Origin of the sequence: Bordetella petrii (assembly GCF_000067205.1) — a bacterium.
GTDB classification, from domain to species: Bacteria; Pseudomonadota; Gammaproteobacteria; order Burkholderiales; family Burkholderiaceae_B; genus Bordetella_A; species Bordetella_A petrii.
In genome coordinates, this window is sequence record NC_010170.1 from 5,078,853 (window position 1) to 5,136,523 (window position 57,671).

Here is a 57,671-nt window from a genome sequence, read left to right on the forward strand (position 1 = left end):
CCGGCCGCCGCGCGGTATGTCAGGGCGGCGTGCGCTTGCATGTCAGCTGGCCGCCAGGGCCTGTTCAACCGAGGCCAGCACCGCCTCGCGCGACGGCGGCGCGCCGCGGTCGCCCAGGCTGGCGGTGAAATTCGAGCCGATCAGGGGCGTGCGTACCGGCGTGGACGCCCGGTAGATGCCCACCGTGGGCCGGCCCAGCGCGGCCGACAGATGGGTCAGGCCGCTGTCCAGCCCCACCATGATGCGCGCGCCCGCCAGCTGGCGGGCGATGGCGGTCAGGTCCATGCGTGGCAGCACCTGTACACCGTCCAGGCCGGCCACCAGGGCGTGGGCGCGTTCGGCCTCCTGGGCGTTGCCGGCCAGCAGGCGCAGGGTGCAGCCAGCCTCGCGCACGCGGGTGAACACGGCGCGCCAGTCGTCTTCGGGCCAGAGTTTGTCGTCACGGCTGGCCGACGGCATGATGACCGCGTATCCGTGATCGGTGTTCAGGTGATGATGGGGGCGCGCGCAGTCTTCGCGCGACGCCGCGCAGGCCTCGGCCTGCGCCTGGGCCTGTTGCGCGAACGCCTGCAGGCCGAAGTCGGGCGGTCCGCTGTAGGTGTAACCAAAAGCCAGCGCGGCCAGCTTGCGCTGGCGGATCACCGCCGGCTGCCAGAAGTCGACGCGATGGCGCTCTTGGTAGAACAGCGAAGCCAGCGGCTCGCGGGCCGAACGCCAGTCGAGCCCATGGCGCACGCCGCGCGTCTGCCGCACCAGCCAGGCCGATTTCAGCAGGGCCTGCATGTCGAGCACGACGTCGTACTGGACCGCGCGCAGCCGCTCGGCCAGGGCGCGCCGCTCGGCCTTCACGGGTGCCGACCACCAGGCCTTGCGCCAGCGCCGATGGGCCACCTTGATGACCTCGTGCACGGCCGGGTGCCAGCCTGGGATTTCGGCGAATGCCTCTTCCGCGACCCAGTCGATGACGGCGTCGGGCACATGGCGGGCAATGTCGGAAATAGCCGGCAGCATGTGCACCAGATCGCCGAGCGAGGAGGTACGGACGATAAGAATGCGGGTTGCCATCAATTACTAGTGGGAACCTTCGGGTGTATTCGTGCAAAAGACCCCACAGGCCTTCGCGGTATCATTGCTGTTACTTTTGCTGACCCGATCCGGGACGGGCCACAACACAGAATCCCGGCAATTTACAACAAACCCAAGACTTATGACGTCTACCCCTATTGGCGACCGCAAGGTTCGCTTCGCCCTGGTGGGCTGTGGCCGCATCTCCAAGAACCACATCGGCGCGATCGAAAAACACCAGGATCGGGCCGAATTGGTTGAAATTTGCGACACCAACCCGGCCGCCCTGAAAGCCGCCCACGAAGCCACCGGAGCGCGGCCCTTCGAATCGCTGAGCGACCTGCTGGCCGAAAGCACGGCCGACGCCGTGGTGCTGGCCACGCCGTCCGGGCTGCACCCCTGGCAGGCCATCGAAGTGGCCCAGGCGGGCCGCCACGTGGTCAGCGAAAAACCCATGGCCACCCGCTGGGAAGACGGCAAGCGCATGGTCAAGGCCTGTGACGAGGCCGGCGTGCGCCTGTTCGTGGTCAAGCAGAACCGCCGCAACGCCACGCTGCAGCTGGTCAAGAAAGCCATCGAGCAGAACCGCTTCGGCCGCATCTATATGGTGACGGTCAACGTATTCTGGACCCGCCCGCAAGAGTATTACGATGCCGCCCGCTGGCGTGGCAAATGGGAATGGGACGGTGGCGCCTTCATGAACCAGGCCAGCCACTACGTCGACCTGCTCGACTGGCTGATCGGCCCGGTCGAAAGCGTGTACGCCTACACCGGCACGCTGGCGCGCCGCATCGAGGCCGAAGACACAGGCGTGGCGGCCCTGCGCTGGCGCCACGGCGCGATGGGTTCCATCAACGTCACCATGCTCACCTACCCGCAGAACCTGGAAGGCTCCATTACCATCCTGGGCGAGCACGGCACGGTGCGCGTGGGCGGCGTGGCGGTCAACCGCATCGACGAATGGAAATTCGCCGAACCGCACCCCGACGACGACAAGATCCGCGACGCCAGCTACGAAACCTCGTCGGTCTATGGCTTCGGCCACCCGCTCTACTACGATAATGTCTGACGTTGCCCGCGAATTTCGGATCCCTTAACTGAGCGAGATTATGCCACCCGTTGGTTCTGGGCGGCGTACCAGTCCCGCTCGAATTGCATCGGGCTGACGTAGCCCAACGTCGAGTGCAAGCGCGAATGATTGTAGAAGCTCAACCAGTCGATTACCTCGTCCATCGCTTCGCGACGCGTTGCAAAGCGCTGGCCGAGGATGCGTGCACGCTTGAGCGATCCCCACAGGCTCTCGGTCGGTGCGTTGTCCCAGCAATTGCCTCGACGGCTCATCGAACTGCGCATGCCGTAGCCCTTGAGCAGGTCCTGGAAGTCATGACTGCAATACTGGCTGCCACGGTCACTGTGGAGGATCAGGCCCGCTTGCGGACGGCGGCGAAACCACGCCATACGCAGCGCATCAGACACCAGCTCCGTGCGCATGTGCGGCTGCATCGACCAGCCCACCACCTGACGGCTGAACAGGTCGAGAATGACGGTCAGAAACAGCCAACCCTCGTCCGTCCAGATGTACGTGATGTCCGTAGTCCAGACCTGGTCGGGACGCGCGGGAGAGAAGTCTCGTTGCAGCAGGTCCGGTGCGACCGGCAGGCTGTGTTTGCTGTCGGTCGTGACCTTGAACCGGCGTTTGGTCTTCGCCTTGATGCCGTGCAGCTTCATGAGCCGCTGGACACGATCCTTGCTGACGCGAATGCCCTGGACCAGCAGTTGCTTCCACACGCGCGGCCAGCCGTACTCGCCTTTGGATTCAGCGTGCACGGCCTTGATGTGCACCAGCAGAGCGTCGTTGCTGATGCGTCGGCGCGGTCGGTCAGTATCGACATCCCGCACCTTGCGCGCGTGGTAACCGCTGGGGCTGACACCCAGCACCTGGCAGCTCAGGGACACCGGCCATTGTCGGCTGTGAAGCTCGATCCAGGCGTACTTCATGCCGACACCTTCGCAAAGTACGCCGTGGCTTTTCCCAATATGTCGCGCTCCATCTTCACGCGTGCCAACTCCGCGCGCAGCCGGGCAATCTCCATCTGTTCTGGAGAAACCTGTTTGCCTGCGCCGTTCAGCTTCCCAGCGGCATCGGCCTTCACCCAGTTGTGCAGCGTCTTCGGGCTGATGCCCAGTATCTTCGCCACCGCCGCCATGCTCTGGCCGCCGCGGACCATGCGCACGGCTTCCAGCATGAATTCCTGCGTATATCGAGCTCTCGGATTACCCATCTTTCCTCCCTCCTTGCGTGAGTTTTACACACTCAGCAAGGGATCCATTTTTTGCGGGCAAGCTCAGTCATCAGTACCCTGCGCGGCGAATGCGAGCCCGAGACCGATGGGCGCGAAGGCCTGCAATCGCTGGCCCTGCTGACCGCCATCTATCGTTCGGCGCGCGACGGCGTGCGCATCCCGCTGCCGCTGGACTGACCATGGCCACTATCCATCCTACCGCCATCGTCGACGAAGGCGCCCGCATCGGCGCCCATTCCCGTATCTGGCACTGGGTACACATCTGCGGCGGCGCCGAAATCGGCGAAGGCTGCTCGCTGGGCCAGAACGTGTTCGTGGGCAACCGGGTGCGCATCGGCAACCGCGTGAAAATCCAGAACAACGTGTCGGTCTACGACAACGTCTTCCTGGAAGACGACGTGTTCTGCGGCCCCAGCATGGTGTTCACCAATGTGTACAACCCGCGCGCGGCCATCGAGCGCAAGAGCGAGTACCGCGACACCATCGTGCGTCAGGGCGCCACCCTGGGCGCCAACTGCACCGTGGTATGCGGCGCCACCATCGGCCGCTACGCCTTCGTGGGCGCCGGCGCCGTGGTCAACAAAGACGTGCCCGACTTCGCGCTAGTGGTGGGCGTACCGGCGCGCCAGATCGGCTGGATGAGCCGCCACGGCGAACAGCTCGACCTGCCTCTGCGCGGCAACGCCGAAGCCACCTGTCCTCACACGGGCGAGCGCTACATACTCACTGACGGCGTATGCCGACTGGCCTGAGACCCACCATGCAATTCATCGATCTGAAAAAGCAATACCAAGCGCTGCGCGACCCCATCAATGCGCGCATCCAGGCCGTGCTGGACCACGGGCAATACATCATGGGCCCGGAGGTCAAGGAACTGGAGGCCGCCCTGTGCGCCTATACCGGCGCGCGCCACTGCGTTACGGTGGCCTCGGGCACCGAGGCCCTGCTGATGTCGCTGATGGCCCTGGGCGTACAGCCGGGCGACGAGATCATCACCACCTCGTTCACCTTCGTCGCCACCGCCGAAGTCATTGTGCTGCTGGGCGCCAAGCCGGTATTCGTGGACGTGCAGCCCGACACCTGTAATATCGACGTCACCCAGATCGAAGCCCGCATCACCCCGCGCACCAAGGCCATCATGCCGGTGTCGCTATATGGGCAGTGCGGCGACATGGACGAAGTCAACGCCATCGCCGAGCGCCACGGTATACCGGTTATTGAAGACGCGGCCCAGAGCTTTGGCGCCACCTACAAGGGCCGCAAGAGCTGCAATCTCTCTACCATCGGCTGCACCAGTTTCTTTCCCAGCAAGCCGCTCGGCTGCTATGGCGACGGCGGCGCGATCTTCACCAACGACGACGCCATCGCCCAGGCCTGCCGCGAAATCCGCGTGCACGGCCAGTCGGCCCGCTACTACCACACCCGCATCGGCGTGGGCGGCCGCATGGACACCCTGCAATGCGCGGTCGTGCTGGGCAAGCTGGAACGCTTCGAATGGGAAATCGCCCAGCGCATCGAGATCGGCGCGCGCTACAGCCGCCTGCTGGCCGACCTGCCGGCTGGCGCGGGCACGGTCACGGTGCGGCCCGACCGCGACAGCGTCTGGGCGCAATACACCGTCATGGTGCCGGAACGCGACGCCGTACAGGCCAAGCTGAAAGAAGCCGGCATTCCCACGGCGGTGCACTACCCGCGCCCCATCCACGCGCAGCCTGCCTACGCCCAGTTCGCTGATGGCCCCGGCGCCACGCCTGTGTCCGACATGCTGGCCGCGCGGGTCATGAGCCTGCCCATGCATCCCGACCTCGATCCCGCCACCCAAGACCAGATCGTCGCGGCGTTGCGCGCGGCCCTCGCCTGACCCCAGTTTGCCCATGCCCAAGAAAATCCTGACCATCCTGGGCGCCCGCCCGCAGTTCATCAAGGCCAGCGTCGTATCGGCAGCTATCGCCGGCCATGCCGGACTCGACGAGGTCGTGGTGCACACCGGCCAGCATTTCGACGCCAACATGTCGGATGTGTTCTTCGACGAACTGGGCATGGCCAAACCCGCCCATACGCTGGGCATCCATGGCGGCAGCCACGGCGACATGACCGGCCGCATGTTGATCGCCGTCGAGCAAGTCATGCAACGCGAACAGCCCGACGCGGTCATGGTGTACGGCGACACCAACTCCACGCTGGCCGGCGCGCTGGCGGCGGCCAAGCTGCACATTCCGGTGGCACATGTCGAGGCGGGCCTGCGTTCGTTCAATATGCGCATGCCCGAGGAAATCAACCGCATTCTCACCGACCGCATCTCGCGCTGGCTGTTCACGCCCACCGAGGCCGCCACCCGCCACCTGCGCGGCGAAGGCGTCGCCGCCGAACGCATCGAACAAGTGGGCGACGTCATGTACGACGTGGCGCTGCACCACGGCGCGCGCGTATCAGAAACCGGCGGCGCGTTGCAGCGCCTAAGCATGGCGCCAGGCAGCTATGTGCTGGCCACCATTCACCGCGCCGAGAACACCGACGACCCGCGGCGGCTGCGCGCGATTGTGCAGGCCCTGGCCAACGTGGCGGCAAGCGGCCGCCCTGTCGTGTGGCCGCTGCATCCGCGCACACGCGGCATCCTGGAACAGCTCGGTCTGATGGAGCAGGCACGCGCGCAGCTGTGCCTGACCGCCCCAGTGGGCTACCTGGACATGGTGCAACTGGAAAAATACGCCATGCTGATCGCCACCGATTCGGGCGGAGTGCAGAAAGAAGCGTTTTTCCACAAAGTGCCCTGCGTGACGCTGCGCGACGAAACCGAATGGACCGAACTGGTCGAGGCCGGCTGGAACCGCCTGACCGATGCCCGCTCGGCCGGCGACCTGGAGGCCGCAGTGGCCCAGGCTCTGCAGGCCCAGCCGCGCCACATCGCGCCGTACGGCAACGGCGATGCCGCGGCCCGCATCGCCGGCGCGCTGGCGCAGGCGGCCTGACGCTGCCCCGCGAGCGGCCGCGGCGCGGCCGACGCGGATTTCCACCCTGGACAACCCGATGACGCAACTATTCATCCTGGCCGTCCTGCTGTGCGCCGTTGCAGCGCTGTCGGCCTTCGGTACCCGGAAGATGATCGACTGGGCATACCGGCGCAACATGCTAGACACGCCGAACCATCGCAGCTCACACACGCAGCCCACCGCGCGCGGCGGCGGCGTGGCGCTGGTGGCGGCGTTCTACGCCGGCACGGTAGCCGCCTGGGCCGCGGGCCTGGTCGAGGCCCGCACCGTCGCTTTGCTGTGCTGCGGCCTGCCCATCGCCATTGTGGGCTACGTTGATGACGCCCGCTCGCTCAGCGCGCGCACGCGTCTGGTAGTGCATGCCGCCGCGGCCGCGGCCGCGCTGTACGCGCTGGGCCCGCTGCCGGAGCTGGCCGTAGCCGGCCAGGCGCTGCCGGCGCCGTTGCGGGCCGCGCTGATGCTGTTCGGCCTGGTGTGGCTGACCAACCTGTATAACTTCATGGATGGCATCGACGGCATTGCCGGCGGCCAGGCGCTGGCGGCCGGCCTGCTGTGGGGCCTGGCGCCGGGCGCCGCCGGCGTGCCGGCGCTGATGTTCGCCGCGGCCGCTGCCGGCTTCCTGCGCTACAACGCCCCGCCTGCGCGCATTTTCATGGGTGACGCGGGCAGCGGTTTTTGCGGTTTCATTGCCGGCGTACTGGTGTTGCACCAGGCCCAGGCCACCGGTACTTCGCCGCTATTGTGGCTGATTCCGCTCAGCCTGTTTTTCTGCGACGCCACCGTCACGCTGATCACGCGCGTGCTGCGCGGCCAACGCGCCAGCCAGGCGCACCGCTCGCACGCATATCAACGCCTGGCGCGCCGCGCTGGCCGACATCTGCCGGTCAGCGCGGGCTACTTCGCCGCCACGCTGGTGCTGCTGGGCGCGCTGTTCCTGTGGGCCGCGCAACATCCCGCCGAGCGCGCCGGCTGGGCATTCCTGGCCGGCGCCGCCGTGCCGGCGCTACTGGCCGTCTGGCTGGGGGCTGGACGCGAAGACGCCGCCGGCCCCGGCGCGCGCTAGCCAACTATTCTTCCGCGAGTCCCATCGCCGCATGACGACCCCCACCATCTGGTACGTTCACCCTTATGCCGGCGGGCCCGGCGTGGGCCGCTACAGCCGCCCGTACGAGCTGGGCCACGCCTGGCAGCAGGCCGGCGCGCGGGTAGTCGTGATCACCGCCGATTTCCATCACCTGCAGGACACGCCCGGCCAGCACCGCGGTGCGTGCGACATCGAGGGCGTGCCGTACGAGTTCCTGGGTACTCCGGCGTACCAGGGCAACGGCTTGGGCCGGTTGGTCAATATGGCGGCGCTGGCGGCGCAGTTGCTGCGCCGGCGCGATGCCCTGCAGCGCCGCTACGGCAGGCCCGACATGGTGATCGGCTCGTCGCCGCACCCCTATGCATTCCCCGCTACGCACCGCATCGCGCGCTATGCCGGTGCGCGGTCGGTCTTCGAAGTACGCGACCTGTGGCCGCTCAGCCTGGTCGAGCTGGCCGGCGTGCGTCCGTCGCATCCGCTGGTGCGCGCCACGGCCTGGCTGGAGCGCTATGCGTATCGCCATGCCGACGCGGTAGTCTCGCTGCTGCCTTTGACCGCTGCTTACATGCAGGAGAAAGGCCTGCCCGCCGGACACTGGCACTACATCCCCAACGGCGTGGACACGGCCGCACAGGCGGCCGCCGATGTCTCGAACCCGCCCATGCAGCAGGCGCGCCGCTGGCAGGCCGAAGGCCGCCGCGTAGTGGTGTACGCGGGCGCGCTGGGCGTGCCCAATCATGTCGAATCGCTGGTGCAGGCCATGGCCGCTCTGCGCGCGCGTGGCGAGCGACGCATCGCGGCCCTGATTGTCGGCCGCGGCGAACGCGCACAATCTCTGCGCGATCAGGTGCGGCAGCAAGGCCTGCAAGACTGCGTCGCCCTATACGACCAGATCGCCAAGCGAGAAGTGCCGGCCCTGCTCGGCGCGGCCGACATCGGCTACATATCGCTCAAGCCCGAACGCTTGTTCCGCTTCGGCGTCAGCCCCAACAAGCTGTTCGACTACATGCTGGCGCGCCTGCCGGTGCTGTTCGCCGTCCGGGCCGGCAACAATCCGGTTGCCGATCACGACTGCGGCTATAGCGCGCAGCCTGGCGATGCCGATTCGATTGCGCAGGCGCTGCAGGCCTTCGCGGCGCTACCTGACGCCGAGCTGGCAGCCATGGGCGAGCGTGGTCATCGTTATGTTGTGTCTGAACATGGCTATCCACAGCTGGCCCGGCGCTATCTGGATATTGTGGATATGCAACAAAAGCCCCGCAACATTGGGTAACTGGGCCTTGCTGTTGAACTAAAGCGTTCAAATATCGCCCCGGCGCGCACCACCGGCAGCCCTGCCGGCGCAGACACATTTTGCCCATGCTCGAATCACTTCCGTTGCATGTGTAGCGGCTGAAACCCGTACATTGCAAGGCCAACCGGCTACTTCAGCAGGCTTGACCACGCAGTGTGCAATTCAGCTAATAATTCTTCCATTTCTCGCAATCCGCGGCGGGTCGCGCTACTGGGCGCAGCCAACAGTATCCATACCATCCGCTGGGCCAACGGACTGGCCGAGCGCGGTATTGAAGTCCACGTCCTGACCCTGCATGCTCCCGGCCGCGACCTGTCGCCGCAGGTGCACGTGCACCGGCTGGGCTGCCGCGCGCCGTTGGGCTATGTGCTGGCAGCCAGCCGCGCACGCCGGCTGCTGGCGCAGATTCAGCCCGAGCTGCTCAATGCACACTACGCCAGCGGCTATGGCCTGCTGGCCCGGCTGGCCGGCTTCGGGCCGACGCTGCTGTCGGCCTGGGGCAGCGACATCTACCAGTTTCCGCACAAAAGCAAGCTGCATCGCCGCATTGTGGCCGACAACCTGCGCTTTGCCACGCTGGTCGGGTCCACCAGCCATGCCATGGCGCGCCGCATCGAAGCCATACAGCCCGTACCGATCGCCATCACGCCGTTCGGCATCGACCATGCCCTGTTCTTTCCCTGCGCCCGCCCGGCGTCAGCCAAAGACGCGCCCATCGTCATCGGCGCGATCAAAGCGCTGGAGCATCAGTATGGTATTGACACCTTGCTGCGCGCGTTCCAGATCGTAGTGTCGCAACTGGACCGCTCGCACCCCGAGGTTGCCCGCCGCCTGGAACTGCGCATCTACGGCAAGGGCAGTCAGAGAAAAAAACTGAAGAAACTCGCCTGCGACCTGCAGCTTGACGAACGCGTGGTATTCGCGGGCTTCATTCCGCATGCCAAGGTGCCCGAAGCGCTGGCCAACCTGGACATTTACGTGGCGCTAAGCCGGCAGGACAGCTTCGGCGTGGCCATCCTGGAGGCCTCATCCTGCGGCGTGCCAGTGGTGGTGTCCGATGCCGACGGCCCGGCCGAAGTGGTGGCCGACAACGAATCCGGGTTCATCGTGCCCGTGGACGACCCGGGTTTTGCCGCCGCGCGTATCGTCGACCTGGTGCTCAATCCCGAGCGGCGCGCGCAGATGGCCGCGCGCGGCCGCGAGCATGTGCTGCAGCACTACACCTGGGACCACAGCCTCGACCTCATGCTGGAGGCTTATAGAAAAACGCTATGCTTGGCGCATTCCGGCACGCGTTCCCCCTCGCCATGACCTTGCTGATGCTGTTGGTGGTCGCCAGCTTCTCCGCCATACACCTGCTCGAGTTCCTGAGCTACTACGCGCGGGTGGCCGGCAGCCTGGCCGGCAAGGCGGTGACGGGCTACGCCATCCAGAACGCCACCACCACCGTCACGCGCTTCTTCTACCTGGCGCTGATGCCCATGCTGGGCTTCCTGATCGACCGCAGTCTGCCGCGGCTGCACTACTTGTACATGGGACTGGGTGCGCTGTTCGGCGCCACCGCCCTGTCGCTGCTGGCGTACAGCCTGCGCCGGCGCTGGATCGTGCTGCTGGCCAACTTCATCACCCGCAACGAAGACCGCCCGCGTTTGACGCTGGCCGACCTGCGCGGCGAACTCGATAGCGGGCAGCATCACGCCCCCGCCAGCATCACGCCCCTGGCCGCGGCCGTCTTCTTTTGCTACGCCTTGGGCGTGCTGTTGTCGTATTACTTCGCGCTGGTGTTCCACGACTATCGCAGCACGATCTCGCAGCTTTCGGGCATCATCAATGGCGCCGCCACGGTGCTGCTGACTTTCATCCTGGAACCGCGCATCGCGCGCATTGTCGACAGCCACGCCCCCGGCCGCGTGTACGCCGCCGTGCAGCGCATGCTGCTGGGCCGGCTACTGGCCGTCGGCATCGCCGCGCCCGCGACCTTCTATGTCATCTGCTCCGCTTTCTTCTGATTTTCAGCCTGGCGCGCTGGCGCCGCGGCTGCTGACCGCGGCATGCGTGCTGATGCTGCTGGGGTCGTCGATCTACCTGCTGCCGCCCCTGCGGCCGTTCCATTGGGGACTGGCCTTGATTGCACTGGCCTTCTGCCTGGATGCGCCGACCCGCCGCGGCTTCCTGCACAGCCGCGCCCTGCCGGCCGCCGTGGCGGTCATGCTGCTGGTCTGCGTCCAGGCGGCATGGGCCGACAACCTGCCCCGCTATGCGCAGTACGCGGTCATCCTGGCGATCAGCCTGACTTACGCCCTGCTGGGCGAGCATCTGGCCCGCCAGGGCAAAGCCTACCTGCGCTGGCTGCCCTGGCTGGTGGCCTTGTGGGTGCTGATGGCGCTGGTGCCGTGGTTCGACCTGCTGACGCACTCCGAGCGCTTCCGCGCACGCTACCCTCTGACCGGCGGCCCTTGGGACAACATCAACAATATGGCCACCGCGTTGGTGGTGGCCAACCTGCTGTGGCTGCTGGCCCGGCGGCGCCTGTCCAACGCCCTGTTCGCCATCGCGTGGCTGTACTGCCTGGTCTTGAACCGGCGCGCCGACCTGCTGGGCATGGGGGCGCTGGGCGCGGCCTACCTGCTTTGCCTGATGCAGGGCTCGTGGCGGCGCAAGGCGGCCATGGCGCTGGCTTGGGCGGCCCTAAGCGGCGCCGGCCTGCTGTGGCAGGAATATGCCGGAACGAGTGCTCGCGACCTGCCGCAGATTACGCTTAGCGATGGAGAATGGGAATTGGTTGCATCTAAGGGCGACGATTCCACCGGCGCGCGCAAGACCCTGCTCATGGACATGATGCACCAGGCCCAGGAAATGCCCTGGTGGCAATGGGCGGTGGGCAAAGGCGCGGGCCAGTTGAATGTCATGTGGCCCACGCGCGAAGGCCCGGTGCCCTGGGGCTCGCCGCATTTCTTCTGGTTGGAGATGCTGTTCTACCTGGGCATTGCCTGGCCGCTATTTTTGTTGTGGCTGCTGTGGCGGCTGGACTGGCTGGGGCGCACCTGCCTGCTGGTCATCGGTATTGCCGGAATAGCGCCCAGTTCCATGGTTTATTTCCAGCCTTTCTGGTTGCTGCTAGGCGTCATGCTCGCGCAGTTGCCCGGGCGCGCCCGGGATACGCCCAGACGATCCCGGTAAAATTCGCCATCCTCCGACCTACCGGTCCACGCTTTCGAATGTACATGCCCGTTGCCCTGAGGCAATTCCTCGTCAACCTGCCGCGCCCGTGCAAGCAGATCATGGCGGCCGCGCTCGACGCCGTGCTGCTGCTGGCGTCGTTTTACCTGGCGTTGTGGGCACGCTTCGAGGTGCTGTACGTCAACCATTACTACGCCATCCTGTCGCTGATCGCCTGTGCCAGCGGCATTGCCGCGCTGGCGGCATTCCGCGTGTATTTCTACATACTGCGGTACATGAACGAGCGCGTGCTGATCGGCGTCACCTGTGGCGTCATCGTGTCGGTGCTTACTGTCACCGCGGTGGATACCTTCCTGCGGCTGTCGCTGGGTCTGTCGCGCGCGGTGCTCATCATCTACCCGCTGCTGGCGCTCATCTTGCTGTTGGGCGTGCGCATCGTCGCCCGCCGCCTGCTGTTCCCCGGCACGCGCGCGGTGGCAACCGGCATGCAAACCCCAGTCATCATCTACGGCAGCGGCGGGCTGGGCTCGCAGCTGGCCGCGGCGCTGCGGGCCAGCCCGCACTACCTGCCCGTGGCCATGATCGACGACGATCCGCGCAAGCATCGCCTGTTCATGGCCGGCCTACGCATTTATCCGCCATCGCAACTGGCGCGCCTGGTAGCCAAGCACCAGGTCACGCAGCTGCTCATCGCCATGCCCTCGGCCTCGCGCACCCGCATACGGCAGGTGGTCGACATGGCCGAGCCATTTCGCCTGCGCATCCGCACCGTGTCCAGCCTGCGCGAGCTGGTCGACCCGCGGCGCGGCCCGCGGCTACGCGACATCCAGGTCGAAGACCTGCTGGGCCGTGATCCCATCCCGCCCATTCCCGAACTGCTGGGGCGCTGCGTCACCGGCCGCAACATCATGATCACCGGGGCGGGCGGCTCGATCGGCTCGGAACTGTGCCGCCAGATACTGGAACTGCGGCCGCGCCGCATGGTGCTGTTCGAGATTTCCGAACCCGCGCTGTACACCATCGAGCAGGAACTGACCACTCTGCGCAATACAGCCGGCAGCGAGGTCGAGATCATCGGCGTGCTGGGCTCGGTGCGCGATTACGAACACTGCCTGCTGCAACTGCGCCGCCATGGCATCCAGACGGTCTACCATGCCGCGGCCTACAAGCACGTGCCCATCGTGGAGCACAACATCGCCGAAGGCATACTGACCAACACCTTCGGCACGCACGCCATGGCACGTGCCGCCATCAAGGTTGGCGTGCAAGATTTCGTGCTCATATCCACCCGTAAGCTCCCCCACTGCGTAGACATCAGCCAGTAGAATTTCGGAGCCTCCAAGAGTCGGAGACTCCCTTGAAGAAAAGCAGGTTTACAGAAAGCCAGATCGTTGCGGTGTTGAAGGAAGGCGAGACGGGAGTTCCGGTCGCCGACCTGTGCCGCAAGCACGGCATCAGCAACGCCACGTATTACCAGTGGAAGAGCAAGTACTCGGGCGTGCAGGTGTCCGAGCTGCAACGGCTGCGTGAGCTGGAAGCCGAGAACGCCAAGCTCAAGCGCATGTACGCCGATCTTGCCCTGGAGAATTCGGCGATCAAGGATGTTCTGAACCGAAAATCCTGACGCCGTCGGCCAGGCGCGAGGTGGTCGAGCTGCTGGTGCAAGCCCGCTTGTCGATCACGCGTGCCTGTCGCATTGCAGGCCTGTCGCGGGCGGCGTACTACAAGCGGCCAGCCTCGGCATCTGAGCGAGATGCCGATGTGATCGAAGCGCTCAATGCCATCGTCAGCCGGCATGGGCGCTGGGGATTTTGGAAGTGCTTTACCCGGTTGCGGCTCGATGGCCGCTGCTGGAACAAAAAGCGTGTGCATCGGGTGTACTGCGATATGGGTTTGAATTTGCCTCGGCGTTGCAAGAAGCGGTTGCCAGACCGCCCTCGTCAGCCGCTGGATCTGGCAAGCGAGCCCAACCGCTGCTGGGCATTGGACTTCATGCACGACGCCCTGTATTGCGGCCGGCGGTTCCGAACGTTGAACGTAATCGACGAAGCCAATCGGGAATGCTTGGCCATCGAGGTTGGCACGTCGATCCCATCTGCCAGGCTGATCCGCGTCTTGAGTCGCTTGGTCGACTACTACGGCGCGCCGGATGCGATACGGCTGGACAACGGGCCGGAGCTAGTCTCTCAAGCATTCACCGAATGGGTCGCCGCCAAAGGCATCGCGGTTCGATACATCCAGCCGGGCAAGCCCAATCAAAACGCCTTTATCGAGCGTTTCAACCGAACGTACCGCACGGAAGTGCTCGATGCACACCTGTTCGCCAACCTGGAGCAGGTCCAGGCCGTCACCGACCAATGGCTGGTCGATTACAACGAATATCGCCCCCATGAAGCGCTGGGTGGTGTCCCGCCGGTGCAGTACATGCCCCGGCTAACCCATGCTCCGAATCTCTATCGGCCGTTGTCTACTTGACAGGGGTGGCTACGCACCGACAAGGCGGTGCGCCCCACCAACGTCATGGGGGCGTCGAAGCGCCTGGCCGAGCAAGTGTTGCAGGGCTGTGCGCAAACCGGCTCGCCCACCCGCTTCTCGATGGTGCGCTTCGGCAACGTGCTGGGCAGCTCGGGCAGCGTCGTGCCGCTGTTCCATAAGCAGATCCTGGCCGGTGGCCCCATCACGCTGACGCACCCCGACATTACCCGCTATTTCATGACCATCCCCGAAGCCGCGCAGCTGGTGCTGCAGGCAGGCTCGATGGGCGAATCGGGCTCGGTGTTCCTGCTCGACATGGGCGAAGCCGTACGCATCCAGGATCTGGCCGAACGCATGGTGCACCTGTATGGGCTGACCGTGCGCGACGAATCCAATCCGTCGGGCGACATCGAAATTCGCGTTACCGGCCTGCGCCCGGGCGAAAAACTGTACGAAGAACTGCTGATCGGCGAAGACTCGCAAACCACCGAACATCCGCGCATCATGAAGGCGCGCGAGCGCTGCCTGCCGCTCTCGGACATGGAAGCTGGCCTGGAATTGCTGCTGCACTACCTGCAGGCTGACGACATGGAAGGCGTGTTGCGGCAGTTGCGTGTCCTGGTGCCCGAATATGCGGCAGCCAAGCACTGAAAGGTGAATACCTCTCTATGGACGCTCTGGGCGGGGCGCTATCAGATCAATGCTTGCGACCAACCGCCTGCCATTTTCCTCTGCATTGAAGAATGTACGTTGCGCATGCAGCGCGCGATTGCGCATGATGCGATAGCGCTCACTTGAACTCAGAACACCCAGGATCTCGTCTACGCTCGAATATAGATCGGGAGATTTCGGCAACAATATGCCAGCCCCATCACGTAGCATTTCCGGGACTCCGCCGACAGCAGTGGCCACGATTGGAATGCCGAACGCCATGGCTTCCATGATAGACACGGGCTGCCCTTCGGACAGACTTAAATTGATGAAAAAACTGACCGCGTTCTGTCGATACCAGTTTCTGATGTATGAGTTGGACACCTCCCCATGGAATTCAAAAACTAGATTCGCAGGCAAGCGCAAGTCGCGCAGTCCCGCTTGCGACTCGGAACATCCAAAATGGGTCCACCTGACTTTTCTCGGCCATGCTCGCTCCGCCAGTATAGCGGCCAGCTGCGCAATTAGTGGCAGCCGTTTATTGGCGCTAGCATAAGAACAGGATGCCAGCTGAATAGTGTCGGCCAACGCAGGAGGAGTGACGTTTGGCTCCGACAACACTCCCAGCGGGGATACGATGAATGCCGCAGTGGTATCAGGATATCGCTCAACTACATAGTTGCGCGCTTGATCAGACAACAAAATGACGCCGTCCAATCGCGGCAGAGTTTGCTCCCGATACGGGATATACCCTTTGTTGTTGGATCTTTCTTCATAGAGATCATAGCCGTGAGCTCGGGTCACACGGATTGATCCATCGCGCGGCAGGAATCCGATGCCAGCAGTCTCTCCTTTGAACCAGTAGGTATAGAGAACGTTGTAGACGCCGAGTTTCGCGAAACGCATCATGCTCATTACTCGAATACTCTCTTTAAGAAAGTGGAGCACGTTTGAGCATCCGCCATGGCGTATTGCTATTTTTGCCTCTTTCCAGAAAAATCGCTCGCGCAATAATCTAGCCAGCGTAATCGTCAAATGCCAGGGTCGATACATGGCGGCAAGACCATGGACTACATTGACGCCATAAGGCAAATCTGGATCAAGGCGTCTGACAGCGCGGACAGGCGCGATGGAGACGTCGTATCCAGCTGCCAGAAACGCTTTCAGATCTGGCAGAATGAAACCTTTTTCCCTCGCTGCAGCATCTGGATAGCCATTGCTGATGAGTAGCACTCGCCTAAGCGGCATACGCAAGTACTCGCTTAAAAAAGGCTAGTCGTGTGGACTCTTTCACACGATAGTCCAGCCGGCCAATAATGTCATCACGATCAGGCGCGCGTCCTCTCCACTCTTCCAGAAAGCAACGTATTTGCGCTATCGATTGGCGGGCGTTGTCTTCGAAATTGCCGATACGCAAACAATAGGCAGCGCCCACCAGATCCGGATCGTTATAACCGATGATAGTGGGAATGCCATGGGCCAGATATTCGCGAGTCTTCAACGGCGTCGCTTCCTGCATTTTGTTTCGATGTAACGCCAGCGTGCCGAACGCCGCGTCCGTCTTTTGGTACAAATCGATCAATGCTTGGCCGTACAATGCGCCGTGACAAATGAAGTTTTCGGGCCCTTTCAAGGAAAGACCCGGAACGACAATATTGAAATCACACTCCGGCATCAGATATGCCAATTCTTGGAGTTTGTCGACGCCGTGCCACGCCTGGTTTGGCGACCCGACAAACAGCAATTGCGGCCGAGCGTTGCGCGGCGGTAACCGCATTGGAGTATTTGCGACGTCGTAGCCGTTGCCGATCATTATTCGCAAGGGTTTTTTCGCCTTGACGCTGCGATCGATTTCCGAGGTTACAGAAACGATGCCTCCCGCATGGTTCGACAGGAACGACCGGGAGCCTAGCTCCAACCCGTACTTCAGCATCGACTGCTGACGATATTCGTGCAGAGCGATTGAATTGAACTCGATCACCATCGGTGCGACATCAAAAGCACCTACAGCACCTGGCCACCACAGCATCTGACGCATGTACAACACATCTGGGCTCCAATGTTGCAACGCCTGCCGGATGTGCTGATTGGATCGCCAAGCCGCCAGCGTAGGTTTGCCACGCACTTCGTCATCGAATAGGTACTCGATATCCTGAGCCTGCGGTCGGCCTGCGGGCCGACTCAAAAGAAAATGGCGCACGTCGTTTCCGTTCGCCCGCCAATAACCAGCCTGCATTCGAATTTTCTTGCCAACCCCGGATTTATCTGCGGGAGACTCAAAGGTTAAGTAGGCGATCTTCATTGCGGCGAATTGGTCATCTTTTCGGAACTGTTAAACGACCAACGTCTGCAGGGCAGCCACTATACGTTGGGCCGCTTTACCATCCCAAAGCTCCGGAATGCCGCCCCTTTTCCATTCTCCGCGCATAATAATGCCGATGGCCTCGCGCAGTCGTTGTAAATCATTTCCCACCAGCTCGTTAGTCCCCTCGGACACGGTTTCCGGACGCTCTGTCGAGTCACGAACAGTTATGCAGGGGATTCCGAGTACCGTAGTTTCTTCCGTAACACCGCCAGAATCCGTTATAACTCCCAGCGCATGCTCGACTAGGTAGTTGAATTCCAAGTACGGTTGTGGATCGACAACATGAATATTGGCTGGAAGCCCGGAAATTCGCACGAGAATCTGTCTCGTCCTGGGATGCACGGGGAATACAATAACCTTGTCTGGCGCGCTTGTTCCCACCGCGTGGAGCAATGCGGACAATGTGGAGACGTCATCCACGTTCGAGGGCCGATGCAACGTCAAGACCAGATATCCACCAGGTTGCAAATCCAGTGTCTGCCAAAAAGCCGGCGGTTGAAAGCGGTGACGATTGGCCAGCAATGAATCAATCATCGTATTGCCGACAAACACTATGCGGTCTGCCCCCACGCCAGCCTTCAGCAAGTTGTCATTGGCTACCCGACTGGTTGTGAAAAACCAATTCGTGATCGCATCGGTCACAAGTCGGTTTATCTCCTCGGGCATTGACCAATCGTGCGAACGGATACCGCCCTCCACGTGCCCAACGGGTATGCCCGCCTTTTGCGCAACGATGGCGCAAGCCATGGTGGACGTCACATCGCCGACCACCAGGCACAATCTCGATGGCTGAGAACGTAGCAAATTCTCATACCTCACCATGATGGCGGCGGTTTGTTCGGCCTGAGTGCCGGAACCCGCTCCAAGGTTCACGTCTGGCTCAGGGATGTTGAGTTGCACAAAAAAATCATGCGACAGCTTGGCATCGTAATGCTGCCCTGTATGTACAAGGCGATAACGTAGCCTGCTTTGTCCACTGCGCAAAGCATGAATGATCGGGGCAATCTTTACGAAATTGGGCCGGGCACCGGCGATGATATCGATTAGCATTAATTTGGCGAAAACTGGCGAGCTTCGCTGTCAAAGTAGGCGTACATAGCGCATAGGCGGGCAGCATCGTGATGCCATGAGAACTTTCCCAGTGCAGCTTCCTGCCCTGCTCGGCCCATAGACTCGCACGCTGTCGGATTTTCGTACATCCAGATCATTTCTTTTGCCAAGCTATGAGCGTTATCGGCTTCGAATATCCGTCCGGCTCCGCTGTCTTCGACGATCCGAGCCAGCGGCCGACAACTGCTGACCAGCACCGGCTTGGCACATATCATGTACTGGAATAGCTTGTGAGGAACCGTCGTCTGAGTGTGCTCGAAATTGCGGTGAGGCACTAGGCAGACATTGCTGGCCATCACGTAACTGTTAACCCTGGAAAATGGCTGCCAGCCCACGACGTCGACCGCATCCGAGACCTGCAGTCGCTTGGCATGTGCTTCGATGACTTGACGCACGCGATCGGACGCACCGACGATCAATAATTTGAATTTGGGCACCCTGCTAAGTATTTCTGGCAACGCACCGAGCACCGTGTCCAACCCTCTGTGCGGCCCGATACCACCGATGTAACTGGCAACCCAATCCCCCTTATACTGATCCGTGATGCATTCGTCAGCCGAGGCGGGATCAAACGCGAACGTCGTTCTGTCTTCCGTGTTCGAGACGACTTCGATGCGCTCCTCCGGAATTCCGTATTGCAGTAACCTTTCTTTCGCTTCCGGCACGACGATCAATATCCGGGCGCATTGGCGTAACGCACGTGCCTCGTGGAGCTTCATCAATGCGTAGTTCCATTTCAGGCCCTGATACCAGCGTAGCAGTGTCGAGTATTGTGACCGGTATGCCCTGTGGGCAGCAGGCAGGTTTTCGTGCAAATCCGCCACTACCGGCAAGCCGAATTCCTTTGCAATTTTCAGAACGGTAGGCACCATCAACAGATCATGAACGTGAAGCACCTGGGGGTTCTCCGTGCGGATGAAATCTCGCAACACGGAATCCCACCACGGGAACCGCATCGACACCGCACAGAAAAGTTGGACCAAACGTCCACGCCTTATATTCACCTTCTTCCTAAACACTGTGACCGACTTCGTGCCCTCCAGCAAAGATCGTTCCGGCGCGTCACTATCGTCACACAAGGTCAGGATCGAAACCTGATGCCCAGCTTGGTCTAGTGCCTTGGCTTCCTTTTCAACCCGTATGTCCGGGGGAAACGTGCGCCCAGCGGTATCTAGGACCATTCCGATGCGCAAAGAATTACTCATTGCGGCCCATCTCCATGACTAGATTCATCAGTTCGCGTGCCGGGCCACAGAATACTGGCATATTGACTTGCAAGCAGGTCATAAGAAAACTCTTTAACGTCGAAAGCGAAATTTACAGGCGAAGAGAAAATGCGGCTCAACCGCGACAGCACGTCCTCTTCCTTCACATTGATCGAGTATCCCAATGAATGGCGTTTTATTAGATGATCTATCTCACCGCCATAGTTCAACGAAATCACCGGAATTTTCAGTGCTGCATACTCGTATATTTTGGTTGACAACGGCACCGGAGATATATCCGCGTTAAACTGAAGAGCGAAATCAGAGTCAGCTACGACATCTAAGGCCTCTTTTTGCGACAACACACCCAGATAATCGATCACACCGGCATCGAACAACCTCCGGTATTTTTTGTGAATCGAAGCGGGCACGCTGCCGGCAAACCGTAATTTGATCGACCGCGTCTCGATGAGTTTTTGAATTGCGGAAAACAAAAGATCGCACACCAAGTCGCGATTATTGGAGATATTACCTATGTGACTTAGAACGATCTCCCGCCGAACGGGGCGCTCCGGCCTCCCGAGTTTACAGATGTCAGGATCGAAACCGTTGTAAACCACCCTCACGTCCCCCGTAGGACAGGCTCGCTGATACACATCGCGCAACCCCTCAGTGACCGTAACGATCGTGTCGGCAACAGAGAGGGCTTGTTGCATGCGGCGCTGAATAACAGCGTAACGCCAGCCCCTACCTCCATAGCGCGCCGGCAAGAGCCACGGATCACGAAGGTCCTGCACTAACCGCAAGCCCGGATTCCGGGTCTTCACCACAGACGCCCAGTAGTTGGCTTGAAATGGATGACCAGTTGCCACGATAACGTTGATTTTTTCTTTCTCGATCAATGCGTTTACGGCCGGCAGCAAATGCCATCCCCAATACTGGGCTTCATCGTCAAAGAAAATAACCTTGTCGACAAATCGGAAATAGTATTTCCTCAGCACTCGCAGAATTCGTCCCGGCAACCGCATCGATTTCAAGCGGTGCGGATAGAAAGACGCGACGCGATTTATCTTTATATTTTCGTGTTGCACATCGTCCACGAGAGAGTTCGCAGCCCCCTCTGGCCAATCATAAGCAATGACGTATACAAGGTTACCTTGTCTGGCCAGATGCTTTGCCAGCTTGCTCCATCGAAAACCACCCACCCCTCCAAAGGGTGGAAATTTATATGCGACGAGAAGTACTTTATTCATGCTGAGGGCCTGGCGAATTCTTTTGCAGCGCGATCAGCGCATGGAATTCTTTCAACGGCATATCCAGGAATTCTTTAAGGACCTGACGATTCAGCGCCGGGGCCTCTAATATGACAGGGCTGAGCGACGATGCACAGTAATCTTTGATCTGTCGAATCGGGCGGACAAACAAGGCCTTATGCCCAGCCTCCAGACGCTCGAAAATCACATTCGAACCCCGCGACATACCGAGCTCGTAGAGGTGATGGCACTGCGAGGAACGCACACCCTCCGGGGAGAGGTCCACATTGGTCAACGCCAAAAGTTCTTGGTAGTTAGCTTCAGCAGTCGTGTGCGTTTCTACTGAAGGATGATAGAACAACGTAAAAGAGATGTCAGGCATGGAAATTGCCATGCGTCGGACATCATCCAGAAGCAATTTCTCTTCTTCCAGCTCTCGCTTTAAATAGTCGGATGTATGCACTCCCAGTTTCAGGCGAGCGTAGGTGCCCGAGCAGTAGACTGCAATTCTGTTTTTTCGGAATTCGCCATCTTCTTCGCAAGCCGCAGGAATGCTAGGAAAGTAGATATTATGGAAACTCGTTATCCTGTCGGCATCGAACTGTGCCCCCGCACGCCTATAAACTGACAGTGCCCATATATTTCCCAGCAACACTTCGTTTGCAGCCAAATTGTCTTGGTGCGATACGAATGCGCGGTTCACGTAATAGCACGAGATAGTATTGGTGGTCGATTTGAACCAGGCGCTTAGGAAAAATGTGGGCAAACTGTAAGAATTACCGACCCATATGATTTTTTTCGGCTGCAGAGCGATCAGCCGGTCAAATTGAATAATGGCTTGAACGTACGGAAGCGATATCTTTTCAATGAGCTGCCTTTTTGCGCGGGGCGAAAAAAAACTTCTAGCGCGCAAACAAAGAAGGCCCACAGCGGCTTTCCATACTGTCCGCACAGAGGCTGGCGCCGCGTAATCTAGAGGCTCAATCCGGAGGGGTTGCGCATCGGCGAATAGGTTCGCTAGATTGCTACGCAAAACCCCATTGTTCGCGGACGCTTCGGACATACAGAGGAGCGACATGCCATGTGCCGCATCTCCATCCTGCCCTGGCTTTCGACTTGTAGCTACGAACGAGCGGAAAATCCAACGCAGCGCCAACCAAGCCGTAGTGGACTTATATTCGATTTCCGCGTTCGCGATCTTTTCATGCAGCAGTTCCAACTGCAATTCGGAAAGCGCGAGCACCCGCGCAATCGCGGACAGGTGTTGTCTAGTTGACATCATGCAAGCGAGTTTCCGGTCGCCTGAGACACGTCGATCACAGTTGCCCCTCTGTGCCGACGATCTCAGCATAGGAACCCACGCGACGCACTTTGCCGTCCGCCAGCTCAACAACGCGGTCACAGGCGCGCAGCGTGGTGAGACGATGTGCAATCATCAGGATCGTAACGTCTCTTCCCAATGCCTCGATTGATTCCATCACCATTGACTCCGTCCCAGTGTCTAGTGCACTGGTCGCTTCGTCGAAAACGATAATGTCCGCCTGCTTGTAAAGCGCGCGAGCGATCCCTATCCGCTGCCTCTGCCCGCCGGACAACCGTACGCCGCGCTCACCCACTACCGTGTCATAGCCATCCGGCAACGTGGCAACGTATTGATCGAGTTGCGCGCGCGTTGCAGCTTGCTTGACACGAGCGCGATCCACCTGGTCGGGCAAAGCACCGAAAGCAATATTCTCGGCGATGGAAGCGTCTGCCAGGTAGATTGCCTGCGGAACATGAGCTAACCGCTCCTGCCACGCCCGGCGCGACCTCGAATCGAGGTTCCGCCCATCGACCACGATCGCGCCCGACGATGGCTCCAGCAGGCCCATGATGAGATCCATCAAAGTACTTTTCCCGCTTCCCGTCTTGCCAATGACGCCTACGCGGCTACCCCTAGGAATGTGCAAATCAATGCCCTTGAGGACGTCTGGGCCATCGGGCCGATAACGAAAGGAAACGTTGCGCAGAACGACGCCAGAGGCATCGTTCTGCGCAACGTGCGGATCGTTGTCTCTGGCTCCCTTTAACCGTATCGGCATTGGCAGCTTGAGCAGTGCAATGATGTCAGTCAGTACGGCGCGATTCCCGCTGACCTGGGCCCAAGATGTGTAGAGCTGCTGCATTCGGGGCAATAGTTTCTGTGCACCGAACGCCAAAGCACCCAGTACCGGCACCTGAGATGCGACCCCTTCTCCATTTTTTGTGCCCCACCATGCCATGCCCACCAACAAGGCGATACCAACCGATTCGATCACATAGCGCGGCACGACCCCTAGGAATGCGTTTGACGCCAGCGCAAGCCGCTGTGTTGTGTTGACGCTGATAAAGCGCGAAATGAACAACGATTGCGAACCGTCGAGCAGCACGTCTCGTATTCCGCCCAAACCTTCTTGCACAGACCTGACACGCAGCCCCTCGCTGCGCGAAATCAGCCTGCCGTTCTCACGCAACCGGCGCCGAACGAGGTACGTCGTGAAAAGGTACAGACCACCGAAGAACATCATTGCGGCGATAGCCGCCGTAGCATCTATATGCATAAGAACGGCTACGATTGCCACCACCACGACCAATGACGTTACTCCGAGCACCAATGGGGCGATTACGCCACTTACGACCGTATTAGCCTTATTCATGCTGGCGATGGCTTCGCTGGTATTCAAGGACACGTGATACGCATATGGCTGATGAAGAATTCGCCGATAGATCTCCGCACCAATATCCGCACCGAGCGCATAGCTGAATTTGTAATTGACCCAGGCGAGCAAGGTGCGAATCACCGTTGAAACCACCGCGACGCCGACAAATATGAGCGACAATGTGGTGAAACTCATGTCGCAAAAAATACGCCCGGCACCATCGCCACAAAACGCCCCGTTGGCCCCCATCACGGCGCCAAGAAATGGCACAATCATCCCTAGGGACGCCATCTCGGCCATCGAGCCGAGCAGCATCAGCACCAGCAAACCCCAGAATTGCCACTTCCGCCGGGTGGACAGCTGGCCGTACAAGAGACGAAACGCTCCTGCAATCGAATCCAGTTTTTTGTCGTCACGGCGATCCTGCTTTTTCATTTCCGTTTTTCTATAAGAATATCGGGCTGCTCGCAGCCCTGCTTTACAACGGTATTGATCTGCCGACCCTTCCCGCCGCTGAGCTATGTGTGTCTTGCCATGATTCGGGTTCGGCGCCAACGCTATGGCTGGCGTTCAGCCTGCCATGGGCAAAAAGGCGTAACGCTTGCGGTGGCATGTATTTGACTATATTTTCTGCTTGCCTTCGTGAGAGTGTGAACCAAGAGCATGCATTTCTGCCCATCTAACAGTGGGAATCGACTGGAGAACCGGTGAGATTGATCATGACCGGCGCCAGCGGCTATATCGGCCAGGCGCTGCTGCGACAGGCCTGCGAACGGGGCCACCAGGTGGCCGTCTACACGCGCCGCCCCACCGAATCCGGCGGCATTGCCACGTTGCCGTTCGGCGCCCCGATTCCCGACGATTTCCGGCAGGCCGATGCCTTGATCAACCTGGCGGGCCGCGCCCACACCACCGACGCCGGCGACGGCCGGGACGCGTTCGACGAAGCGAACCACCAATTGCCTGTGCGGCTGGCCGAGCAGGCGCGGCTGGCCGGGGTGCGGCGCTTCGTGCAGGTGAGCTCGATCGGCGTGCATGGCAACGCCAGCGCGCTGGCCCTGACCGAGTCCTCGCCACTGGCGCCCGACACGCCCTATACCCGTTCCAAGGTCCGGGGCGAACAGGCGCTGCACGCCCTGTTCGCCGCCACCCCACAGGCGCTGGCCATTGTGCGCCCGCCCATGGTGTACGGGCCGGGCTGCCCCGGCAATTTCGCGCGGCTGCGCAGGCTGCTGCAAACCGGCCTGCCGCTGCCGTTCGGCGCGGCGGACGCCCGCCGCTCGTTCATTTTCGTGGACAACTTGGTCGACCTTCTGTTGCATTGCGCGGCGCACCCCAACGGCCATGGCGTCTATGTGGCGGGCGACGGGTCTGACTATGCAGTGCCGCAGCTGCTGCGCGCCATGGGCCGCGAACTGGGCCGGCCTGCGCGCCTGTTCCCGGTGCCGCCCGCCTGCCTGCGCGGGGCGGCGCTGCTGGTGGGCCTGCGGCGCGAAATGGACAGCCTGACACGCTCCCTGCTGGTGGACTGGACCCACGCTCGCACGACGCTGGCCTGGACTCCGCCCATCGACCCGGAAACCGCGCTGCGCCTCGCCCTGGCCTGACATCAGATTAGGCCGGCACGCGGGCCGATGCCTCGCGATCGCGGCGCGGATACGTCAGCGCCAGCATCACGCTGACCCAGATGGCATAGAACGACACCGTGCGCATGCCGCGGAACATCAGTTCGGTCAGGCCGAAAATGGCGAACCCCAGGCAGATGCTCAGGCCCATGGCCGCCGCGGTGCGGATGGCGCGATCGTCGTGCCCCAGGCGGCGGGCGAAATACCAGGCCGGCAGCAGGTAGATCACCAGCAGGCCGAACAGCAGGCCCACGGCGCCGTATTGGGCCAGCACGTACAGCATGTCGTTGTGGGTTTCGCCGAAGGTGCGCGCCACGTCGGCAGACACCACGCCACGCTTTTGCTGGGCATCCAGCGCGGGCTCGAAACCCCGCTCGCCCACCCCGAACAGCGGGCTGGTCTTCCACATTTCGATGGCTGCGCGCGCCAGTTGCACACGCACGCAAATTGACGTGTTGCGCAGCTCGTGCACCTGGCATTCCTTCCACTGCCGCACGCCGGCCTCGACGCGGGCGTTCAGCGCGTCATTGGCCACGATAACGCCGCAGCCAACGGCCACCGCCACGCCCACCGCGGCCAGCCGGCGCGACCACGGCACGCGGTTGTAGACACAGACGCCGATCAGCAGGAACACCGGGATCGCCAACCAGCCCGAACGGGTTTCGGAGGCGATGAAGCCCGCCAGGGTCAGCCCGCCGACCCCCAGCTTGAGCGCGATCTCGGCGCGGCGCCAGCGAGTCAGTTGCCAGCCGATAGATAGCCATGCCATGACGGCGAACAACAAGGTGAGGTTTCCGAAAGTGACCGTGTTGTAGGGCGTATAGGCGGACGTTTTAGGCCGCGAGCCCGCCAGAAACTGGGGGAACAGTAGCAGCCAGGCCGCGGTGGCACCCCCGGCCAGCAGCCCCCACTGGATGTGGCGCAGCGTAGCGGGGCGCGAATACAACAGCAGCCAGGTCATGGGCAGCATGGCGGCGGCCCGGATGGCGCGTTCCAGGCCCGCGCCACTGAACTGGCCGTGATACGCCTGGCTGGCGAGCACCGATGCCAGCACCAGCGCCATGCCCACGCCCAGCGGCTTCCAGGTGTCCCAGAAGCCCGGCATGCGCCACGACGGCGCACAGGCCATGCCGGCCAGCCCGATGACACAGGCGACCATCAAGATATAAAAAATGACGCTGACCGCGCTGGATACGGTCATCAGCAACGGCGGTGATACCGCTACCAGGAGCGGCAGGATAGCGGCCCAGCTTATTCGTAAGAACACCTAGAACTCCGTGCGCAGGCTGCGCGTAAGAGCCGCCATGCAATGTGTGATATCGACCGCAATTTTACCCGTATCGAAATGTGTAGTTTTGATACATAACACTATTAAATGCTAATGTGTTGCGCAAGTGCCGCGAATGACGCGTTTGCCCCGGGACAGTGACAACTGCGCCCATCAGGGCCACAATGAGTTGCAAAGCACGCAAGGAGACAGCCATGCGCATAGCCGATGCTCAATGGATTCCCTCCACCCCACACCAGACGTGGGATGCCTTGATGGACCCGGCGGTGCTGCAAAAGTGCCTGCCCGGTTGTGTCAAAGTCGAACGGCGCACACCCACGGAATATGGGCTTTCCCTGCATGCCAGCGTGGGCGGCGTAGAAGCCGGTTACGAAGGCGAGGTATTACTGTCCGAACTGAACCCGCCCCACAGCTGTTCGCTGGCCTTCGAAGGCAAGAGCCAGACGGCCTGCCTGGCCATCGGCACCGCTCAGATCACCCTCACCCCCAAAGACGAAGGCACCCGCCTGGCCTACACGGTAGCGGCCATGGCGGGGGGAACGCTGAGCCAGTTGGGCGAGCCCGTGCTGATGAAGGCCGGCGGTAAGCTGGTCGAGAAATTCTTCGGCGCCTTCATCGATTACATGGCCAAGCAGCCGCGCACGGCGCCGCCGCCCGAGCCCGAAGAGCCAGAGCACGGCCTGGCGTCGTCGCGCTGGTCATGGCTGGCCGTGGCGGTGGTGGTGTTGGCCATCTTGGGCTACCACACGTTATACAAATAGGTGAAATCCCTAAGCGCGCGATGCTATCCTTGGCGCCATGACGACGCCCGCCGCGCCTGCGCCTGACACTCCCCCCGACCCACCCCGTTCTCGACGCGACCTGCTCATGGCCATGGCGGGCGTGTCGGCCACCGTGGTGCTGGCCGCGTTCGACTCCACCATCGTCAGCACCACGCTGCCGCGGGTGGCCCAGGCGCTCGACGGCATGGCCCTGTACGCCTGGGTGGGCACCGGGTACCTGCTGGCCACGGCAGCGTCCATCCTGATTTTCGGCCGGCTGGGCGACCTGTTCGGCCGCAAGCCGCTGATGCTGCTGTCGGTGTCCATCATCGCGCTGGGCTCGATCGCCTGTGGCCTGGCCCAGTCCATGGAACAACTGATCGCGTTCCGCACCCTGCAAGGCATAGGCGGGGGCATGATGATCGCCACCGCGTTTGCCGCCCCGGCTGACCTGTTTCCCGACGCCAAGGAGCGCGTGCGCTGGCTGGCGCTGGTGTCGGCCGCCTTCGCCATGGCCAGCGGCGTGGGGCCGCTATTGGGCGGTGCGGCCACGCAGGCGCTGGGCTGGCGCGCGGCATTTTTCATATCCCCTATCGCGGCGGCGGCGGCGCTGTTCCTGTTGGCGCGCTATTTTCCGCGTATCCGGCCGCTGCACGCCGGGCAAGGTGCGCAGCGGGTCGACTGGCTGGGCAGCGTGCTGCTGGTGATCGCCGTCAGCGCGCCACTGGCCGCCATGGAACTGGGCTTTGCATCCGGTTCGCACGCGCACCCCATGCTGGCGCTGGCCCTGACGCTGGCCGGCGTGGCTGCCGTGGCCCTGCTAGTGCCTTATGAACGGCGCGTGGCCTCGCCCATCTTTCCGCTGCGTGTCATCGCCCAGCGCGAATCGCAGCTGCTCAATGTAGCGGGGCTGGCGGTAGGCGCGGTGATGTTCATCCTGATCTTCTACAGTCCGCTGCTGTTGCAGACCGAGATGGGCTACACGCCCAGCCAGGCCGGCCTGCTGCTTACGCCGCTGGTGGCCGCCATTCCGGTCGGCAGCATCATCAACGGGCAATTGTTTCCCAAGCAGAGCGAACCGCAGCGCCTGATGGTGTTCGGCGGCTTGCTGCTGGCGGCGGGCTCACTCATGGTGCTGGCCTTCGGGCCGGGCACCTCCACGGCCTGGATCCTGGCGGCGTTCTTCGTCAATGGCTGCGCCCTGGGCTTCCTGCTGCCCAATCTGACGCTGTTCATGCAAATGCTCAGCGAACGCCGCGACGTGGGCGTGGCCTCGGCCCTGGTGCAGACCACGCGCGCCATCGGCAGCGCGGCCGGCACGGCGCTGGTCGGCATTCTGATCGGGCGCAGCTCGGTGCTGGACGGCGTGCGCGTCGGCCTGGTGATCTGCGCGGTGCTGGCGGTGGGCTGCGCCTACCTGGCACACCGGGTCAAGATGAAAAACGTCCTCACCCGCGCCGCCAGCCGGCGCAAACACTGACTGGAACCCTGACACATGCGCCGTCGCGATTTGCTGGACCTGCTGCTGCTGGCAGCGGTATGGGGCGGGTCCTTTCTATTCATGCGCATCGCCGTGCCCGAATTCGGGCCGGGTCCGCTGATGGAATTGCGCGTGGGGCTGGCCGCGCTGACCCTACTGCCGCTGGCGCTGCTGCGAGGCCGGCTGCCGCTGATCGCGCGCCGCTGGAAGGCCATTCTGGTGGTGGGCGCCCTCAATTCCGCCGTTCCCTTCCTGCTGTACGCCTATGCGGCGCAATCGCTGGGCGCCGGCTTCATGTCGGTGGCCAACGCGGTCACGCCGGTCTGGGGCGCCGTCATCGGCTGGCTGTGGCTGAAGGACCGCCTGCCCTGGGGCCGCGCGCTCGGACTGGCCATCGCCTTGCTGGGCATCGTAGTGCTGGTCTGGGATAAGCTCGATTTCGGCGCGGGCGGACACGGCCCGGCGGTGCTGGCCGCCGTGTCCGCCCCCTTGTTCTACGGCATTGCCGCCAACTGGGCCAAGCGCTTCCTGGGCGACGTCGACGCGCTGTCCAACGCCACCGGCAGCATGATCGCCGCCGCGCTGGTGCTGGCGCCGCTGGCTATCGCCACCTGGCCCGCCCAGCCGGTGTCGTGGCACGCCTGGGGCGCCACCATCGCACTGGCGCTGGTGTGCACGGGCACGGCCTACATCATGTTTTTCCGGCTGATCGCCAGCGTGGGGCCCACGGGCGCGGTCAGCGTCACCTTCCTGGTGCCGGTATTCGGGGTGCTGTGGGGCGTGTGGTTCCTGGACGAAGTGCTGACGTCGCAAATCCTGGCCGGCGCCGCCGTCATTCTGGTGGGCACCGCCCTGGCGCTTGGGCTGGTGCGCTGGCCGCGCCGCCAGGTATCAGGCTCCGCGGGCGCCTGATACTGCCGTCGCACGGTGTCAGACTGCGGAGTCAGACACCTGCTTGCCGGGCTATTGCCAGGTGTCCGGCTCCCGCAGGGTGTCGGACACCGTACGACTGAGACGGCTACGGCATACAGCGGTGTCAGGCACCTGGCGGAGCCTGACGCCTGGGGCACACCTGGGGCGTGTCGCAATGTCAATTTGAAACAATAGCGACAATTTTTGTAGTTCCTCGATAGCGCGAGGTGAAGGTTGTTAGGATTCCGCGGCCCCCCGGCACGGTGTCCGCCGGCCCGCCCAGCGCGGGCGCGCCAGGGTTGCGCTGTACCGGTAATCCACCGCACAACGACACACCCATGGACGTCAAATCACTCGAGAGGTCCGGAAAGGTCGCCGCGCTGCGCCGTGGCGGCGAGATTCTGCTGATCGGCCCCTGGGACGTGTTCCTGGGCGTGGCGCCGCGGCTGTTGATCCAGGATGCCTCGCGCCTGCGCGCGGTGCTCTACCCGCACCTGCGCGACGACAGCGCGCTGGCCAAGCTGAACACCATGGCGCGACAGATCATCTGTACGGGATCAGTGGCCGGCCATTATTCCCCGCAACAGGCCCTGGAGCAGATGGTCGGCTTGCTGCAGGCCGGCCAGATATCCGCGATGACCGTGCCCGACACCTCGGGCAGCGACGAGAACATCAACATACAGCGGGCCGCGCTGACGGGGATTCGGGCCGGGCCCGTGTCGCAGTGGCCGCTGGCCGAACGCTTCAGCTACGTGCTGGAACAGTCGCCCCACTACATGTCCGACGCATTGGGCGCCGAACTCAGAAGGACATTCAACGAAAGAACCCTGGCCCTGGTGGTGGGCACGCTGGTGGTATGGGCCGGATCGCACGCGATCGGCATCGGCTTCGTGGCCGACGCGGCGCTGCTGGCGATCGGCTTCTCGCTGGCCGGCTGGGCGATTTTCGACGGCATCCAATATTTGATGCGTTTTTTCAACCTGACCATGAATGCCTCCAGCGTGGGCGAGCTGGACCAGGCTGCCGAGCAGTTCGCCAAAGGCGTTATGGCCATGGGAGTGGGCGCCGTCATCAGCCTGCTGACGCGCGGGGCGGGAAGGCTGGCGCGCCGGCCCGCGGGGCACTCGACGCCGAGGCCGGCAGAACCCACGCAAACGCGCAGGCAGGCCGCCGGCGCCGGACAGCAGCCGTCCCGCTTGAGCACGGCCGAGTTGAACCGGCAGGCAGTCAAGAATTACGGTATTCCAGATACGCTGAGTGCTCACCAGGCACGCCACATACCGCCCGTTGCCGATGGACGCAGTGTGCTGACCGCTGATCCGGCCGACTTATTGAGAGGATTGCACGACGGGCAGTATCCTATCTTGCGACAACCCAAACCCGGCCAGGTGATGGTGGACTTCGGCCGGCCTATCGGAGAGTTCTGGAATTTGTCCGGAACGCCGACGCGTGTGGGCCCGACGAATTTCGGATCGGTTTTGTATGGTAAAAAAGGCGCCCATATCGTGCCGGCCAATCCAGTACAGTGGTAATCATGGATTATCAAGCGCTTATGAATGCCTCCCGGTGGATTGCCAAGAACAATCTGACCGACAAAGTCTGCGCCGTCCGTGTCGGCTGGGACAACGACACATCCAAACTGACCGTCATCTACTACGTGGATGGCCCGCCGACGGAAGACGAAGAAGACGAGTGCGAAATCACCATGGCGGAATTGCTGGCGCAATTTCCCGACGTCGTGCAAGCCGATACCGAATGCCTGGACTACGCTGGCAAGCAGGCCGAACTGCGCCGCATGGAAGGGCTGGCCTACCTGCGCGAAGACAAGCCCCGCGCCTGACCCAGTATGGTGCGTAGCCCGGTGACGGCGAGCAGTACGGCAGGCGCCGGTTCGACCATCGACTCCGCACGCTGGGTGCCGTGCGGCTCGCGTTCGACGGCCGGTGCCTGCAGGTGGGATACGCGAACATCGGGCTGGCGCCGCAAGCTGCCATCAGCAACGGCGACATCGTGATCGGCATCAACGAATGCGTGGCGGCCTATCGCCGCGCCGACGGCGCGCGGCATTTCTCTTACCGGATGCCGTTCGCCTTTCATGAATTCCTGCGCACTGGCGACCCGCTGATCGCGCGAGATGAACTCGGCTTCGTCGGCCTGGCGCCGGACGGCACCGAAAAATGGTCGTTCTTCACCACCGGCCCGATCGCCCGCTGCGACCTCACGCCCACACACATCACCGGGGAAACGCTCGAGGGTGAAGAATTTTCGTTCACCCTGCCATAACTGACCAAGGACACGGGCCATGACGAATGGACTCTACCCCGAAGCCGTACAAGGCGTGAAGCAGGTGTGCATTGATTTGCTGGCCGGAAAGGCAAGCATCGAACAAGCCCAGGCGGCGTTGCATGCGGCCGAACAGATCATCGTGGGGCTCGACGAAAAGTGGCTGCGGGCGCTGCTTTTCCAGGCGGAGAACAGGCTGGAAGAGATCCGATTCACGGTCTCGGACGACCGGCAGGCAGAAGCCGCCGCCGAGGTCGTGCGCCATGTCCTGCACGCCATCAGGCAGCCGCCGCCATCTCAGTCGCACGGTGTCAGACACCCTTGACGGGCTCCTGACACCTGGCAAGCGTCAGTATTCCCCCGAGCGCCCCGTCAACGCCACGCCGATGCGCAGCAAGGTGTACGACACGGCATCCACACAGCGGCGCAGCCAGCCGCGCCGCTGGTAGTCCAGCGGCCGCACGAAACGCCCGCCCGCGGCGATGGCATCTTCCAGGCGGTGCTGCAGATCCCAGGCGAACGGCTGGTCGTCGACCACCACATTCGCCTCGCGCGCCAGCAGCAGGCTGAACGGATCCAGGTTGGACGAACCCACCATCGCCATGTTGTCGATGACCGCCACCTTGGCGTGCAGATAGCCGGGCATATATTCGTAGATTTCGATGCCGCCGCGCAGCAGCTGGTCGTACAGCGAGCGAGTGGCGTAGTACTGCATGTGGTATTCGATCTTGCCCTGCAGCAGCAGGCGCACGCGCACGCCGCGCGCGGCCGCCCGCAGCAGCGCCTTGCGGAACTGGCGGCCGGGAAAAAAGTACGCGTTGCCGATCAGGATGTCGCGCCGCGCGTGCTGGATGCCGTACAGATAGGCGCGCTCGAACGTCTGCCGGAAACGCAGGTTGTCGCGCAGCACCAGGGCCGCGCGCTGGCGCCCGGCCGGCCGGGCGGCCGACGGCGCGGGCCGGGTCAGGCGCAGGCGCGACCATTCGCGCGGATGGCGGCGCAGGCGGGCCCAGCTCAGCCGCACCCACAACAGGTCTTGCGCGCGCACCGCGTCGGCCACCAGCGACCCGCGAACCTGCACCGCGAAATCGAAGCGCGCCCCCGGAATGTTGTCGCAAGGATCCAGATCGTCGTAGTCGTCGACGATATTGATGCCGCCAATGAAGGCGATGCTGCCGTCCACCACCGCCACCTTGCGGTGCAGACGGCGCAGCCGGCTGCGCGAAGGCACCAGGCGGCCGTACCAGGGCGGTTCGGGCCGGTAGATGCGGCAATGGCCGCCCGCCGCCGTGATGCGGTCGCCGACGGCGCGAGCCGTGTCGGCGCTGCCGAAGCCATCGAGCACCACGCGCACTTTCACGCCGCGCCGCGCGGCCTGCTCCAGGCTTTGCAGCACGCGCTCGCCGGTGCGGTCGATCAGGAAGATATAGGTTTCCAGGTGCACGCTGACGCTGGCCGCGTCAATGGCCCGGCACAGCGCCGGAAAGAAATCGGCGCCATTCTGCAGCAGTTCAATGGCGTTGTCGTCGGTCCAGTCGAGCCTGACGATGTCGGCCTTCACGGCAGCTCAAGCTCCGCCAGCAAGGGGGCATGGTCGGACAGCTTGGCCCATTCGCGGCCGCGCAACACGCGCGCGCTGCGCACGGCAAAGCCGCGCTGGTAGATGCGATCGAGCCGAAACCACGGGAATACGGCCGGAAAGGTGCGCGGCGGCGGCAGCGGGCAATAGGCGCCGCCCATGCCCAGCTGGTTGTTGCGTTCCAGCACCGCCACACTGTTGGGCACGCCGCGCAGCACGTTGCTTAAGCGCCGCACCGAATCGCGCAGGCGCGGCAGTTCGCCGCCATGGCTGCGCGGCGCGTTGGCAAAGACCTCGTACAGGCCCAGTTGCTGCACGAACAACGGCGCCAGGCGGTCGCCCCAGTCGTTGAAATCGCCCGCCACCAGAATGGGATCGCCCTCGGGCACCAGCCGGCTGATGCGATCGGTAAGCGCCTGGATCTGGCGGGTGCGGCTGCCGGCGAACAGGCCCAGGTGCACCACGAAACAATGCACGTCGCGGCCGTCGACCTGGATGCGGGCATGCAGCAGGCCGCGCTGTTCGAGCCGGTGATCGGAGATGTCCTGGTTCTCGTGCTCGACGATGGCATAGCGCGACAGCAGCGCGTTGCCATGGTCGGAACGGTTGCGAATGGCGTTGCAGCCATAGGCCACGTCCAGGCGCAGCGCCGCCGCCAGCGACTCATGCTGGGCGTCGAGGAAGGAGATGTGCTCGTTGCGGCCCTGCACTTCCTGCAGGAAGACCAGGTCGGGGCGCAGGCCGTACAACCCCAGGCGCAGATCGTTCAGCGATTCGCGCCGACCCAGGGACGAGCGGCCCTTATGAATGTTGTAGCTGACTACGCGGATAAGCGACATGAACCGAATGACGCCTTTTCTTATATGGCACGGGCGGCGCGGGCCGCCCTGCCCCTTGGGGATCGGGCGGGCGCCGCGGCCTGGCCAGCGGCGCCCTCTACCCCCAGATTACTTCATTTCACTTCGACATTGCGCAGGCGGATGTGCAGCTCGCGCAATTGCTTCTCGTCGACCTCGGACGGCGCCTGCGTCAGCAGGCACTGCGCGCGCTGGGTCTTGGGGAAAGCGATAACGTCGCGAATCGACTCGGCGCCGGTCATCATGGTAACGATGCGGTCCAGGCCGAAGGCAATGCCGCCATGCGGGGGCGCGCCGTACTGCAGGGCGTCGAGCAGGAAGCCGAACTTCTCGCGCGCCTCTTCGGCGCCGATTTTCAGGGCGCGGAACACCTTGCTCTGCACTTCTTCGCGGTGGATACGCACCGAGCCGCCGCCGATTTCCCAGCCGTTGAGCACCATGTCGTAGGCCTTGGCGAATGCCTTGCTGGGATCGGATTCCAGGAAATCTTCGTGGCCGTCTTTGGGGCTGGTGAACGGATGGTGCGCGGCGGTGTAGCGGCCGTCTTCCTCGTCGTATTCGAACATGGGGAAGTCGACCACCCACAGCGGCTTCCAGTCGCTGGACGCCAGGCCGGCCTTCTTGCCGAATTCGCTGTGGCCGATCTTGACGCGCAGCGCGCCGATGGCGTCGTTGACGATCTTGGCGCGGTCGGCGCCAAAGAAAATGATGTCGCCGCTTTGCGCGCCGCTGCGCTTGAGCAGTTCGGCCAGCGCCGCGTCGTGCAGGTTCTTGACGATGGGCGACTGCAGCCCTTCGCGGCCCTTGCTGGCATCGTTGACCTTGATGTACGCAAGGCCCTTGGCGCCATAGATACCCACGAACTGCGTGTAGGCATCGATTTCACTGCGCGACAGCTCGGCGCCGCCCGGCACGCGCAGGGCCACCACACGGCTGCCCGGCGCCGTGGCGGCGGCCGCGAACACCTTGAAGTCGACATCGCGCATGACATCGGTAACGTCGGTGAACTCGAGGCTCACGCGCAGGTCGGGCTTGTCGGAGCCGTAGCGCTGCATGGCTTCGGTCCAGGTCATCTGGGGGAACGGCGCGGGCAGCTCGACGTTCTGCACGGTCTTGAAGACGTGGCGGATCATGTCTTCGAAGATCTGGCGGATTTCGACTTCGTTCAGGAACGAGGTTTCGCAGTCGATCTGGGTGAATTCGGGCTGGCGGTCAGCGCGCAGGTCTTCGTCGCGGAAGCATTTGGTGATTTGATAGTAGCGGTCGAAGCCCGACACCATCAGCATCTGCTTGAACAGCTGCGGCGATTGCGGCAGCGCGAAGAAATGCCCGGCGTTCACGCGCGAAGGCACCAGGTAGTCGCGCGCGCCCTCGGGCGTGCTCTTGGTCAGCATGGGGGTTTCGATGTCGATGAACCCGAGCTGGTCCAGGAACTTGCGCACTTCGATCGACACGCGGTAGCGCAGCATCAGGTTGCGCTGCATTTGCGGACGGCGCAGGTCGAGCACGCGATGCGTCAGGCGCGTGGTTTCGGACAGGTTGTCGTCATCGAGCTGGAACGGAGGCGTGATCGAGGCGTTGAGAATCTCGACTTCCTTGCACAGCACCTCGACTTCGCCCGAAGCCAGTTCGGGATTGGCCGTGCCTTCGGGACGCGGGCGCACCAGGCCCGTAACGCGGATGCAGAACTCGTTGCGCAGGCGCTCGGCGGTGGCGAAGGCGGCGTTGTCCGGATCGAACACGATCTGCGCCAGGCCCGCGCGGTCGCGCAGGTCGATGAAGATGACCCCGCCGTGGTCGCGGCGGCGGTTCACCCAGCCATACAGAGTGACAGTCTGGCCGAGATGGTCGCGGCAAACCTCGCCGGTGTAGCAGGTACGCATTGCGGGATGACTCCTAGGTGCTGTGTTCAGCGTGAAAAGGTTACGAATCGACGGCCGGGGCCGTCGGGATGGGGGCGGCTGCCGGGGCCGGTTGGCCCGGCGGCGCCACCACGCCCATGGAAACGATGTACTTCAGGGCGGCGTCCACGCTCATCTGCAATTCGATGACGTGGTCGCGCGGCATCATCAGGAAGAACCCCGACGTGGGGTTCGGCGTGGTGGGCACATAGACGCTGACGTGCTCGCCCGGCAGATACCCGGCAACTTCGCCGCCGGGCGCGCCCGTCAGGAAGGCGATGGTCCACGAGCCGGCGCGCGGATACTGCACCAGCACAGCCTGGCGGAACGCCTGGCCGTTGGGCGCCAGCACCGTGTCGCTGACCTGCTTGACCGAATTGTAGATGGAGCGCACCAGCGGGATGCGGCCAAGCAGGGCTTCCCATTGCTCGAGCAGGGTGCGGCCCAGCAGGTTGGCGGCGAACATGCCGGTGAGCAGCACCACCAGGACCACCAGCACGAAGCGGAAGCCGGGAATGTCGATGCCCAGCAGCGATTGCGACGACAAGAAGCTGGGCACGAAGCCCTCGAGGGTTGCGATCAGCAGGCCCAGCACCCAGAGGGTGATGGCCAGCGGAACCCAGATCAGCAGCCCGGTGATGAAATACTTCTTGAAGACGCGCATACGGCTGGGCTTGCGGTCAGGAGGACGCCGCGGGCGCAGGCGTAGCCGCTGGCGCGGCGCTGTCGCTCTTGGCGGGGGCGTCGGCCTTGGGCGCGCTGGCCGTACCGGACTTGGCGCCGTCGGACTTGCCCTGGCTGCCGCCGTTGCGGAAGTCGGTGACATACCAGCCCGAGCCCTTGAGCTGGAAGCCGGCGGCCGTGACCTGCTTGGTGAAGGCGGCTTCGCCGCATTCGGGGCAGACCGACAGCGGCGCATCGGAAAACTTTTGCAATACATCCTGGGCATGGCCGCAGGCGCCGCATTTGTAAGCGTAGATAGGCATGATCGGGAATTTCCAGGCACACCGGCGCATCAAAAACCGCCGTTTCACCATCCGCGGCAGGCGGACGGCAACCAGGCGGCGCCGGATCAATACGGGAAAGTCTTGAATTTTAGCGGTTTTTGCCAAAAACGCCGTAGCGGCCGCCAAGGCGCCAGCGGCTGGGCACCACGGCGAGTCCAGGCGCCAGACTCTGCAGACGTCTAATTCGGCAGGTGTCTGACACCGACGTACGCCGCCCCGCCGCTGAACTGGACGGTGTCTGACACCCTCAGGGAGTCAGACACCTGGAACATCGGGCGGCCCCTAGCGGCCGAATGGCAGCAGGAACATGCCAGCGGCCACCAGGGTGGGCACCAGCGCCGACATGAACAGCCGGCCCGCCGAGATCGCCTCGTTGGGGAAATACGGCCGCAAGATGGCGTAGCCGGCCGGGTTGGGCGCATTGGCGATGACGGTCAGCCCGCCCCCGGTGACGGCGCCGGCCACCAGCATGTAGTGCCAGAGGGGGCTGGCGCCCTCGACCAGCGAGCCCAGGTACGTGAGGGCGGCGTTGTCGGTAATGGCGGTCAGGGCCGCGGCGCCCCAGAACAGCACGGACGGCTCCAGGCCGCCCAGCAGGTCTTGCAGCCACCATTTCTGCAGGCCGCCCAGCACCACCAGGCCGGCCAGGAAGAAGCCCACCATCAAGCCTTCGCGGATCAGCAGGCGGTCCTGGTGGCGCCGGTAGGCGTGCGCAAAGCCGATGAACATCATCATCAGGCCCAGGAACACCGCGGGATGATGGGCCGTCATGACCACGCCCACCAGAAACACCAGGTGGATCAGGATCACCGGCCAGGGCACCGGCTCGCGCGCGGCGGGCGAGTCTTCGGCGGCGTTCACGCCGCTGCCCGTGCCGATGGCGTGGCCGGTGAGCGCGTCGCGGCAGATCCACGTCAGGATGCCGGCATTGATGAAGACCGCGATGGCCGCGCGCCAGCCGAAGTGCATGGCCATGAAGGCCGTGTCCCAGCCGAAGGTCGAGGCCACCATCAGCACCGGCGGGGCCGCGTAGGCCGTCAGCACGCCGCCGATCGACACGTTGACGAACAGCACCCCCAGCGCCATGTATTTGAACCGGGTATGGCCGGCCACGCGGAAATAGCCGTCGCGCAACAGGATGGCTGCCAGCGTCATGGCCGCCGGCTCGGTGATGAACGACCCGCCCAGCGGCACCACCGACATGACCACGAAGAAGGTCGCCACTTCGCGCTGCATCGGCAGCAGGCGTGCCAGGCCGCGCACCAGCATGCCCACCAGTTCCAGGATGGGGCGGCTGGCGGCCACCACCATGATCACGAACACGAACAGCGGCTCGGTGAAGTTGCGCGTGTCCATGTACTGGATGGCGGTTTCGCTGCCGCGCAACAGCGCCATGCAGACGATCAGCACGAACGCCCACACGCCGAACACGGCCTCGACTTCGGACAACAAGTGCCAGCAACCCGCGTGCGGACCGTTGCGATGCGCCAGCCGCGCAAATACAGGCACCGAAAACGTATGGAGCACAGCCACCGCGAACAATAGGGTGGCGACAAGTTCGATTGTGTCAGGCATCAGCAGTGAATTCCGGAACGAACGCGCGCGGCCGCGGCAAGGCGGCCCGACATGCGTGAAAACTGTCGGACTATACCGCAGCAGCCCCTCGTCGCAGCAAGTGCGCGCCCTTCTCGGCGATCATGACCGTGGGCGCATTGGTGTTGCCCGAAGTAATGGTGGGCATGATGGATGCATCAATCACGCGCAGCCCCTGCAGCCCATGCACGCGCAGCTCGGGGTCGACCACGGCCAGCGCATCCACGCCCATTTTGCAGGTGCCCACCGGATGGAAGATGGTGGTGCCGATGTCGCCGGCGGCGCGCGCCAGGTCGTCATCGGTCTGGCACGCGCTGCCCGGTTTGTATTCTTCGGGCGCATAGCGGGCCAGGGCTGGCTGCGCCACGATGCGGCGGGTCAGGCGCAGGCTGTCGGCGGCCACGCGGCGGTCGGCGTCGGTGGCCAGATAATTGCACAGGATCTCGGGGTGGTCGTCGGCATGCGGGCTGGTAATGCGCACATGCCCCCGGCTGGTGGGACGCAGATTGCAGACCGACGCCGTAAAAGCCGGAAACGCGTGCAGCGGGTCGCCGAATTTTTCCAGCGACAACGGCTGCACATGATATTCAACGTTCGCGCGAGTCTGGTCGGGACCCGAGCGCGCAAAGGCGCCCAGCTGCGAAGGCGCCATGCTGAGCGGGCCGCGCCGCCACAAGGCATACTGCGCCGCCATCATGGCCTTGCCCCACAGCGTGCCCGCGATGGCGTTCAGCGTCTTGGCGCCGGTCACGCGGTAGATCATGCGCAACTGCAGGTGGTCCTGCAGGTTCTCGCCCACGCCGGGCAGGTCGTGCAGCACCGGCACGCCGCGGGCCTGCAGCAGGGCCGCCGGCCCCACGCCCGATACCTGCAGCAACTGCGGCGACCCGATAGCCCCAGCGGCCAGGATCACTTCCGCGCGCGCGCGGGCGATTTTCTCGGCACCATCGTCCAGGCGGAACGCCACCCCTTCGGCGCGACGGTTCTGGAACACGATCCGCGACACCCGCGCGCCGGTCATCACGCGCAGGTTCGGCCGCCCGGCCGCCGGCTTGAGAAAGGCCCGGGCCGCGCTCCAGCGCACCCCGCGGCGCTGGTTCACCTCGAAATAATCGCAGCCTTCGTTGTCGCCCTGGTTGAAGTCGGATACGGATGGAATGCCGGCCTGCGAGGCCGCCTCGCGGAAGGCATCGAGCAGCTCCCACGACAGGCGCTGGCGCTCGACCCGCCACTCGCCGTCGCCGCCATGGAATTCGCTGGCGCCGGCATGGTGGTCTTCGCAGCGCTTGAAGAACGGCAACACGTCGTCCCAGCCCCAGCCTGGGTTGCCCAGGGCGGCCCAGCCATCGTAGTCGGCGCGCTGGCCGCGCATGTAGATCATGCCGTTGATCGACGAACTGCCGCCCAGCACGCGGCCGCGCGGGTAGCCCAGGCTGCGGCCGTTCAGGCCCGGATCGGGATGGGTGCGGTAGCACCAGTCGGTGCGCGGATTGCCGATGCAGTACAGATAGCCCACCGGGATGTGAATCCAGTGCCAGTTGTCGGGACCGCCTGCCTCGAGCAGCAGCACGCGCTTGCCGGCGTCGGCCGACAGGCGGTTGGCCAGCAGGCAGCCGGCCGACCCGGCGCCCACCACGATGTAATCGAACACCAGATCGGTACCGCCGGCATCGGTGGCCATGGATTGTGTCTCCCTTGTGGCGTGCCGTCGCGACGCGCGATCGGCTGCATGGTGCTGCGTTGTAGAACACAAGCGTACCGCTGGCTACCCGGATACGCCCTAATGCTGCCGGCCGCGCCGCACCGGCCCGGTGCATGGCTTTGACCAGAGGTAACAACGGTTGAAAGATCCGAGCGTAGCACCGATGATTTTGTTCAGTTTTCTGTAAGCAACGAGCCGGGCCGGCAGTTGCAGGCCACCCGCGCGTTCCTCGGAGACCGCAATGCCAGCAACCCGCCCCGCCCCTTTCCCGCAACCCATCGTTTCGCGCCGCAACGCGCTCGCGGCCCTGGCCGTCACGCCCGGCCAGGCCGCCGATCCGGTCAAGCTGGATGTGCCCTTCGTGCCTACGCCCGAAGACGCCGTCGCCAAGATGCTGGACATGGCTTATGTCGGCCCGCAGGACACCGTCATCGACCTGGGATCGGGCGACGGCCGCATCGCCATCGCTGCGGTGCGCGACCGCAAGGCCGCGCGGGCCACCGGCGTCGACATCGACCCTGAACGCATTGCCGAAGCCCGCGCCAACGCCAAACACGCTGGCGTGCAGGACCGCGTGCGATTCGTGCAGCAGAACCTGTTCGAAACCGACATCTCGAAAGCCACCGTGCTGACCATGTACCTACTGCCCGATGTGAACCTGAAATTGCGCCCGCGCATTCTCAGCAACCTGGCGCCGGGCACGCGGGTGGTGTCGCACGCCTTCACCATGGGCGACTGGGACAGCGACCAGTACGAAACCGTAGACGGCCGGTCGCTGTACCTGTGGATCGTGCCCGCCAATGTGGCCGGCGCCTGGCGAATCGACCATCCGGGCGGCCCGATCACGGTGCAGATGACGCAGCACTTCCAGAAAATCACCGCCACCGCCCGGCGCGCCGATGCGCAACTGGGCGTCTCGCAGGTCCTGCTGCGCGGCGACCGCCTGAACCTGGTGCTGGACGACGGCGGCAAGCCGCTGCAGTTCGTGGGCCAGGTGCGCGGCGACACCATCGTCGCGCTGGCGGCCGATGGCGCCGAGCAAGGCTGGCAGGCCGCCAGGCAAGCGCCATGAACACCGCCGCCGAGGCAACCCGGCCCGGCGGCCTGTCGGTATTGGACGCCGTGGCCGTGCTGGTCGGCGTGGTCATCGGCATTGGTATCTTCGGTTTTCCGCCGCTGGTGGCTCAGCATGCCGGTTCGCCCGCCATGTATATCCTGCTATGGCTGGCGGGTGGCGCCATCATGCTGCTGGGGGCGCTGTGCTATGCCGAGCTGGGCTCGGCCTATCCCGACCCGGGCGGCGAATACCGCTATCTGGCGTTGGCCTGGGGCGCGCGCACCGGCCTGGTATTTGCCTGGGCGCGCTGCACTGTCATCCAGACCGGCGCCATCGCGGCGGTGGGCTTTATCTACGGCGACTATGCCCAGCAATTGCTCGACCTGGGCAGGCATGGCCCGGCGTTGCACGCCGCCATGGCCGTAACGACGCTCACCACCCTGAACATTGCCGGCACCCGGCCCTCCAAGCGCCTGCAGATCGCGTTCACGGGAATCACCGTGACGGCCCTGGTGGCGGTGGTGGTGGCCGGCATGCTGGCCGGCGACGCGCCCGCGCAGGCACTGGCCGCCGGCAGCCCGCCCCCGCAAGAAGGCCTGGCCAGCATGCTGGGCCTGGGCATGGTGTACGTGCTGCTGACCTACGGCGGCTGGAACGAATCGGCCTACCTGTCTGGCGAGCTGCGAGATCCGGCCCGCAACATGAAGCGCGTGCTGCTGATCGGCACGGCCGTGGTCACCGGCGTCTATCTGTTGGCCAACTTGGCGCTGCTCGACATGTTCGGGCTGCAGGGCCTGCGCCAGGCCAGCGCGGTCGGGGCCGACGTCATGCAGGTGGCCGCAGGGCCGCATGCCGCGGTAATGCTCAGCCTGCTGGTGTGCTGCACGGCGCTCAGCACGATCAATGGCACCATCATGACGGGGGCGCGCGTGTACGTGGCTCTTGGCGAAGACGTGCCGGCCCTGCGTCGCCTGGGCGGCTGGTCGGCGCGCGGGCAGGCGCCAGCGGCTGCGCTGCTGGCGCAGGGCCTGATCACACTGGCGCTGGTGGGCTTTGGGGCGCTGGCCGACAACGGGGTGCAGGCCATGGTGGCCTATACGGCTCCCGTGTTCTGGTTCTTCATGTTGCTGGTGGCGGCGGCCGTGTGGCGGCTACGACGCCTGCAGCCCGACCGGCCTCGCCCGTTCAGCGTGCCGCTGTATCCGCTAACGCCGGTGCTATTTGCCCTGAGCTGCGCCGGGCTGGTGTGGTCCAGCGTGCGCTATGCAGGCGTGGGCGCCCTGCTGGGCATCGGCGTGCTGGCGGCCGGCTTGCCATTCACGCGGATGGCGGGGCGGCGGCTGGCTCAGCAGGGTGCCTGACTCCGCAGGTGCCTGACACCGGGTCGACCTGGCCGGGCGCGGACGCTTCGGCTTCTGCCTTTCTCTGCATCAACAGGCTGTGCAGCATCTCGGTCGACAAACCGTGCAGCACCAGCCGGTAGCCCGCCCGCAGCGTCGACAGCGGCACCAGCGGATGCTTGTTGTTCACCAGGATGAGGTGCTGCGGAGCGCCGAGGATCTGCGCGGCGTAAATGCCGATGGTTTCGTCAAGCTGCAAGGAATTGGCGGCGCGCCAGAAATCGTTGTCGGTCAACATCAGCTGGTACAGCGGCGTGAACAACTCGATGGCGCTTTGCAGGTCGAGGAAATTGCGCCTGCGTCGCGGCATGTCGGTCAGTTGCAGGCCGGGGTCGCGCACCATCGAGAAATCCACCTGCGCCGGCGCGCGCATTTCTTCGCCGGCTTCGCGCAGCGCGCCGTTCAGGCGGATCACGAAGTTGAACAGGTTCAAGTCGTGCTTGACGAAGAATTCGTCTTTCAGGTCGGCAATGCCTTGCGGCTCGAGCGGCGTGGTGGCCACCTGCACCGGCGCATTGCGCGCAATGAACGCCAGTATCTGCGACCCCAGGTGGAAGTGCCGCAGAATGAGCCAGTTGGCCTCGGGAGACACGAAGTGCTCGAGCCCCCATGCCAGAACGCGGTGCAGCAGTTTCGAATGCGCCCAGCGGCGCGGCAGGAACGTTTTCACGACCTGGATCAGGATGATGAACGCGCGCGCCAGCGGGCGTAGGAACGGCAGCAAATATTGGCGCGAACCGCAGCTGGAATCGGCCAGCCAGGCGGCTTTCACGTCGTCGGGCAGCGGGGTGCTGCGGTCCAGGTACAGCGCCAGCCAGGGGCTCGGGTCGGCGGGATCGTGCTCGCGGGTCAGGAAGTCGGGCGTGTGGGGTTTCATGCGGGGTCGGCCTCCATCACGTGATGGAATTGCATCAGGTAAAGCGCCGCGGTGCGGCGCGCGGTGTCCACAATACGGCGTTCGGCCTGCCCGCGGTCGTCGGCATCCAGGGCCAGTTCCACTGCCATCAGCCAGCGCGCCAGATGGTTTTCATCGTTGTGGCCGTGGTATTCCAGGAACCGGAACCGGTCGGCCGGCAAATCGAGGCTGGCCTTCAGCAGCGGCAGCAGCGCCGGCACGATGCGCTGGCCGGTGCCCTCGATAATGTAAATGGCGCCCAGCAGGCCGATCGGGTCGCGCGTGGCGGCCAGCGCATGCAGATAGGCATTGAGCGCTTCGCCGCCGGGATTGCGGCGCAGCGCGTCGATGTCGGTCTCGGCGCCGCCGGCCTTGCGATAGTCCTGGAACAGGATCTGGAAGTCGTCCTGCTCTTCGCCGGCGTGCACGCCGATCAGCTCGGCCAGCGGCCGGTAGGCTTCGCCCAGCGACGCGGCGCCCTCGCGCATCCACTTGCTGCCTTCGCGCACCTGCGGAATCCAGTGCGCCATCCAGTTCACGTAGTCGGCCGGGCCGAAGCGCCGCTCGCGCAGGCGCCGCACCACGGGCGTGCGCCACACGCGCGAGCGGTAGTCGTGCCAGATCGACGCCAGTTCGGTCAACAGCGGCCCCAGGCCTTGCGGCGCGCTGCCGGGATCATGCGGCGGGGCAATGGCCTCGGCGTCGTCGCTGGCGGCGACGTCCGGCGCGGCGGCGGCCTGTCGCGGCGCGCCGTGCGCCGAAGCCATCGGCGCATCGGCCGCCTCGGCCTCGAACAGCAGGTAGGCGGTGGTGAAGCGGCCTGATTCCGGCACATAGCAGAACACCTGCTGGCCGGGCTGCAGCGCATGCGTTTCCAGGAATTCGGCCAACATGATGAGGATCGACGCCGCCCCTGTGTTGCCGCGCCAGGCCAGGTTGCTGAACCAGCGCTCGCGCGGTATGGACAGGCCGGCCTTGTCCATCAGGCCTTCGACCACCGGAATGAATTTCTCGGATGAGTAATGGCACAGGAAATGATCGACGCGGTCCGGGTCGACCCAGCCGTCTCGCACCAGGCTGGCGTATTCGTGGATGCCGATGTCGAACAGGTTCGGCAGCAGACGGATGTCCTGGCGCAGCGCCAGCGCGCCGGCCGCTTCGGCTTCGGCCCACGAGGGATAGTCGAGGTGGCCCTGTCCGCCTTCTGCCGGCAGGCCCAGCTGCATGCACACGGGGTAGTCGCCCGAAAACGCGCGCTGGTGCACCCACTTCAGGCGCAGCCGCACGCCCGCCGAAACCCCGGGCAACGAGGCGCCGCTGCTGCCCAGCAAAACGGCGCCCGCGCCATCGGACAGCATCCAGCGCAGGAAATGCGCATCGAAGTCGGCGTCGTAGCCGCGCGCCGCGAAACGCGAGCGCTTGAAGAGCCGCGACGGCATTTCGCTGGCCACGGCCAGCGCACGGCGGTGCGCCCCCAGTTCAATACCCTGCGCGGCCGCCTGGACGGCCGCCACGCCCGCGGCGCAGATGCCATGCACCGACACCAGCTCCATGGGCGGGGCTGCCAGTTCGCCCTGGATCATGTTGGCAAAGCCAGGCATCAGGGTGTCGCCGCCCGACGAACCGCTGGCCAGCAGCGACACGTCGGCCAGGCCGCGCTGTTGCCGGTCGAGGCAGTTACGGATCGCCTGCGCGGCCTGCGCCGCATTGGTCCAGCGGGTGTTGCCGGCCGCGTCGATGGCGTAGTAGCGCTGCTTGATGCCGTTTTCGGCCAGGATGCGCTGCTTGATGCGGCCCGACATGCGGTTCAGGGGCGCTATGTAGCGGTCCATGTCCTGGTTGGCCACGGGCTCGCCCGGCATGAAATAACCGGCGCTTTCCAGATAGACGCGATCAAAGGCAACGGGCATGGGAAGAATGGGTTCCTATTCTTGGACAATGTGCTCGGTGCGCATCAGCGAGCGGCTACGGTAGCGCGGCCAGGCCAGGCCCAGCACGAACACGCGCAGCATGTAGGGCGCCAGGCCGGGTTCGAGCAACGCCGGATCGAGCCGATGGCGATACTGCCGGGCATGCAGGCCGGCCAGTTCCGACCAGTGCGCGCGCGCGTGCTCGTGATGGGCCGTGTGCAGGCCAATGTTGAACAGCAGCGGATTGACCAGGCCCTCGAAGTTGCGCGCGTAGCTCAGCCGGGCATGCCGCTGCGGGCCGCCGTCGGCGTGCGCGTGCTGCAGGTAGTTGGTGGCCAGCAGCCAATGCAGGCCATGCAGCTGCGGCAAAATGACGAACAGCAGCGCCTTGCCCGGGTTGACCGCCAGCAGGCCGCCCCACAGGCCCAGCCAGGCGGCGTACTGGCACAGGCAGTAGCGCCACGCGCCTGGCCAATGGCGGCGCAGTCGCCCCAGCCAGCGCCAGAACAGGGGATACAGCGTCCAGGCCGCCTGGAACGGATGCAGCAGATAGCCGGCCAGGTGATTGGTGTCGCCGCCGTAGCGATAGGTGCGCGCCAGGTCGCGGGCGCCATGCTTGTAGCGATGATGGTTGCCCGCATGCGCGGGAAAGAACACGAACGTGGGGTGGCCCTGCAGCACGGTCAGCGCCATGTCGGTGGCGCGGTTGAGCGTGCGGCCATGCCACATGCGCAGGTGTGTATGGTTGTGGTGCACCACGCCGATGCCCAGCGTCAGGAACAGCATCAGGCCGTACAGCAGCCAATGCAGGCCGTGCACCCACTGCCAGGCGGCCAGCGCGGGCAGCGCCGCCATGTAGGCCAGGCTTTGCACGTCGCGCCAGTTGCGCAGGCCGCCGGGCCGGCGCGGCGACGGGCTAGGCGCGGCCGCCAAGCGCGTCTCGCTGCCGGGCCGCGCCCAGCTGGGGGGCCGCCGCGTCGGCCTGCAGGCGGGTGCGGAACAGGCGGTCCATGAACGTGAACTGGAACCCGTAGTTGCCGCGATAGCAGGCATGATGCAGATGGTGCCGGCGGCTGGCGGCGAACCAGTGGGCATACGACACGCGCGGAAAGAAGTCGTAGTTGGCGTGGCCCACGCAATTGAAGAACAGGCTGAACAGCGGCACCGAGAACAACGACCAGAAGCTGAAGTCGTGCAGCATCATGGGTAGCAGAATCACGTTGCCCAGCATCAGGGCCTCGATGGGGTGGAAGCTGTACGTAGAAAACGGCGTGGTCACCACCGAACGGTGATGCGGCAGGTGAAAGCGGCGCAGCAGGCGGGTGTGCAGCAGCCGGTGATTGATCCAGAAATGCACGTCGTTCCACGCCACCAGCGCCAGGATTTCGAGCACGATCTGGCCCGCGCCGGCATCCGGATCGAGGCGGGCCCAGCCCAGCTGCAGCAGGCCCCACGGGAAGATCATGCCCAGGCCAAAGATCAGCACCGAGATGCCGGATTGCGCCAGTTCGCGCCGCAGCTGGCCGGGCGCGAGCGGACGCGGGTCGAGCACGGCGCCCACGCCCAGCGCCGGCAGAATGCGGTGCGTCAGCAGCCACGTGGCCGCGCCAAACAACAAGTAGATGCCGCCGAAGAACAGCAGGCCCACGGCCATGACCTGCCAGGCCGACAGCGAGAGGAATACGTGCGCCATGAAAGTCCGTGACCCGCGCCGGGACCGCCCGGGATGGCCGCATCATAAGCAATCTGCCCGCCGCGTGCCACGGCGGGATGCCGGATCGCCGGCAGGCGCCCAGGAATTGGCTTCCCCCCTCCCCAGGTGCCAGGCTCCGCAAGGTGCCTGACACCGAAGTGTGCAGCGGCTGTCTCAATAGCACGGTGTCTGACACCCCATAGGGAGTCAGACACCCACTGGGGAAACCGCCGCAGAATTCGCACATGTCCGCCAGGTGTCAGGCTCCGCAAGGTGCCTGGCACCGAAGTGTGCAGCGGCTGCCTCAATAGCACGGTGTCTGACACCCTGAAGGGAGTCAGACACCTACTGGGGGAAACCGCCGCAGAATTCGCACATATCCGCCTGGTGCCAGGCTCCGCAAGGTGCCTGGCACCGAAGTGCGCAGCGGCTGTCTCAATAGCACGGTGTCTGACACCCCATAGGGAGTCAGACACCTACTGGAGAAACCGCCGCAGAATTCGCACATATCCGCCAGGTGCCAGGCTCCGCAAGGTGCCTGGCACCGAAGTGATTTGCAAACGTCGCCCAGGCGTCAAGCGGCCGCCCGGCGTGACAAGGGCGCGGCGCTGGACGAGGCCGATGGCGGGAACTGCCGGTCCAGCTCCGCTACCGCCCGCGCCAGCCTTGCGGCGAGGTCCGCGCTGGCGCGCGGCATGGGTGGTCGCAGCACGTCGGGCAGCAACCCCTGCCCGGCCAGCCAGGCCTTCAGCGGGCCGGGGTTGGGCTCGGCGAACACCAGCCGGATCACCGGCGCCAGGGCATGGAACAGGCGACGCGCCGTATCCAGGTGCTGGGCGCGCACGGCACGGTCCATCGCCACGAACAGGTCGGGTCGGATGTGGGCGGCCGCGGCGATGATGCCGCTGCCGCCCAGGCACAGGGTGGATAGCGCCTGCAAGTCTTCCCCCGCCATCACCCGCAGGCCGCCGTCGGCGATCAGCGCCATCGTCTTGTCCAGCGAGCCGCCGCAATCTTTCACGGCGGCGATATTGCCATGCCGGGCCAGGGCCAGCAGGGTGTCGGTGTCCAGCGCCGTACCGGTGCGATACGGAATGTCGTACAGCACCAGCGGCGCCGGCGCGGCATCGGCCAGGGCGCGAAAATAGGCCAGCGCCCCCTGCTGGCCAGGCCGCACATAGTACGGCGCCGGCGCCAGCACCCCGGCCAGCGGCCGGGTGCCGAAAGCCGCCAGCCGCTGCAGCACATGGCCCTGGTGATTGCCCGCCAGGCCCATGACCACCGGCAGCGCGCCGGCCTCGTCCAGCACGGTATCCAGCACCGCCAGTTGTTCGGCGTCGTCCAGCGCGGCCGCCTCGCCGGTGCTGCCGCACACCACCAGGCCGTCCACCCCGGCGGCGGCGCAATAGCGCACCAGGCGGCGCAACGCGCCGCCGTCAATGCGGGTATCGGAAAACGGCGTGACCAGCGGCACCCATACGCCCTGGAACACCGCCTCAGTAGAAGAAACAGACATGACACACTCCACAGGTTGGACCGCTTAGGGGAACCGTGCAGAAGTGCTGGGGATGCAGGGGAAAAACACGCAGCGCGCCGCGCCGTCGGATTGCCGCCGTTCCGTCGCCCATCTGACGGAACAGCCTGCTCCGGTCAGATGAGCTGCTGTTTTTTGGATTTCAGGCCGACGCAACGCGCCCCCGCGCCAGGGGCGCGGGACGAGGCAGCGGAGCAGTGGGCCGTGAACATGGAAAGAAATATACCTCAGGCCAGGCTTGCCAGGAATACCGCGCACAGCGCCTGCATGCCCTGGCGGTCGTCTTCGTCGAAGCGGCCGGGCTCGGGGCTGTCGACGTCCCACACGCCGATCAGTTCGCCATTGTGCACAAGCGGCACCACGACCTCGGACCGCGAGGCAACGTCGCAGGCGATGTGGCCGGGGAACGCGTTCACGTCGGCCACCACCTGGGTCTGGCGCTGGCTGGCGGCCGTGCCGCACACGCCGCGCCCCAGGGCGATGCGCACGCAAGCCGGTTTGCCCTGAAACGGGCCCAGCACCAGTTCGCGGCCATCGTAGAAGTAAAACCCGGCCCAGTTGATGCGCGGCAGCGCCTGGTAGGCCAGCGCCGCGAAGTTGGCGGCATTGGCGATGCGGTCGGTTTCGCCGTCGAGCAGGGCGCGCGCCTGGGCGGCCAGTTCGGCATAGAAACGGGGCTTGTCGTCGGTGGGCAAATCGGTGGCGGTGAACATGAAATGTAACTGTACAGGCAACTATCGAACCAACTGATTTTAGGGGCAAGGCCGCCAGACGCGGCGCGGCCCCGGCGTTATGGGACAATGTTTGCTCTTTTTTCCGTTCTTTCGTCAAGAAGCCCTTCCATGGACAAGCCCTTCGAACCCGTGTGCGCATTTTCTGAACGCGCCAAGCAACTCACCAGCTCTGCCATCCGCGAAATCCTCAAGGTCACCGAGCGCCCCGAGGTCATTTCTTTCGCGGGCGGCCTGCCCGCCCCCGGCGGCTTTCCGGTCGAGGTAGTGCGCGCGGCGTTCGACAAGGTATTGGCCACCAACGGCCGCGCCGCGCTGCAGTATGGGCCCACCGAAGGCTATGCGCCGCTGCGCCAGTGGGTGGCCGACGACCTGAACCGCGCGGGTGCCAACGTCGCCCCCGACCAGATCCTGATCGTGTCGGGCTCGCAGCAGGCGCTCGACCTGCTCGGCAAGGTGCTCATCGACGAAGGCAGCAAGATCCTGGTCGAAGACCCCAGCTACCTGGGCGCGCTGCAATCGTTCAGCCTGTACCAGCCGCAATACGTGCCGGTGCCCACCGACGACGGCGGCCTGATTCCCGAAGCCATCACGCCCGAGCTCGCCGCCGGCGCGCGCTTCCTGTATGCGCTGCCCAACTTCCAGAACCCCACCGGCCGCACGCTGAACCTGGCGCGCCGCAAGGCGCTGGTGCAGCAGGCGGCGCAACTGGGCCTGCCCATCATCGAAGACGACCCCTACGGCGAACTGCGCTACGCCGGCGAGCCGCAGCCCGGCCTGCTGGCTCTGGCCGGCGAATGCGGCGCCAACGTGATCCGTCTGGGCACGTTCTCGAAGGTGCTGGCGCCGGGCCTGCGCCTGGGCTATATCGCCGCCCATCGCAGCATCATCGACAAGCTCGTGCAGGCCAAGCAGGCCACCGACCTGCACACGCCCACGCTTACCCAGATGGCCGTGTACGAAGTCGTGAAAGACGGCTTTCTTGAACAGCACCTGCCCACCGTGCGCGAAATCTACCGCGCCCAGGGCCGCTGCATGCTCGAAGCCATCGAACGCGAATTCCCCGACACCGTCAGCTGGACCCGCCCCGAGGGCGGCATGTTCCTATGGGTGACGCTGCCCGAGCACATCGACAGCGCCCAGTTGCTGACCCAGGCGGTCGCGCAGAACGTGGCCTTCGTGCCGGGCGCGCCGTTCTATGCCGGCAAGCCACGCGCCAACACGCTGCGCCTGAGCTTCGCCACGGTGCCCGAAGAGCGCATCCGCGCCGGCATCGCCATCCTGGGCAAGCTCATCAAGCAGTACGCCTGATCCCCCGGGCGGCGGCGCTGGCCGCCGCCCGCGTCTTTCCAACGCCCACTCCCTGTCGTATTGTTCCCATGGTGAGCGCGCCACAATCCACATCCCCCGATCTCAACGACATCGTCTTCACCGACTGGGTCGAACGCTGGCTGCCCCGCGCGTGGCGCCCCTATGCGCGCCTGTGCCGGCTCGACCGCCCCATCGGCACCTGGCTGACGCTGCTGCCCTGCATCGCGGCGCTGGTCCAGGCCGCCGGCGGCCTGCCCGAGCTGCGCCGCCTGATCGTCTTCTCGCTGGGCGCCCTGCTCATGCGCGGCATCGGCTGCACCGTCAACGACATGTGCGACCGCGACATCGACAAGCACGTCGAACGCACCCGCTTCCGCCCGCTGACCAGCGGCCAGCTCAGCATGCGCAACGCGGTATGGTTCCTGCTGGGCCAGTTGCTGGTGTGCGGCTCGCTGCTGTTTTTCATTAACGAAATGAGCCGCTGGCTGGCCGTGGCGGTGCTGCCGTTCGTGTTCATTTACCCGCTGTGCAAGCGCGTCACGTACTGGCCGCAGGTGGTGCTGGGTATCTGCTTCAACTGGGGCATGCTGATGGCCTGGTCCGACACGCAGAACTTCCTGCCGCTGGCCGGCATCGCCATGTGGCTGGGCGCCGTGCTCTGGCAAGTGGGCTACGACAGCATCTACGCCTATGTCGACGTGCGCGACGACCGCCAACTGGGCCTGCGCTCCACGGCCATGCGCTTTGGCGCCCGGGGCAAGCTGTGGATCGGCGGTTTTTACGCCGCCACCGTTGCGCTATGGGCCTGGGGCGGCTACGCCATCGGGCTGGGCTGGGGCTACCAGCTAGGCATGGTGGCCGTGGCCGTACATCTGGGCTGGCAGTTGCACACCTTCGATCTGCAGCGTCCCGACCGGAACTTCATGCTGTTTCGCGCCAACCTCTGGACCGGCGTATTGCTGGTGGCAGCGGCGCTGGCCGGCACCCTGATCTAGGCGTCCGCATTCCCGCGGTGCGCCTTTACACGAGGAGTCCCCATGCACGTCCGCCTGCCTGTCCGATTCCCTCTGGCGCTGGCCGCCGTCCTCGCGGCCGCCAGCCTGCCTGCCACGGCGGCAGAATCTCCCCGCGACTGCAGCGCGCTGCGCGGCTGCGAAGCCAAGTTCTGCCACATCGAGAACGACATCGCCGCAGCGCAGGCCCAGGGCAACAGCCGCCGCGAAGCCGGCCTGCGCCGCGCCCTGTCCGAGGCGCGCGGCTCGTGCACGGATGCCTCGCTGCGCGCCGAGCGCCAGGACGCGCTGGCCGAACGCCGCGCAGAGGTCACCGAGCGCGAAGAAGAACTGGCCGAGGCGCGCCGCGACGGCCGGCAAGACAAGATCGACAAGGCTCTGCGCAAGCTCAAGGAAGCCCAGGACGACCTGAAAGAAGCACAGGCCGACCTGCTGCGCTGACAGCCGGAATCGCCTGTCGGCCCCCCGGCGCCCAGCGCCAGGGGGCCGCCGCCGGATGCTCGCGCACCTGCTTTAAGCCCGTCCGGCATCCGGCATCCAGACCGGTTTTCCCCTCTGGAAATGCCGATTAGTCGATTTTTTGGAAAAATATTTTCGAAAAACTAGGGTTTATCCTAATGCCGCGCAGGCACAGAATGTCTTCACCGGGAAACATTCACCCCTTCCGAAATTAGCCGGGTGTGATGTCCCAACAAGACAAACTGGAGATCTGCCATGAAGAACGTTGCCATTGCCATCCTGCTTTCCCTGGGCGTCGCCGCCGGTGCTCAAGCCGCCGACCTATCCCAACCCCTGACCCGCGCCCAGGTGCAAGCCGAACTGGCCCAGGCCAAGGCCAACGGCCAGTACAGCTTCGGCGATCTGGACTACCCGCCCGCCGTCGCTGCCTCGGCCTCGCATCTGAGCCGCGCCCAAGTCCAGGAAGAACTGGCGCAAGCCAAGGCCGCCGGCCTGATCACCTACGGTGAAGAGCAGTACCCGCCCCAAGTCGCCGACCAGGGCAGCCACCTGACCCGCGCCCAGGTGCGGGCCGAGCTGGCCCAGGCCAAGGCCACGGGCCACTACTCGTTCGGCAACCTGGACTACCCGTCGCAAGGCTAATCCGGCGCCTCGCGGGCGGCACAACCGCCCGGGCAATAACAGGCCTCCCCGCGGGAGGCCTGTTTGTTTTTCGCCGCCCGCCGCTTATTGATGGTCAGACATATCGACTGATGCTGCAGTCATTTTGTACTAAATATTCAATCGAATCGACGTTTTGTGCGCTACATATCGACACTGCCGCGCGCTAGGATGAATACATCCCGCTACCCCAGGAGCTCGCCATGTCTCACGCACAAAAACCGGTTGCCGTACTGGGCGCCGGCAAAATCGGATTCGCCATCGCGCTGCTGCTGCAACGCACCGGCGACTACGCGGTCTGCGTGGCGGACCAGGACGCCGCCCGGCTTGACGCGGTCGCCGCGCTGGGCTGCCAGACCTTGCACATCGACAGCGACGCCGCCCTGCAGAATGCCGTGGCCGGCCGCTATGCGGTGCTGAACGCGCTGCCGTTTCACCGCGCGGTGGCGGTGGCCGGCATGTGCGCGCGCCACGGCGTGCATTATTTCGACCTGACCGAAGACGTGGCCAGCACGCATGCCATCGGCGAACTGGCGCGCGACGCACGCGCCGTGCTGATGCCCCAATGCGGCCTGGCGCCGGGCTTCATCGGCATTGCCGGCCACGACCTGGCCAACCGCTTCGATACCTTGCTAGACCTGCACATGCGGGTAGGCGCGCTGCCGCGCTACCCCACCAACGCGCTGCGCTACAACCTGACCTGGAGCACCGAGGGACTGATCAACGAATACTGCAACCCCTGCGAAGCCATCGTCGACGGGCAGCCGGCCAGCGTGCCGCCGCTGGAAGGCTACGAAACGTTCACACTCGACGGCGTCGAGTACGAAGCCTTCAATACCTCGGGTGGGCTGGGCACCTTGCCGCGAACGCTAGCGGGTAAGGCACGCAACGTCGACTACAAGTCGGTGCGGTACCCCGGCCACTGCGCCATCATGAAACTGTTGCTGAACGACCTGCGCCTGCGCGAGCGCCGCGAGCTGCTGCAAGACATTCTGGAAAACGCCATTCCGGCCACCGGGCAGGACGTCATCGTGATCCTGGCCACTGCCTCGGGCTACCGGCGCGGGCAGTTGCTGCAGGAATCGTATTCGGCGCACATCTATGGAGAAGTGGTCGACGGCCACCCGCTGAGCGCCATCCAGCGATCGACGGCGGCGGGCATCTGCACCGCGCTCGACCTGGTCGCGCAGGGCGTGCTGCCGCAGCGCGGGTTCGTGGGCCAGGAAAGCATCGCCCTGGACGCACTGCTGGCCAACCGCCACGGCCGCATCTATGCAAGCCAGGGCCGGCCGGACCGCCTGGCGGCGTAGGGCGGCTTGCCCGCGCGCTACGCCCAGCCTTCCAGCCGCAGCGTGGCGCGCACCAGGCGCTGTTCTTCCTGTTCGATTTCGCGCAGGCTTTGCCGCACGCTGTTGACGTGTTCGGTGGCAGCCTTGTGGGCCTGCTCGGGCAGCCGGCTTATCACCGCGTTGAACACGCCCGCGTGCTGGTCGTCGATCTGCTGCTTGTGCGGCTGGCGGTGATACAGGTTGTTGACGCAGGCGAATACCGAGCCCAGCATCAGGTCGGTCAGCGATTGCAGCGTATGCGTCAGCACCGGATTGTGCGAGGCCTCGCACACCGCCAGGTGAAAGGCGTGATCCAGGTGGGCATGGGTGGCAATGTCGGTGTCCTGCCCGTGCGCGGCGATCATGGCTTCGTAGCGGCGGCGAATCATGATGAAGTCGGCCTCGGTGCCGCGTATGGCGGCCAGCCGCGCCGACTCGCCCTCGAGCAGGGCGCGCACTTCCAGCAGGTCGTAGAGCGTGCGCGGCTGCGAATGAAACAGGTGCATCAGCGGGCCGGCATCCACTTGCGAAATGGGCGCCACGAACGAACCTTTGCCCTGCTCGGTGCGGATGATGCCACGCGCGCGCAGCAGCTTCAGGCCCTCGCGCAGCGCAGTGCGCGAGGCGCCCAATTTTTCGGTCAGGCGGCGCTCGGAGGGCAGGGCCTGGCCGGCCTTGAGCACGCCGTCCATGATCAGGCGCTCGATGCGTTCGGCCACCACGTCGGCCACCTGCCGGCTGGCGGCGGCAATATCAGTCTGCATAGTCGGCTCACTGGTATGACCAGATCGGATCACGCTACCGCGCCCATCGGCCATTTGTGTTCAAGTAACTGAAATAACAACATAAAAATCCGGTTCGGCGCAAATCCGGAAAAAATAAACTGGTATGACCAGGCCCATTTGATATGGACACGGCGACGCCCAGCACCGATCATGTGGGTTCGCTGCGCCGGTGATGCCGGCCCCCGATTTTTCTTTACCGAGACCCGCATGACTGAACGTATCCAGCAAGACGGCCTGCAAGTGGCGGCCGTGCTCCATCGCTTTATCCAGGACGAGGCCCTGCCTGCCGGCGGCATCGACGCCCCACGCTTCTGGGCCGGCTTCGCGGCCCTGGTACGCGACCTGGCGCCGCGCAACCGCGCCCTGCTGGCCGAGCGTGACCGCCTGCAGCGCGAGCTCGATACCTGGCACCGCGCCCACCCCGGCCCGGTGCGCGATCTGCGCGCCTACCGCGCGTTCCTGGAACAAATCGGCTATCTGCAACCCGTGCCGGGCACCGTGCGGGTCGAGACCGCCAACGTCGATGCCGAAATCGCCGAACAGGCCGGCCCGCAACTGGTGGTGCCCATGTCCAACGCGCGCTACGCCCTGAACGCGGCCAACGCCCGCTGGGGCAGCCTGTACGACGCCCTGTACGGCACCGACGCCATCCCCCCCACGCCGGGCGACACCGGGCGCGGCTATCACCCGCAACGCGGCCAGGCAGTCATTGCCCGCGCGCGCGCCTTCCTCGACGAAGCCGTGCCGCTGGCGCAGGGCTCGCACGCCGACGCCACCGGCTACAGCGTCGACAATGGCCAGTTGCGCGTGGCGCTGGCGCAGGGCAGCACGGGCCTGGCGCAGCCGGAGCAGTTCGCCGGCTATCAGGGCGATGCGCAGGCGCCCCAGGCCATCCTGCTCAAGCATCACGGCCTGCACATCGAAATCCAGATCGACCGCGCCCACAGTATCGGCGCCACCGACGCCGCCGGCATCAAAGACGTGGTGGTCGAGGCTGCCCTCACCACCATCATGGACTGCGAAGACTCCGTCGCCGCCGTCGATGCCGAAGACAAGGTGCAGGTCTATCGCAACTGGCTCGGCCTCATGAAGGGCGACCTGGCCGAACAAGTCACCAAGGGCGGCCAGACCTTCACCCGGCGCCTGAACGCCGACCGCGTATACCACGCGCCCGGCGGCGGCACGCTGACGCTGCACGGCCGTTCGCTGATGTTCGTGCGCAACGTGGGCCACCTGATGACCAACCCCGCCGTGCTCGATGCCGACGGCAACGAAATTCCCGAAGGCATTCTCGACGCGGTGGTCACTACGCTGGCGGCCCTGCCCGACCGCGCCAGCCGCCGCAACTCGCGCGCCGGCTCCATCTATATCGTCAAGCCCAAGATGCACGGCCCGGCCGAAGCGGCGTTCGCCAACGAACTGTTCGACCGCGTCGAAGACCTGCTCGGCCTGCCGCGCCACACCGTGAAAATGGGCATCATGGACGAAGAACGGCGCACCAGCGTCAACCTGAAAGCCTGCATCCAGGCCGCGGCCGGCCGCGTGGCGTTCATCAACACCGGCTTTCTCGACCGCACCGGCGACGAAATGCATTCCAGCATGGAAGCCGGCCCCATGATGCGCAAGGGCGACATGAAATCCAGCGCCTGGATCGCCGCCTACGAACGCAGCAACGTGCTGGTGGGGCTGGACTGCGGCCTGCGCGGCCGCGCCCAGATCGGCAAGGGCATGTGGGCCATGCCCGACCTGATGGCCGCCATGCTCGAACAGAAAATCGGCCACCCCAAGGCAGGCGCCAACACCGCATGGGTACCGTCGCCCACCGCGGCCACCCTGCACGCGCTGCACTACCACCAGGTCGACGTGCCGGCCGTACAGCAACAGCTCGAAAGCACCCGGCTGGCCAGCGTACAAGACGAACTGCTCGACGGCCTGCTGACGGTGCCGGTAGGCAACCCGGCCGACTGGAGCCCCGACGACATCCGCCACGAACTCGAGAACAACGCCCAGGGCATCCTGGGCTATGTGGTGCGCTGGATCGACCAGGGCGTGGGTTGCTCGAAAGTGCCCGACATTAATAACGTCGGCCTGATGGAAGACCGCGCCACGCTGCGCATCTCCAGCCAGCACATCGCCAACTGGATGCGCCACGGCATCGCCACGCGCGAGCAGGTGCGCGACACCTTCGAACGCATGGCCGCGGTGGTCGACCGCCAGAACGCCGGCGATCCACTCTACCAACCCATGGCGGGCC

General features: G+C 64.4%; 50 protein-coding genes and 3 pseudogenes (1 of these 53 only partly in view). 29 read left to right on the forward strand and 24 right to left on the reverse strand.

Features of this window, described 5'->3' with window-relative positions; genetic code table 11:
- Positions 1–42 precede the first annotated feature (42 nt).
- Positions 43–1,065 (reverse strand): lipopolysaccharide heptosyltransferase I, encoded by a 1,023-nt coding sequence (gene waaC / locus BPET_RS24355; protein WP_012251638.1) that lies wholly within the window; start codon positions 1,063–1,065, stop codon positions 43–45.
- Between the two features lie 142 nt (positions 1,066–1,207).
- Here waaC and BPET_RS24360 point away from each other — a divergent pair.
- Positions 1,208–2,131: pseudogene (locus tag BPET_RS24360) on the forward strand (Gfo/Idh/MocA family protein); the annotation flags it as partial.
- A 41-nt stretch (positions 2,132–2,172) separates the two neighbouring features.
- On the opposite strand, the gene BPET_RS24365 reads toward BPET_RS24360, so the two are convergent.
- A protein-coding gene (locus tag BPET_RS24365) for an IS3 family transposase (RefSeq protein ID WP_085970191.1) occupies positions 2,173–3,347 on the reverse strand; the annotation gives its coding sequence in 2 pieces (ribosomal slippage) (positions 2,173–3,098 and positions 3,098–3,347; 1,176 coding nt in all).
- 66 nt (positions 3,348–3,413) lie between these two features.
- Here BPET_RS24365 and BPET_RS26855 point away from each other — a divergent pair.
- The 12 genes and pseudogenes from BPET_RS26855 to BPET_RS24430 form a co-directional block, all read left to right on the forward strand.
- Positions 3,414–3,545 (forward strand): annotated as a pseudogene (locus BPET_RS26855) (Gfo/Idh/MocA family oxidoreductase); the annotation flags it as partial.
- 2 nt (positions 3,546–3,547) lie between these two features.
- Positions 3,548–4,120: an acyltransferase gene (locus BPET_RS24375; RefSeq protein ID WP_012251640.1), complete on the forward strand. Its 573-nt coding sequence runs from the start codon at positions 3,548–3,550 to the stop codon at positions 4,118–4,120.
- Between the two features lie 8 nt (positions 4,121–4,128).
- The gene (locus tag BPET_RS24380; protein WP_041863269.1) at positions 4,129–5,229 is read left to right on the forward strand and encodes a DegT/DnrJ/EryC1/StrS family aminotransferase; all 1,101 of its coding nucleotides are present in this window, start codon (positions 4,129–4,131) and stop codon (positions 5,227–5,229) included.
- Positions 5,230–5,242: 13 nt separating this feature from the next.
- Positions 5,243–6,337, forward strand: a complete 1,095-nt coding sequence (wecB, locus tag BPET_RS24385; RefSeq protein WP_012251642.1) for a non-hydrolyzing UDP-N-acetylglucosamine 2-epimerase — start codon at positions 5,243–5,245, stop codon at positions 6,335–6,337.
- Positions 6,338–6,395: 58 nt separating this feature from the next.
- Positions 6,396–7,421: an MraY family glycosyltransferase gene (locus BPET_RS24390; protein WP_012251643.1), complete on the forward strand. Its 1,026-nt coding sequence runs from the start codon at positions 6,396–6,398 to the stop codon at positions 7,419–7,421.
- Between the two features lie 31 nt (positions 7,422–7,452).
- On the forward strand, positions 7,453–8,715 hold the full coding sequence (locus tag BPET_RS24395) for a glycosyltransferase family 4 protein (protein ID WP_012251644.1): 1,263 nt from the start codon (positions 7,453–7,455) through the stop codon (positions 8,713–8,715).
- Positions 8,716–8,889: 174 nt separating this feature from the next.
- Positions 8,890–10,047, forward strand: coding sequence for a glycosyltransferase (locus BPET_RS24400; protein ID WP_012251645.1), 1,158 nt, complete (start codon positions 8,890–8,892; stop codon positions 10,045–10,047).
- Positions 10,008–10,745 (forward strand): lipid II flippase family protein, encoded by a 738-nt coding sequence (locus BPET_RS24405; protein ID WP_151208997.1) that lies wholly within the window; start codon positions 10,008–10,010, stop codon positions 10,743–10,745. The genes BPET_RS24400 and BPET_RS24405 overlap by 40 nt, the downstream gene beginning before the upstream one ends.
- Positions 10,720–11,916, forward strand: coding sequence for a hypothetical protein (locus BPET_RS24410; protein WP_012251647.1), 1,197 nt, complete (start codon positions 10,720–10,722; stop codon positions 11,914–11,916). Before BPET_RS24405 ends, BPET_RS24410 begins: the two co-directional genes overlap by 26 nt.
- Positions 11,917–11,960: 44 nt before the next feature.
- Positions 11,961–13,241, forward strand: coding sequence for a polysaccharide biosynthesis protein (locus tag BPET_RS24415; RefSeq protein WP_407921174.1), 1,281 nt, complete (start codon positions 11,961–11,963; stop codon positions 13,239–13,241).
- A 32-nt stretch (positions 13,242–13,273) separates the two neighbouring features.
- Positions 13,274–14,391, forward strand: a protein-coding gene (locus BPET_RS24425) for an IS3 family transposase (RefSeq protein WP_085970231.1) whose coding sequence is annotated in 2 segments (ribosomal slippage) — positions 13,274–13,535 and positions 13,535–14,391 — 1,119 coding nt in all. Because the reading frame shifts where the segments join, the coding sequence is not laid out codon by codon here.
- Positions 14,392–14,400: 9 nt separating this feature from the next.
- A pseudogene (locus BPET_RS24430) lies at positions 14,401–15,042 on the forward strand (polysaccharide biosynthesis protein); the annotation flags it as partial.
- A 15-nt stretch (positions 15,043–15,057) separates the two neighbouring features.
- Here the strand turns inward: BPET_RS24430 and BPET_RS26295 are convergent.
- Genes BPET_RS26295 through BPET_RS24460 form a run of 7 tightly spaced genes read right to left on the reverse strand, consistent with a single transcriptional unit; the run spans position 15,058 to position 24,088 of the window.
- Positions 15,058–16,275 carry a glycosyltransferase gene (locus BPET_RS26295; protein WP_231852639.1) on the reverse strand — a complete coding sequence of 406 codons (1,218 nt, stop codon included), beginning with the start codon at positions 16,273–16,275 and terminating at the stop codon, positions 15,058–15,060.
- Between the two features lie 4 nt (positions 16,276–16,279).
- A complete protein-coding gene (locus BPET_RS24435; protein ID WP_012251652.1) occupies positions 16,280–17,344 on the reverse strand; it encodes a glycosyltransferase family protein in 1,065 nt (354 codons plus the stop codon).
- 30 nt (positions 17,345–17,374) lie between these two features.
- The gene (gene wecB, locus BPET_RS24440; protein WP_012251653.1) at positions 17,375–18,457 is read right to left on the reverse strand and encodes a non-hydrolyzing UDP-N-acetylglucosamine 2-epimerase; all 1,083 of its coding nucleotides are present in this window, start codon (positions 18,455–18,457) and stop codon (positions 17,375–17,377) included.
- Positions 18,457–19,722, reverse strand: coding sequence for a glycosyltransferase family 4 protein (locus tag BPET_RS24445; RefSeq protein ID WP_012251654.1), 1,266 nt, complete (start codon positions 19,720–19,722; stop codon positions 18,457–18,459). Before BPET_RS24445 ends, wecB (BPET_RS24440) begins: the two co-directional genes overlap by 1 nt.
- Positions 19,719–20,975, reverse strand: coding sequence for a glycosyltransferase (locus BPET_RS24450; RefSeq protein WP_012251655.1), 1,257 nt, complete (start codon positions 20,973–20,975; stop codon positions 19,719–19,721). Before BPET_RS24450 ends, BPET_RS24445 begins: the two co-directional genes overlap by 4 nt.
- Entirely contained in the window at positions 20,968–22,257 is a 1,290-nt protein-coding gene (locus tag BPET_RS24455; RefSeq protein ID WP_012251656.1) for a hypothetical protein, read from the reverse strand. Before BPET_RS24455 ends, BPET_RS24450 begins: the two co-directional genes overlap by 8 nt.
- Positions 22,258–22,291: 34 nt before the next feature.
- Positions 22,292–24,088 carry an ABC transporter ATP-binding protein gene (locus BPET_RS24460; RefSeq protein WP_151208998.1) on the reverse strand — a complete coding sequence of 599 codons (1,797 nt, stop codon included), beginning with the start codon at positions 24,086–24,088 and terminating at the stop codon, positions 22,292–22,294.
- Between the two features lie 272 nt (positions 24,089–24,360).
- Between BPET_RS24460 and BPET_RS24465 the strand changes: the two genes are divergently transcribed.
- Entirely contained in the window at positions 24,361–25,260 is a 900-nt protein-coding gene (locus tag BPET_RS24465; RefSeq protein ID WP_151208999.1) for an NAD-dependent epimerase/dehydratase family protein, read from the forward strand.
- A 7-nt stretch (positions 25,261–25,267) separates the two neighbouring features.
- Here BPET_RS24465 and BPET_RS24470 read toward each other — a convergent pair whose 3' ends face one another.
- Positions 25,268–26,479 carry an O-antigen ligase family protein gene (locus BPET_RS24470; protein WP_012251659.1) on the reverse strand — a complete coding sequence of 404 codons (1,212 nt, stop codon included), beginning with the start codon at positions 26,477–26,479 and terminating at the stop codon, positions 25,268–25,270.
- Positions 26,480–26,760: 281 nt separating this feature from the next.
- On the opposite strand from BPET_RS24470, the gene BPET_RS24475 reads away from it, so the two are divergent.
- The 7 genes from BPET_RS24475 (at position 26,761) to BPET_RS24505 (ending at position 32,327) form a co-directional block, all read left to right on the forward strand.
- Positions 26,761–27,327: a CoxG family protein gene (locus tag BPET_RS24475; protein WP_041863278.1), complete on the forward strand. Its 567-nt coding sequence runs from the start codon at positions 26,761–26,763 to the stop codon at positions 27,325–27,327.
- 37 nt (positions 27,328–27,364) lie between these two features.
- Positions 27,365–28,807: an MFS transporter gene (locus BPET_RS24480; RefSeq protein ID WP_012251661.1), complete on the forward strand. Its 1,443-nt coding sequence runs from the start codon at positions 27,365–27,367 to the stop codon at positions 28,805–28,807.
- A gap of 15 nt (positions 28,808–28,822) precedes the next feature.
- Positions 28,823–29,719, forward strand: a complete 897-nt coding sequence (locus tag BPET_RS24485; RefSeq protein WP_012251662.1) for a DMT family transporter — start codon at positions 28,823–28,825, stop codon at positions 29,717–29,719.
- Positions 29,720–30,057: 338 nt separating this feature from the next.
- Positions 30,058–31,251, forward strand: a complete 1,194-nt coding sequence (locus BPET_RS24490) for a polymorphic toxin type 50 domain-containing protein (protein WP_012251663.1) — start codon at positions 30,058–30,060, stop codon at positions 31,249–31,251.
- A 20-nt stretch (positions 31,252–31,271) separates the two neighbouring features.
- Positions 31,272–31,559, forward strand: a complete 288-nt coding sequence (locus tag BPET_RS24495; protein ID WP_041863285.1) for a hypothetical protein — start codon at positions 31,272–31,274, stop codon at positions 31,557–31,559.
- An 80-nt stretch (positions 31,560–31,639) separates the two neighbouring features.
- Positions 31,640–32,002, forward strand: a complete 363-nt coding sequence (locus BPET_RS24500) for a hypothetical protein (protein ID WP_041863287.1) — start codon at positions 31,640–31,642, stop codon at positions 32,000–32,002.
- 19 nt (positions 32,003–32,021) lie between these two features.
- Positions 32,022–32,327: a hypothetical protein gene (locus BPET_RS24505; RefSeq protein ID WP_012251666.1), complete on the forward strand. Its 306-nt coding sequence runs from the start codon at positions 32,022–32,024 to the stop codon at positions 32,325–32,327.
- A gap of 24 nt (positions 32,328–32,351) precedes the next feature.
- Here the strand turns inward: BPET_RS24505 and clsB are convergent, their stop codons facing one another.
- The 7 genes from clsB to BPET_RS24540 form a co-directional block, all read right to left on the reverse strand.
- Entirely contained in the window at positions 32,352–33,563 is a 1,212-nt protein-coding gene (gene clsB, locus BPET_RS24510; RefSeq protein ID WP_012251667.1) for a cardiolipin synthase ClsB, read from the reverse strand.
- Entirely contained in the window at positions 33,560–34,420 is an 861-nt protein-coding gene (locus BPET_RS24515) for an endonuclease/exonuclease/phosphatase family protein (RefSeq protein ID WP_012251668.1), read from the reverse strand. Before BPET_RS24515 ends, clsB begins: the two co-directional genes overlap by 4 nt.
- A gap of 113 nt (positions 34,421–34,533) precedes the next feature.
- The gene (aspS, locus tag BPET_RS24520; RefSeq protein WP_012251669.1) at positions 34,534–36,321 is read right to left on the reverse strand and encodes an aspartate--tRNA ligase; all 1,788 of its coding nucleotides are present in this window, start codon (positions 36,319–36,321) and stop codon (positions 34,534–34,536) included.
- A gap of 40 nt (positions 36,322–36,361) precedes the next feature.
- Complete coding sequence (locus BPET_RS24525) at positions 36,362–37,003, reverse strand: DUF502 domain-containing protein (protein ID WP_012251670.1); 642 nt, start codon at positions 37,001–37,003, stop codon at positions 36,362–36,364.
- 16 nt (positions 37,004–37,019) lie between these two features.
- Positions 37,020–37,325, reverse strand: a complete 306-nt coding sequence (locus BPET_RS24530) for an FmdB family zinc ribbon protein (protein WP_041864432.1) — start codon at positions 37,323–37,325, stop codon at positions 37,020–37,022.
- Between the two features lie 303 nt (positions 37,326–37,628).
- Positions 37,629–38,921 (reverse strand): putative Na+/H+ antiporter, encoded by a 1,293-nt coding sequence (locus tag BPET_RS24535; RefSeq protein WP_012251672.1) that lies wholly within the window; start codon positions 38,919–38,921, stop codon positions 37,629–37,631.
- A gap of 70 nt (positions 38,922–38,991) precedes the next feature.
- Entirely contained in the window at positions 38,992–40,620 is a 1,629-nt protein-coding gene (locus BPET_RS24540; protein ID WP_012251673.1) for a GMC family oxidoreductase, read from the reverse strand.
- Between the two features lie 262 nt (positions 40,621–40,882).
- Here BPET_RS24540 and BPET_RS24545 point away from each other — a divergent pair, with 262 nt between their 5' ends.
- Both BPET_RS24545 and BPET_RS24550 read left to right on the forward strand, forming a co-directional pair.
- Positions 40,883–41,713 (forward strand): SAM-dependent methyltransferase, encoded by an 831-nt coding sequence (locus BPET_RS24545; protein WP_012251674.1) that lies wholly within the window; start codon positions 40,883–40,885, stop codon positions 41,711–41,713.
- Positions 41,710–43,059, forward strand: coding sequence for an APC family permease (locus tag BPET_RS24550; RefSeq protein ID WP_012251675.1), 1,350 nt, complete (start codon positions 41,710–41,712; stop codon positions 43,057–43,059). The genes BPET_RS24545 and BPET_RS24550 overlap by 4 nt, the downstream gene beginning before the upstream one ends.
- Here BPET_RS24550 and BPET_RS24555 read toward each other — a convergent pair.
- The 6 genes from BPET_RS24555 to BPET_RS24580 form a co-directional block, all read right to left on the reverse strand.
- Entirely contained in the window at positions 43,016–43,975 is a 960-nt protein-coding gene (locus BPET_RS24555; RefSeq protein ID WP_012251676.1) for a DUF6999 family protein, read from the reverse strand. The genes BPET_RS24550 and BPET_RS24555 overlap by 44 nt on opposite strands.
- Complete coding sequence (locus tag BPET_RS24560; protein WP_012251677.1) at positions 43,972–45,903, reverse strand: StlD/DarB family beta-ketosynthase; 1,932 nt, start codon at positions 45,901–45,903, stop codon at positions 43,972–43,974. Before BPET_RS24560 ends, BPET_RS24555 begins: the two co-directional genes overlap by 4 nt.
- A gap of 15 nt (positions 45,904–45,918) precedes the next feature.
- Positions 45,919–46,758, reverse strand: a complete 840-nt coding sequence (locus tag BPET_RS24565) for a fatty acid desaturase (RefSeq protein ID WP_081483078.1) — start codon at positions 46,756–46,758, stop codon at positions 45,919–45,921.
- 61 nt (positions 46,759–46,819) lie between these two features.
- Positions 46,820–47,596, reverse strand: a complete 777-nt coding sequence (locus BPET_RS24570; RefSeq protein ID WP_012251679.1) for a sterol desaturase family protein — start codon at positions 47,594–47,596, stop codon at positions 46,820–46,822.
- A gap of 574 nt (positions 47,597–48,170) precedes the next feature.
- Positions 48,171–49,112, reverse strand: a complete 942-nt coding sequence (gene dapA, locus BPET_RS24575; RefSeq protein ID WP_012251680.1) for a 4-hydroxy-tetrahydrodipicolinate synthase — start codon at positions 49,110–49,112, stop codon at positions 48,171–48,173.
- 245 nt (positions 49,113–49,357) lie between these two features.
- A complete protein-coding gene (locus tag BPET_RS24580; RefSeq protein ID WP_012251681.1) occupies positions 49,358–49,843 on the reverse strand; it encodes a GAF domain-containing protein in 486 nt (161 codons plus the stop codon).
- 129 nt (positions 49,844–49,972) lie between these two features.
- On the opposite strand from BPET_RS24580, the gene BPET_RS24585 reads away from it, so the two are divergent.
- The 5 genes from BPET_RS24585 (at position 49,973) to BPET_RS24605 (ending at position 54,614) form a co-directional block, all read left to right on the forward strand.
- Positions 49,973–51,172, forward strand: a complete 1,200-nt coding sequence (locus BPET_RS24585; protein ID WP_041863294.1) for an aminotransferase-like domain-containing protein — start codon at positions 49,973–49,975, stop codon at positions 51,170–51,172.
- Between the two features lie 71 nt (positions 51,173–51,243).
- On the forward strand, positions 51,244–52,167 hold the full coding sequence (ubiA, locus tag BPET_RS24590; protein ID WP_041864436.1) for a 4-hydroxybenzoate octaprenyltransferase: 924 nt from the start codon (positions 51,244–51,246) through the stop codon (positions 52,165–52,167).
- A 42-nt stretch (positions 52,168–52,209) separates the two neighbouring features.
- Positions 52,210–52,626: a DUF1090 domain-containing protein gene (locus BPET_RS24595; RefSeq protein WP_012251684.1), complete on the forward strand. Its 417-nt coding sequence runs from the start codon at positions 52,210–52,212 to the stop codon at positions 52,624–52,626.
- 273 nt (positions 52,627–52,899) lie between these two features.
- On the forward strand, positions 52,900–53,286 hold the full coding sequence (locus BPET_RS24600) for a DUF4148 domain-containing protein (RefSeq protein WP_012251685.1): 387 nt from the start codon (positions 52,900–52,902) through the stop codon (positions 53,284–53,286).
- Positions 53,287–53,507: 221 nt separating this feature from the next.
- The gene (locus tag BPET_RS24605) at positions 53,508–54,614 is read left to right on the forward strand and encodes a saccharopine dehydrogenase family protein (RefSeq protein ID WP_012251686.1); all 1,107 of its coding nucleotides are present in this window, start codon (positions 53,508–53,510) and stop codon (positions 54,612–54,614) included.
- Between the two features lie 17 nt (positions 54,615–54,631).
- On the opposite strand, the gene glcC is transcribed toward BPET_RS24605, so the two are convergent.
- Positions 54,632–55,396, reverse strand: a complete 765-nt coding sequence (gene glcC / locus BPET_RS24610) for a transcriptional regulator GlcC (RefSeq protein WP_012251687.1) — start codon at positions 55,394–55,396, stop codon at positions 54,632–54,634.
- A gap of 228 nt (positions 55,397–55,624) precedes the next feature.
- Between glcC and BPET_RS24615 the strand changes: the two genes are divergently transcribed.
- A protein-coding gene (locus BPET_RS24615) for a malate synthase G (RefSeq protein WP_012251688.1) crosses the window boundary here: on the forward strand, positions 55,625–57,671 show its 5' portion. 134 nt of this gene lie beyond the right edge of the window; 2,047 of the gene's 2,181 nt are visible here — the first part of the coding sequence; the start codon lies at positions 55,625–55,627; its stop codon lies beyond the right edge, outside the window.

Excerpts from the sequence above, each read along its gene's own strand:
- BPET_RS24410 (WP_012251647.1), top strand. The coding sequence starts at position 10,720 with ATGTCATCTGCTCCGCTTTCTTCTGATTTTCAGCCTGGCGCGCTGGCG.
- wecB (WP_012251642.1), top strand. The coding sequence starts at position 5,243 with ATGCCCAAGAAAATCCTGACCATCCTGGGCGCCCGCCCGCAGTTCATC.
- BPET_RS24455 (WP_012251656.1), bottom strand. The coding sequence starts at position 22,257 with ATGATGTCAACTAGACAACACCTGTCCGCGATTGCGCGGGTGCTCGCG.
- BPET_RS24530 (WP_041864432.1), bottom strand. The coding sequence starts at position 37,325 with ATGCCTATCTACGCTTACAAATGCGGCGCCTGCGGCCATGCCCAGGAT.
- BPET_RS24395 (WP_012251644.1), top strand. The coding sequence starts at position 7,453 with ATGACGACCCCCACCATCTGGTACGTTCACCCTTATGCCGGCGGGCCC.
- BPET_RS24525 (WP_012251670.1), bottom strand. The coding sequence starts at position 37,003 with ATGCGCGTCTTCAAGAAGTATTTCATCACCGGGCTGCTGATCTGGGTT.
- waaC (WP_012251638.1), bottom strand. The coding sequence starts at position 1,065 with ATGGCAACCCGCATTCTTATCGTCCGTACCTCCTCGCTCGGCGATCTG.
- BPET_RS24475 (WP_041863278.1), top strand. The coding sequence starts at position 26,761 with ATGCGCATAGCCGATGCTCAATGGATTCCCTCCACCCCACACCAGACG.
- BPET_RS24605 (WP_012251686.1), top strand. The coding sequence starts at position 53,508 with ATGTCTCACGCACAAAAACCGGTTGCCGTACTGGGCGCCGGCAAAATC.
- BPET_RS24390 (WP_012251643.1), top strand. The coding sequence starts at position 6,396 with ATGACGCAACTATTCATCCTGGCCGTCCTGCTGTGCGCCGTTGCAGCG.
- BPET_RS24470 (WP_012251659.1), bottom strand. The coding sequence starts at position 26,479 with ATGACCGTATCCAGCGCGGTCAGCGTCATTTTTTATATCTTGATGGTC.
- aspS (WP_012251669.1), bottom strand. The coding sequence starts at position 36,321 with ATGCGTACCTGCTACACCGGCGAGGTTTGCCGCGACCATCTCGGCCAG.
- BPET_RS24540 (WP_012251673.1), bottom strand. The coding sequence starts at position 40,620 with ATGGCCACCGATGCCGGCGGTACCGATCTGGTGTTCGATTACATCGTG.
- BPET_RS24380 (WP_041863269.1), top strand. The coding sequence starts at position 4,129 with ATGCAATTCATCGATCTGAAAAAGCAATACCAAGCGCTGCGCGACCCC.
- glcC (WP_012251687.1), bottom strand. The coding sequence starts at position 55,396 with ATGCAGACTGATATTGCCGCCGCCAGCCGGCAGGTGGCCGACGTGGTG.
- BPET_RS24480 (WP_012251661.1), top strand. The coding sequence starts at position 27,365 with ATGACGACGCCCGCCGCGCCTGCGCCTGACACTCCCCCCGACCCACCC.
- BPET_RS24460 (WP_151208998.1), bottom strand. The coding sequence starts at position 24,088 with ATGAAAAAGCAGGATCGCCGTGACGACAAAAAACTGGATTCGATTGCA.
- BPET_RS24445 (WP_012251654.1), bottom strand. The coding sequence starts at position 19,722 with ATGAGTAATTCTTTGCGCATCGGAATGGTCCTAGATACCGCTGGGCGC.
- wecB (WP_012251653.1), bottom strand. The coding sequence starts at position 18,457 with ATGCTAATCGATATCATCGCCGGTGCCCGGCCCAATTTCGTAAAGATT.
- BPET_RS24490 (WP_012251663.1), top strand. The coding sequence starts at position 30,058 with ATGGACGTCAAATCACTCGAGAGGTCCGGAAAGGTCGCCGCGCTGCGC.
- BPET_RS24495 (WP_041863285.1), top strand. The coding sequence starts at position 31,272 with ATGAATGCCTCCCGGTGGATTGCCAAGAACAATCTGACCGACAAAGTC.
- BPET_RS24600 (WP_012251685.1), top strand. The coding sequence starts at position 52,900 with ATGAAGAACGTTGCCATTGCCATCCTGCTTTCCCTGGGCGTCGCCGCC.
- BPET_RS24515 (WP_012251668.1), bottom strand. The coding sequence starts at position 34,420 with ATGTCGCTTATCCGCGTAGTCAGCTACAACATTCATAAGGGCCGCTCG.
- BPET_RS24545 (WP_012251674.1), top strand. The coding sequence starts at position 40,883 with ATGCCAGCAACCCGCCCCGCCCCTTTCCCGCAACCCATCGTTTCGCGC.
- BPET_RS24580 (WP_012251681.1), bottom strand. The coding sequence starts at position 49,843 with ATGTTCACCGCCACCGATTTGCCCACCGACGACAAGCCCCGTTTCTAT.
- BPET_RS24415 (WP_407921174.1), top strand. The coding sequence starts at position 11,961 with ATGCCCGTTGCCCTGAGGCAATTCCTCGTCAACCTGCCGCGCCCGTGC.
- BPET_RS24485 (WP_012251662.1), top strand. The coding sequence starts at position 28,823 with ATGCGCCGTCGCGATTTGCTGGACCTGCTGCTGCTGGCAGCGGTATGG.
- BPET_RS24585 (WP_041863294.1), top strand. The coding sequence starts at position 49,973 with ATGGACAAGCCCTTCGAACCCGTGTGCGCATTTTCTGAACGCGCCAAG.
- BPET_RS24450 (WP_012251655.1), bottom strand. The coding sequence starts at position 20,975 with ATGAATAAAGTACTTCTCGTCGCATATAAATTTCCACCCTTTGGAGGG.
- BPET_RS24570 (WP_012251679.1), bottom strand. The coding sequence starts at position 47,596 with ATGGCGCACGTATTCCTCTCGCTGTCGGCCTGGCAGGTCATGGCCGTG.
- BPET_RS24550 (WP_012251675.1), top strand. The coding sequence starts at position 41,710 with ATGAACACCGCCGCCGAGGCAACCCGGCCCGGCGGCCTGTCGGTATTG.
- dapA (WP_012251680.1), bottom strand. The coding sequence starts at position 49,112 with ATGTCTGTTTCTTCTACTGAGGCGGTGTTCCAGGGCGTATGGGTGCCG.
- BPET_RS24405 (WP_151208997.1), top strand. The coding sequence starts at position 10,008 with ATGCTTGGCGCATTCCGGCACGCGTTCCCCCTCGCCATGACCTTGCTG.
- BPET_RS24375 (WP_012251640.1), top strand. The coding sequence starts at position 3,548 with ATGGCCACTATCCATCCTACCGCCATCGTCGACGAAGGCGCCCGCATC.
- BPET_RS24555 (WP_012251676.1), bottom strand. The coding sequence starts at position 43,975 with ATGAAACCCCACACGCCCGACTTCCTGACCCGCGAGCACGATCCCGCC.
- BPET_RS24560 (WP_012251677.1), bottom strand. The coding sequence starts at position 45,903 with ATGCCCGTTGCCTTTGATCGCGTCTATCTGGAAAGCGCCGGTTATTTC.
- BPET_RS24595 (WP_012251684.1), top strand. The coding sequence starts at position 52,210 with ATGCACGTCCGCCTGCCTGTCCGATTCCCTCTGGCGCTGGCCGCCGTC.
- BPET_RS24435 (WP_012251652.1), bottom strand. The coding sequence starts at position 17,344 with ATGAAGATCGCCTACTTAACCTTTGAGTCTCCCGCAGATAAATCCGGG.
- BPET_RS24535 (WP_012251672.1), bottom strand. The coding sequence starts at position 38,921 with ATGCCTGACACAATCGAACTTGTCGCCACCCTATTGTTCGCGGTGGCT.
- BPET_RS24565 (WP_081483078.1), bottom strand. The coding sequence starts at position 46,758 with ATGGCGGCGCTGCCCGCGCTGGCCGCCTGGCAGTGGGTGCACGGCCTG.
- BPET_RS24505 (WP_012251666.1), top strand. The coding sequence starts at position 32,022 with ATGACGAATGGACTCTACCCCGAAGCCGTACAAGGCGTGAAGCAGGTG.